Source organism: Polymorphospora sp. NPDC050346 (assembly GCF_040655695.1).
In the GTDB taxonomy this organism is placed as follows: domain Bacteria; phylum Actinomycetota; class Actinomycetes; order Mycobacteriales; family Micromonosporaceae; genus Polymorphospora; species Polymorphospora lycopeni.
On the sequence record NZ_JBFAKM010000049.1, the window covers coordinates 1 to 44,613 of the forward strand.

53 protein-coding genes and 1 tRNA gene are annotated in these 44,613 nt (G+C 72.1%); 23 read left to right on the top strand and 31 right to left on the bottom strand.

The window, feature by feature from the left end; genetic code table 11:
- Positions 1-18: 18 nt before the first annotated feature.
- The 3 genes from AB0I42_RS32910 to AB0I42_RS32920 all read right to left on the bottom strand — a co-directional run bounded on the left by AB0I42_RS32910 (position 19) and on the right by AB0I42_RS32920 (position 1,373).
- On the bottom strand, positions 19-546 hold the full coding sequence (locus AB0I42_RS32910; RefSeq protein ID WP_357543637.1) for an SRPBCC family protein: 528 nt from the start codon (positions 544-546) through the stop codon (positions 19-21).
- Positions 547-568: 22 nt separating this feature from the next.
- On the bottom strand, positions 569-949 hold the full coding sequence (locus tag AB0I42_RS32915; RefSeq protein ID WP_357543639.1) for a metalloregulator ArsR/SmtB family transcription factor: 381 nt from the start codon (positions 947-949) through the stop codon (positions 569-571).
- A 133-nt stretch (positions 950-1,082) separates the two neighbouring features.
- A complete protein-coding gene (locus AB0I42_RS32920; RefSeq protein WP_357543641.1) occupies positions 1,083-1,373 on the bottom strand; it encodes a hypothetical protein in 291 nt (96 codons plus the stop codon).
- A 149-nt stretch (positions 1,374-1,522) separates the two neighbouring features.
- Between AB0I42_RS32920 and AB0I42_RS32925 the strand changes: the two genes are divergently transcribed.
- A complete protein-coding gene (locus AB0I42_RS32925; RefSeq protein WP_357543643.1) occupies positions 1,523-2,479 on the top strand; it encodes a LysR family transcriptional regulator in 957 nt (318 codons plus the stop codon).
- Between the two features lie 56 nt (positions 2,480-2,535).
- On the top strand, positions 2,536-3,375 hold the full coding sequence (locus AB0I42_RS32930; RefSeq protein ID WP_357543645.1) for an oxygenase MpaB family protein: 840 nt from the start codon (positions 2,536-2,538) through the stop codon (positions 3,373-3,375).
- Here the strand turns inward: AB0I42_RS32930 and AB0I42_RS32935 are convergent.
- On the bottom strand, positions 3,372-4,028 hold the full coding sequence (locus tag AB0I42_RS32935) for a response regulator transcription factor (protein ID WP_357543647.1): 657 nt from the start codon (positions 4,026-4,028) through the stop codon (positions 3,372-3,374). The genes AB0I42_RS32930 and AB0I42_RS32935 overlap by 4 nt on opposite strands.
- Positions 4,025-5,167, bottom strand: a complete 1,143-nt coding sequence (locus tag AB0I42_RS32940; RefSeq protein ID WP_357543649.1) for a histidine kinase — start codon at positions 5,165-5,167, stop codon at positions 4,025-4,027. Before AB0I42_RS32940 ends, AB0I42_RS32935 begins: the two co-directional genes overlap by 4 nt.
- A 132-nt stretch (positions 5,168-5,299) precedes the next feature.
- On the opposite strand from AB0I42_RS32940, the gene AB0I42_RS32945 reads away from it, so the two are divergent.
- Together AB0I42_RS32945 and AB0I42_RS32950 are read left to right on the top strand one after the other, a co-directional pair.
- The gene (locus tag AB0I42_RS32945) at positions 5,300-5,779 is read left to right on the top strand and encodes a hypothetical protein (protein ID WP_357543651.1); all 480 of its coding nucleotides are present in this window, start codon (positions 5,300-5,302) and stop codon (positions 5,777-5,779) included.
- Positions 5,780-6,085: 306 nt separating this feature from the next.
- Positions 6,086-6,412: a hypothetical protein gene (locus tag AB0I42_RS32950; protein ID WP_357543653.1), complete on the top strand. Its 327-nt coding sequence runs from the start codon at positions 6,086-6,088 to the stop codon at positions 6,410-6,412.
- 905 nt (positions 6,413-7,317) lie between these two features.
- On the opposite strand, the gene AB0I42_RS32955 is transcribed toward AB0I42_RS32950, so the two are convergent.
- The 6 genes from AB0I42_RS32955 to AB0I42_RS32980 all read right to left on the bottom strand — a co-directional run bounded on the left by AB0I42_RS32955 (position 7,318) and on the right by AB0I42_RS32980 (position 13,956).
- A tRNA-Ala gene (locus tag AB0I42_RS32955) sits at positions 7,318-7,391 on the bottom strand.
- A 270-nt stretch (positions 7,392-7,661) separates the two neighbouring features.
- Positions 7,662-8,453, bottom strand: coding sequence for a hypothetical protein (locus AB0I42_RS32960; RefSeq protein ID WP_357543655.1), 792 nt, complete (start codon positions 8,451-8,453; stop codon positions 7,662-7,664).
- Positions 8,454-8,652: 199 nt separating this feature from the next.
- Complete coding sequence (locus tag AB0I42_RS32965) at positions 8,653-9,291, bottom strand: GNAT family protein (RefSeq protein WP_357543699.1); 639 nt, start codon at positions 9,289-9,291, stop codon at positions 8,653-8,655.
- Positions 9,291-10,604: a gephyrin-like molybdotransferase Glp gene (glp, locus tag AB0I42_RS32970; RefSeq protein ID WP_357543657.1), complete on the bottom strand. Its 1,314-nt coding sequence runs from the start codon at positions 10,602-10,604 to the stop codon at positions 9,291-9,293. The genes AB0I42_RS32965 and glp overlap by 1 nt, the downstream gene beginning before the upstream one ends.
- Before the next feature lie 61 nt (positions 10,605-10,665).
- Positions 10,666-11,628 carry a UTP--glucose-1-phosphate uridylyltransferase gene (locus AB0I42_RS32975; protein ID WP_357543659.1) on the bottom strand — a complete coding sequence of 321 codons (963 nt, stop codon included), beginning with the start codon at positions 11,626-11,628 and terminating at the stop codon, positions 10,666-10,668.
- A gap of 9 nt (positions 11,629-11,637) precedes the next feature.
- Entirely contained in the window at positions 11,638-13,956 is a 2,319-nt protein-coding gene (locus AB0I42_RS32980) for a diguanylate cyclase (protein ID WP_357543661.1), read from the bottom strand.
- A gap of 84 nt (positions 13,957-14,040) precedes the next feature.
- Here AB0I42_RS32980 and AB0I42_RS32985 point away from each other — a divergent pair, with 84 nt between their 5' ends.
- From AB0I42_RS32985 to AB0I42_RS32995, 3 genes are all read left to right on the top strand, one after another.
- A complete protein-coding gene (locus AB0I42_RS32985) occupies positions 14,041-14,673 on the top strand; it encodes a 5-formyltetrahydrofolate cyclo-ligase (RefSeq protein ID WP_357543662.1) in 633 nt (210 codons plus the stop codon).
- Between the two features lie 104 nt (positions 14,674-14,777).
- A complete protein-coding gene (locus tag AB0I42_RS32990) occupies positions 14,778-15,155 on the top strand; it encodes an FmdB family zinc ribbon protein (RefSeq protein ID WP_357543663.1) in 378 nt (125 codons plus the stop codon).
- A gap of 203 nt (positions 15,156-15,358) precedes the next feature.
- Positions 15,359-15,892, top strand: coding sequence for a flagellar biosynthesis protein FlgA (locus AB0I42_RS32995; RefSeq protein WP_357543665.1), 534 nt, complete (start codon positions 15,359-15,361; stop codon positions 15,890-15,892).
- 52 nt (positions 15,893-15,944) lie between these two features.
- Here the strand turns inward: AB0I42_RS32995 and AB0I42_RS33000 are convergent, their stop codons facing one another.
- Entirely contained in the window at positions 15,945-16,142 is a 198-nt protein-coding gene (locus AB0I42_RS33000; RefSeq protein WP_357543700.1) for a hypothetical protein, read from the bottom strand.
- Positions 16,143-16,242: 100 nt separating this feature from the next.
- On the opposite strand from AB0I42_RS33000, the gene AB0I42_RS33005 reads away from it, so the two are divergent.
- Positions 16,243-16,575, top strand: a complete 333-nt coding sequence (locus tag AB0I42_RS33005) for a translation initiation factor 2 (RefSeq protein ID WP_357543666.1) — start codon at positions 16,243-16,245, stop codon at positions 16,573-16,575.
- A gap of 3 nt (positions 16,576-16,578) precedes the next feature.
- On the opposite strand, the gene AB0I42_RS33010 is transcribed toward AB0I42_RS33005, so the two are convergent.
- A complete protein-coding gene (locus AB0I42_RS33010) occupies positions 16,579-17,061 on the bottom strand; it encodes a DUF2231 domain-containing protein (RefSeq protein ID WP_357543667.1) in 483 nt (160 codons plus the stop codon).
- Between the two features lie 106 nt (positions 17,062-17,167).
- Between AB0I42_RS33010 and AB0I42_RS33015 the strand changes: the two genes are divergently transcribed.
- Positions 17,168-18,046 carry an oxygenase MpaB family protein gene (locus AB0I42_RS33015; RefSeq protein ID WP_357543668.1) on the top strand — a complete coding sequence of 293 codons (879 nt, stop codon included), beginning with the start codon at positions 17,168-17,170 and terminating at the stop codon, positions 18,044-18,046.
- Positions 18,047-18,055: 9 nt separating this feature from the next.
- Here AB0I42_RS33015 and AB0I42_RS33020 read toward each other — a convergent pair whose 3' ends face one another.
- The 10 genes from AB0I42_RS33020 to AB0I42_RS33065 form a co-directional block, all read right to left on the bottom strand.
- Positions 18,056-18,892 carry a PD-(D/E)XK nuclease family protein gene (locus tag AB0I42_RS33020; RefSeq protein ID WP_357543701.1) on the bottom strand — a complete coding sequence of 279 codons (837 nt, stop codon included), beginning with the start codon at positions 18,890-18,892 and terminating at the stop codon, positions 18,056-18,058.
- A 152-nt stretch (positions 18,893-19,044) separates the two neighbouring features.
- On the bottom strand, positions 19,045-19,659 hold the full coding sequence (locus tag AB0I42_RS33025; protein ID WP_357543669.1) for a MarC family protein: 615 nt from the start codon (positions 19,657-19,659) through the stop codon (positions 19,045-19,047).
- Between the two features lie 25 nt (positions 19,660-19,684).
- Positions 19,685-20,563, bottom strand: a complete 879-nt coding sequence (locus AB0I42_RS33030; protein ID WP_357543670.1) for a PHP domain-containing protein — start codon at positions 20,561-20,563, stop codon at positions 19,685-19,687.
- On the bottom strand, positions 20,560-21,837 hold the full coding sequence (locus tag AB0I42_RS33035; protein WP_357543671.1) for a hypothetical protein: 1,278 nt from the start codon (positions 21,835-21,837) through the stop codon (positions 20,560-20,562). Before AB0I42_RS33035 ends, AB0I42_RS33030 begins: the two co-directional genes overlap by 4 nt.
- Entirely contained in the window at positions 21,834-22,469 is a 636-nt protein-coding gene (locus AB0I42_RS33040) for a SigE family RNA polymerase sigma factor (protein ID WP_357543672.1), read from the bottom strand. Before AB0I42_RS33040 ends, AB0I42_RS33035 begins: the two co-directional genes overlap by 4 nt.
- A gap of 102 nt (positions 22,470-22,571) precedes the next feature.
- A complete protein-coding gene (locus AB0I42_RS33045; RefSeq protein ID WP_357543673.1) occupies positions 22,572-23,438 on the bottom strand; it encodes a PH domain-containing protein in 867 nt (288 codons plus the stop codon).
- Between the two features lie 8 nt (positions 23,439-23,446).
- Positions 23,447-23,605: a hypothetical protein gene (locus AB0I42_RS33050; RefSeq protein WP_212826204.1), complete on the bottom strand. Its 159-nt coding sequence runs from the start codon at positions 23,603-23,605 to the stop codon at positions 23,447-23,449.
- Between the two features lie 115 nt (positions 23,606-23,720).
- On the bottom strand, positions 23,721-24,431 hold the full coding sequence (locus AB0I42_RS33055; RefSeq protein WP_357543674.1) for a DUF6758 family protein: 711 nt from the start codon (positions 24,429-24,431) through the stop codon (positions 23,721-23,723).
- A 68-nt stretch (positions 24,432-24,499) separates the two neighbouring features.
- Positions 24,500-25,123 carry an RNA methyltransferase gene (locus tag AB0I42_RS33060; protein WP_357543675.1) on the bottom strand — a complete coding sequence of 208 codons (624 nt, stop codon included), beginning with the start codon at positions 25,121-25,123 and terminating at the stop codon, positions 24,500-24,502.
- Positions 25,124-25,168: 45 nt separating this feature from the next.
- Positions 25,169-25,690 (bottom strand): hypothetical protein, encoded by a 522-nt coding sequence (locus AB0I42_RS33065; protein ID WP_357543676.1) that lies wholly within the window; start codon positions 25,688-25,690, stop codon positions 25,169-25,171.
- 802 nt (positions 25,691-26,492) lie between these two features.
- Here AB0I42_RS33065 and trxA point away from each other — a divergent pair.
- The 3 genes from trxA to AB0I42_RS33080 all read left to right on the top strand — a co-directional run bounded on the left by trxA (position 26,493) and on the right by AB0I42_RS33080 (position 28,302).
- Entirely contained in the window at positions 26,493-26,855 is a 363-nt protein-coding gene (gene trxA / locus AB0I42_RS33070; protein ID WP_357543677.1) for a thioredoxin, read from the top strand.
- A 110-nt stretch (positions 26,856-26,965) separates the two neighbouring features.
- Complete coding sequence (locus tag AB0I42_RS33075; RefSeq protein ID WP_357543678.1) at positions 26,966-27,403, top strand: hypothetical protein; 438 nt, start codon at positions 26,966-26,968, stop codon at positions 27,401-27,403.
- Positions 27,388-28,302 carry an HTTM domain-containing protein gene (locus tag AB0I42_RS33080; protein WP_357543679.1) on the top strand — a complete coding sequence of 305 codons (915 nt, stop codon included), beginning with the start codon at positions 27,388-27,390 and terminating at the stop codon, positions 28,300-28,302. The genes AB0I42_RS33075 and AB0I42_RS33080 overlap by 16 nt, the downstream gene beginning before the upstream one ends.
- Here the strand turns inward: AB0I42_RS33080 and AB0I42_RS33085 are convergent.
- Genes AB0I42_RS33085 through AB0I42_RS33095 form a run of 3 tightly spaced genes read right to left on the bottom strand, consistent with a single transcriptional unit; the run spans position 28,269 to position 30,722 of the window.
- On the bottom strand, positions 28,269-28,685 hold the full coding sequence (locus AB0I42_RS33085) for a DCC1-like thiol-disulfide oxidoreductase family protein (protein WP_357543680.1): 417 nt from the start codon (positions 28,683-28,685) through the stop codon (positions 28,269-28,271). The genes AB0I42_RS33080 and AB0I42_RS33085 overlap by 34 nt on opposite strands.
- A gap of 32 nt (positions 28,686-28,717) precedes the next feature.
- Complete coding sequence (locus AB0I42_RS33090; RefSeq protein WP_357543681.1) at positions 28,718-29,530, bottom strand: sugar phosphate isomerase/epimerase family protein; 813 nt, start codon at positions 29,528-29,530, stop codon at positions 28,718-28,720.
- Between the two features lie 28 nt (positions 29,531-29,558).
- A complete protein-coding gene (locus AB0I42_RS33095; protein ID WP_357543682.1) occupies positions 29,559-30,722 on the bottom strand; it encodes a Gfo/Idh/MocA family oxidoreductase in 1,164 nt (387 codons plus the stop codon).
- Positions 30,723-30,913: 191 nt separating this feature from the next.
- Between AB0I42_RS33095 and AB0I42_RS33100 the strand changes: the two genes are divergently transcribed.
- Both AB0I42_RS33100 and AB0I42_RS33105 read left to right on the top strand, forming a co-directional pair.
- A complete protein-coding gene (locus tag AB0I42_RS33100; protein ID WP_357543683.1) occupies positions 30,914-31,936 on the top strand; it encodes a LacI family DNA-binding transcriptional regulator in 1,023 nt (340 codons plus the stop codon).
- Positions 31,937-31,977: 41 nt separating this feature from the next.
- Positions 31,978-33,015, top strand: coding sequence for an Rv2578c family radical SAM protein (locus tag AB0I42_RS33105; RefSeq protein ID WP_357543703.1), 1,038 nt, complete (start codon positions 31,978-31,980; stop codon positions 33,013-33,015).
- A 3-nt stretch (positions 33,016-33,018) separates the two neighbouring features.
- Here the strand turns inward: AB0I42_RS33105 and AB0I42_RS33110 are convergent, their stop codons facing one another.
- Positions 33,019-33,453: a VOC family protein gene (locus AB0I42_RS33110; protein ID WP_357543684.1), complete on the bottom strand. Its 435-nt coding sequence runs from the start codon at positions 33,451-33,453 to the stop codon at positions 33,019-33,021.
- 89 nt (positions 33,454-33,542) lie between these two features.
- Here AB0I42_RS33110 and AB0I42_RS33115 point away from each other — a divergent pair, with 89 nt between their 5' ends.
- Positions 33,543-34,163, top strand: coding sequence for a TetR/AcrR family transcriptional regulator (locus tag AB0I42_RS33115; RefSeq protein WP_357543685.1), 621 nt, complete (start codon positions 33,543-33,545; stop codon positions 34,161-34,163).
- A 40-nt stretch (positions 34,164-34,203) separates the two neighbouring features.
- Positions 34,204-34,611 (top strand): CoA-binding protein, encoded by a 408-nt coding sequence (locus tag AB0I42_RS33120; RefSeq protein ID WP_357543686.1) that lies wholly within the window; start codon positions 34,204-34,206, stop codon positions 34,609-34,611.
- Positions 34,612-34,857: 246 nt separating this feature from the next.
- Here the strand turns inward: AB0I42_RS33120 and AB0I42_RS33125 are convergent, their stop codons facing one another.
- The gene (locus tag AB0I42_RS33125; protein ID WP_357543687.1) at positions 34,858-35,694 is read right to left on the bottom strand and encodes an SDR family NAD(P)-dependent oxidoreductase; all 837 of its coding nucleotides are present in this window, start codon (positions 35,692-35,694) and stop codon (positions 34,858-34,860) included.
- Positions 35,695-35,832: 138 nt separating this feature from the next.
- On the opposite strand from AB0I42_RS33125, the gene AB0I42_RS33130 reads away from it, so the two are divergent.
- Both AB0I42_RS33130 and AB0I42_RS33135 read left to right on the top strand, forming a co-directional pair.
- The gene (locus AB0I42_RS33130; RefSeq protein ID WP_357543688.1) at positions 35,833-36,261 is read left to right on the top strand and encodes a DUF4190 domain-containing protein; all 429 of its coding nucleotides are present in this window, start codon (positions 35,833-35,835) and stop codon (positions 36,259-36,261) included.
- A gap of 16 nt (positions 36,262-36,277) precedes the next feature.
- On the top strand, positions 36,278-36,736 hold the full coding sequence (locus AB0I42_RS33135) for a DUF4190 domain-containing protein (protein WP_357543689.1): 459 nt from the start codon (positions 36,278-36,280) through the stop codon (positions 36,734-36,736).
- Here AB0I42_RS33135 and AB0I42_RS33140 read toward each other — a convergent pair.
- Together AB0I42_RS33140 and AB0I42_RS33145 are read right to left on the bottom strand one after the other, a co-directional pair.
- Positions 36,733-37,689 carry a CoA ester lyase gene (locus AB0I42_RS33140; protein ID WP_357543690.1) on the bottom strand — a complete coding sequence of 319 codons (957 nt, stop codon included), beginning with the start codon at positions 37,687-37,689 and terminating at the stop codon, positions 36,733-36,735. The two genes, AB0I42_RS33135 and AB0I42_RS33140, sit on opposite strands and share 4 nt — an antisense overlap.
- A gap of 115 nt (positions 37,690-37,804) precedes the next feature.
- Entirely contained in the window at positions 37,805-38,752 is a 948-nt protein-coding gene (locus tag AB0I42_RS33145) for a DMT family transporter (RefSeq protein WP_357543691.1), read from the bottom strand.
- A gap of 115 nt (positions 38,753-38,867) precedes the next feature.
- On the opposite strand from AB0I42_RS33145, the gene AB0I42_RS33150 reads away from it, so the two are divergent.
- On the top strand, positions 38,868-39,671 hold the full coding sequence (locus AB0I42_RS33150) for an HAD family hydrolase (protein WP_357543692.1): 804 nt from the start codon (positions 38,868-38,870) through the stop codon (positions 39,669-39,671).
- Positions 39,655-40,179 (top strand): hypothetical protein, encoded by a 525-nt coding sequence (locus tag AB0I42_RS33155; protein ID WP_357543693.1) that lies wholly within the window; start codon positions 39,655-39,657, stop codon positions 40,177-40,179. The genes AB0I42_RS33150 and AB0I42_RS33155 overlap by 17 nt, the downstream gene beginning before the upstream one ends.
- 24 nt (positions 40,180-40,203) lie before the next feature.
- Here AB0I42_RS33155 and AB0I42_RS33160 read toward each other — a convergent pair whose 3' ends face one another.
- Positions 40,204-41,073, bottom strand: coding sequence for a PhzF family phenazine biosynthesis protein (locus tag AB0I42_RS33160; protein ID WP_357543694.1), 870 nt, complete (start codon positions 41,071-41,073; stop codon positions 40,204-40,206).
- Positions 41,074-41,214: 141 nt separating this feature from the next.
- Here AB0I42_RS33160 and AB0I42_RS33165 point away from each other — a divergent pair, with 141 nt between their 5' ends.
- From AB0I42_RS33165 to AB0I42_RS33175, 3 genes are all read left to right on the top strand, one after another.
- Entirely contained in the window at positions 41,215-42,507 is a 1,293-nt protein-coding gene (locus AB0I42_RS33165) for a CBS domain-containing protein (RefSeq protein ID WP_357543695.1), read from the top strand.
- Entirely contained in the window at positions 42,500-43,090 is a 591-nt protein-coding gene (locus AB0I42_RS33170; RefSeq protein ID WP_357543697.1) for a DUF1003 domain-containing protein, read from the top strand. The genes AB0I42_RS33165 and AB0I42_RS33170 overlap by 8 nt, the downstream gene beginning before the upstream one ends.
- Positions 43,091-43,366: 276 nt before the next feature.
- A complete protein-coding gene (locus AB0I42_RS33175) occupies positions 43,367-44,512 on the top strand; it encodes an Mrp/NBP35 family ATP-binding protein (protein WP_357543698.1) in 1,146 nt (381 codons plus the stop codon).
- The last annotated feature ends 101 nt before the right edge of the window (positions 44,513-44,613 follow it).

Below are 44,613 nucleotides of genomic sequence, written 5' to 3' on the forward strand. Positions count from 1 at the left end.
GCCGCCGGCTGAGCCGGCTCAGCCGGCGGCGCGGGCCTGCGCCGCGAAGTATTCGGCCTGCGCCGGGAAGTAGTCGGCGAAGTCCGGCAGTGGCCGCCCGTCCCGTGCCGCCACCAGCATGTCGAGGTAGTACTCCCAGCCCGGGCCGGCATTCTCGGCCATCCCCGGATCGGCCAGGTGGTGCACGAGTTCGAGCGTGGTCACCCCACTGTCCTCGGTCAGCCGCACCTCCATCCGCCAGTCCCCCGCCTCGTCGAGCATCGAGACGGCGAGACGCCGGGGCGGCTCACACACCTCGATCCGCAGGTCGCACCAGGGCGTGCCCTCCTCGAAGCCCATCTGCACCTCGACGGTGCGACCAGGGCCGGGCTCGCCGCGCCAGGCGCCGAACCAGCGAACCGTCCGGTCCGGCTCGGTGACGCTCGCCCAGACGTCGTCGATCGAGGCCCGGAACGTCCGGGTCAGGACCATGTCGTACGCCCCGGCCGCGCCCCTGCCGACCCGCCCGGTCGGCTTCGGGGCGACCCCCTCACTCCGCTCGGTCATGCGTCCCCCTCACTTCGTTCCGTCACGCGATTTCCTCCTGATCGGCTGCGGCGCGCCGTCCGGACCGGTCGGTCGGGGCGGCGCGACGGTCGCGCCGGGTGCGGCGCACCTCGGTGTCGAGAGCGTCGAGCCGGCGCTCCCACGCGCCGGCCCGGTCGAGGCCGGTGATCCACTCGACCAGCGGGCCGAGCGGGCCGGTGTCGATCGAGTAGACCCGGTGCCGCCCGTCGATCCGGTCCACGACCAGGCCGCTTTCCCGCAGCACCCGCAGGTGGCGGCTGATCGCGGGGCGGCTGACGGTGAACCGTGCCGCGATGTCGCCGGCGGCGAGCGGACGCTCGCGCAACGCCTCCAGGATCTCCCGACGGACCGGGTCGGCGATGGCATGGGCGACGGCATCCACGAAAACATGTAACCACATGGTTACGAGTACGGCAAGAAGCCGGCCGCCGCGGAAACCTCCCCGCGACGGCCGACCTCCGACTCGACAGCATTTCGGACGGCGCTGCGCAGTACCGCCGCCCGGACACCAACCCCTAGCGGTAGATCCAGAGGGTGTAGGTGTAGAGACCGTTCCAGTCACAGCGGTGGTCGAGCCAGCGCCCCTGGACCACACCCTTCGCCCCGGCCAGTTCACACTGCGCCTTGGCGGCGTTCGGGTCGCTGATGTTGATGTACGAATCCCACAGGTACCACGCCGCCGCCACGCTCGCCCGGTCCGACGGCGCGGCCACCTCCGCAGGCGCCGCCTGCGCGGCCCCGGCCCCGCCGAGGCCGACCACGGCCGCCGCCGTCAGCCCGATCAACACCTTCACAGCAGTACGCATCCAGAACCCTTCGTCGTGTTTTGCTCCAGCCCGTATTCCGACTGGATCAACAGAAGGTCGGCCAACCCGGAACCAATACTCGTCGGCGGTGTGCGACGGGCCAAGAAAATACCCATTCCGATCCGCAGGCAATTGATAGCGTTTGATTTATGGGTGGCTACCCCACGCAACGGAAGACGCCGGTTACCCCCGGCCCGCAGACCGATCCCAGCGTCCATCAACTCCGGCTGCTGCTCGTCCTCGCCGAGGAGCTGCACTTCGGCCGGGCCGCAGCCCGGCTGTTCATGACCCAGCCGGCGCTCAGCAGACAGATCAAGACCCTGGAGGACCGCCTCGCCGTGCGCCTGGTCGAACGCACCACCCGTACGGTCCAACTCACCCCCGCCGGGCGGGCCCTGCTCCCGGCGGTACGGGAGACGGTGAGCGCGATGGACCTGCTCCGTCGGGAAGCCGACACCCACGGCCGGACCCTCACCGGGCGCCTGTCCATCGGTTCCATCGGCGCCGAGGCGGCGATGCCGTTCACCCGCGCCATCCTCGACGAACTGCGCGGCCGGCACCCCGACCTCGACGTACGGATGTCCAGCCTGAACTTCGTCGAACACATCGCCGCCCTGCTCAGCGGCGTTGTCGACGTGGTCTTCCTGCGCCCGCCGGTGCCGCCCGGCATCGGCCTGCTGCACCTCGCGACCGAGCCACGGGTCGCCTGCCTGTCCGCCGACGACCCGCTCGCCGCCGAGCCCCGACTCACCCTCGCCCGGCTGTCCGGACACACGTTCCTCGACGTACCGCCGGCGGCGTCCCGGGTCTGGTGGGATTTCTGGGCGGTGAACCCCCGCCCGGACGGCACGGCGGTGCGCTTCGGTCCGGCGGTCGCCGACATGGAGGGTCTGCTGCACGCGGTGTCCCGGGGCGAGGGCATCTGCTTCCTGCCGGCGGCGGCGCGGAAGTTCTACCCCCGGCCCGGCATCGCCTACCGCGACGTGGCGGACCTCCCGCCGAGCACGTCGGCGCTGGCCTGGCTGGACGGCAACCGGGACCAGCCGGCCGTCGCCGCGATCCGGCACGCCGCCCGTACGGTGCTGGCCCGCCCATCGCCGACCTGAATTCAATAGCACGCCGGCGCAAAACCGGGCTTGAGCGCAATTCCTACCTTGTGCCGATGCAGAGATCTGACCACCTGGCCGTTATCCAGGAACTGGACCCGCACCGGGACTATGCGGAAATCTACCGGCTGATGGTCTTCCACGAATTCCCGTGGGATCTGCGAACAGCCGGCAAACTGATGATCTGGCATTTGTACGCCCTGCCGTCGACCGCCCGGGTCGTCGGGTCGACCGACGCACTGCTCGAACGGGCCGAGGGCACCGCGCTGACCTTCGGTGACCTCATCGAGCACGGCCTCGACTCGCCGCAGGGCCGGGCGACCATCCGCCTCGTCAACCGGTCGCACCGGGGCTGGCCGATCACCACCGAGGACCACCGCTACGCCCTCGCCGGGCTCACCGTCACCACGCTGCGCTGGCTCGACCGGCACGGCTGGCGGCAACCGTCCATCAACGAACGCGTCGCCGTGGCCGTCTTCTACGCCGAACTCGGCCGTCGCATGGGCGTACCGGACCTGCCCCGCGACCCCGACGTCCTGGCCGACTACCTGGCCGGATACGAACGCGACCGGCTCGCGTACACCGCCGAGGGCCGGCGGTGCAGCGAACGGACGATCGCGATGGCCCGCGCCCGGGTGCCCCGGCCGCTGGCCCCGCTCGTCGGCCCGGCCATCGCCGCCCTGCTCGACGACCCGGTACGCGCCGCGGTCGGCCTGCCCCGCGCCGGCCGGGCCGTCCGCTGGTCACTGCGGACCATGCTGTACGTCCGACGCCGGCTGCTCCGGTTCCTGCCGCCCCGACGGATGCCGACGACACCACGTACCCGCCGTGGCCTGCCACCGCTGCTGCCGGGCGATCCGCTGCCGGCGGCCGGCCACGCCCCGGTCGCGGGCTAGTCGGTGACGTCGAGCCCGGACCGGTGGGCGATGACCGCCAGCGCGGTCCGGTCCCGGGCGCCGAGCTTGAAGAGGATCCGGCTGACGTAGGTGCGGGCGGTCGCCGGACTGATGTGGAGTGCGGCGGCGATCTCGTCGTTCGTCGCGCCGGAGCCGATCCGGGCGAGGACGGCGAGTTCCCGTTCGGTCAGCGCGGCCAGCCGCGGATCCGGTACGGGCGGCTTCGGCGCCCGGGCGAGACGTTCCATGACGCGTCGGGCGATCGACGGCGACAGCAGGTTGCCGCCGGCCGCCGCGGTGTGGACCGCCCGCCGGAGTTCGTCGGACGAGGTGTCCTTGAGCAGGTAACCGGCGGCGCCGAGCGCGATCGCCTGGACGATGTCCTCGTCGTCGTCGAACGTGGTCAGGATCAGGACCCGGGAGCCGGCCAGGGACTCGTCGGCGCGGATCGCCGCCGTCGCCGCCAGCCCGTCCATGCCCGGCATCCGGATGTCCATCAGCACGATGTCGGGACGCAGTTCCCGTACCTGGAAAAGCGCGGCGCGGCCGTCGGCCGCCTCGCCGGCCACGGTGATGTCCGGGTCGTTCTCCAGCAGGGTCCGCAGCCCCGCCCGGACCAGATCCTGGTCATCGACGACAAGCACCCTGATCACGACGGCTCCTCCAGCGGAAGCACCGCCCGGACCACGAACCCCGGCTCCTCGCGCCCGGCGGTCAGCGTGCCGCCGAGCGCTTCGGCCCGCTCCCGCATCCCGGTGATGCCGTGCCCGCGACCGGTCATGCCGGACCCGGCCCCGTCGTCGGCGACCCGCAGGTGCAGCACGCTCCCGTCGTCGTACGCCGTCACCTGCGCCCGGCTGCCGCGCGAATGCTTCACGACGTTGGTGACCGCCTCCTGCACGATCCGGAACGCGGACGCGTCCACCGTGGCCGGAAGTTCGGCGCCGACCCGTACGTCGAATTCGAGGTCGATCCCCGCGGCCGACGCCGACTCCCGCAGCGTGCCGACGTTCGACAGCGAGACGACCGACCGGGAACTCTCGTCCGGCGCCCGCAGCAGGGCGACCGTCCTGCGCAACTCGCTCATCGTGCGGGTGGCGGTCGATTTGATCAGATCGAGCGCCGCCCGGGTCTGGGCCTCGTCGCGGCCGAGCGCCTCGCGGGCCACATCGGCGTGCAACGAGATCACCGACGTGGTGTGCCCGATCGAATCGTGGAGTTCCCGCGCGATCGCGAGACGGTCGGCGTGCACCCGCGCGTCCGACTCCTGCCGGTACCGCTGCGCGGTGAGCTCGGCGATCCGCCGCGCCCCCTCCTGCACCGACCGGCGCGAGCGCACGCTGTCACCGAGCGCGATCGCGGCGGCCATCAGCAGGATGTGCCCGGCCAACTCGTAGTTGACGACGAACGAGAAAGCCTGCCCCTCGACCAGCCGGAAGAACACCGACACGGCGACCACGACCACCCCGGTCACGACCGCGTGGACCAGCCGGCCGAACTCGGCGGCCGAGAACAGCGCCGCCGCGACCGGAACGCCCAGGCCGACGGCCGGATAGCCGGCGGCGTAGTAGGCGAACAACCCCAACGCGGTGACGGCGAGCACGACCACCGGATAACGCCGGCGGGCGAACATCAGGGCGCCCAGGCCGACCGCCCACAGGTATGCGACCGCGTCCGGGCCGTGCCGTCCGCCCTGGTTCGCCGAGATGGCGACCGACACGACGAGGGTCACCCCCGCACCGAGCAACGCGTCGACCGCCCACGGCGGCAGCCTCCTCGACGCCCACATCATGGTTTCCACCGTACGGAACCCGATGGCGCTCGGCTGTCGTCGGAAGGCGACACCCGGAGTCGCTTCCGGACGTATCGACATCGAGAGCGGATACGGATGTGCCGCACCCCCGCCGGTTCCTAACTTCGATCCATGACCTACCACAACCATCCGCCGCGCCAGACGTCCGCGCCCCACCGTCCGACTCTCGGGCTGCCGCTGCTCGCCGTGATCAGCCTCGCCCTGCTCGCGGCCCCCCGGGTCGTACTCCACGACCTGGAACTCATCCAGGAGGGGACGCTCGTCAACGCCCTCTTCGTGTTCGTACCGCCGATCATCTGGATCGCGGTCGTCCTCTGGAAGCGGGTGCCGAACCCGTTCATCACCCTGCTCGTCGTCGGTCTCTTCTACGGCGTCTTCCTCGCCCTCGGGCACCAACTGCTCTGGAACGTCAGCTTCGGCGACAATCCGCCCGCGCTCGGCGGGAACCTGACCGACCTCGACCCGGCCGCCCAGTCCGTCATCCTGCGTACGTTCGCCGGAATCAGCAGCGTCTTCACCGGGGTGATCGTCGGAGCGATCACCGGTCTGATCGCCTGGGGTCTGAGCAAGGTCACCGGCGCGAAGCGCTGATCCGCGCTGCCGGGGACGCATGAACCACAAAAGGCCGTCTCTCGTTCAGAGAAACGGCCTTTGACCTGGAGGCGGAGCTGAGCGGATTTGAACCCCTTCCACTCACGGTAGCGACCGGACGGCCAATCGGACCAAATGCCACCCTGAGCAGGGCGAACATCGTCACCCCTGCCAACACTCTTCAACGCTGGTGACGCTCAGTCCTGCCCAATCTGTGCCCGACGATCTCGATCGCCCGCCTAGCGTCAAGCAACTCCGGCTTCTAGGCAGAGGTCGACCCTTCCGCATGACCGTTACGATCGAGAAATGGATCGGGCCACTCTCATTGCTCTGCTAAATACGTCGCCTGACCCTTACCCGGACTGCGTCGCGGCACTTGAAGCCAGGTCGACATTCACGGTGTGGGACAAGCAGGCACCAGCCAGCCACTTCGCCGACATCTGGCAGTTCCGTGAAGAGTTGGTCAAGGAGGACGGTGTGTCGACCGCCAACTGGCATCCGGGCCTCGAAGCACTCGCGGCGGCAGGAGAGCAGCCCGTGCTACTCGGGATCGTAAGGGTTGAACATCCACGCCGGCACTTCAAGCTCTTCCTCTCGGCCGACGCCTCCGCGGTCGTCGCATGTATCGGCTGATCAAGGGCGGTCCGCGCTCCCCGCTGCACCCTCCTGTGACGAGAACCTACCTTCGGACTCTTGGATCGATAACTTCAAAGCCACGATTGGACGCCCGCAAAGAAGCCGCACCCAAGCTACAAGATGATCCAGACCTAGCAGCAGATCTCGTAGAAATCGGAGCTTCGCAATCACCTCGCGCACGTATCGGGACGCGAGCACAAAATGGACTTTTATTCGAAAAAGGCTACGAAACAGCCGGCAGCCCAATAAATCGTCCAGAATAGGGTGGACCTGTGCAACCTCTCAAAGATGCCCTAGCGGGCCTGCTTATTGGACTGATAGGCGCTGCGATGGCCGCCGGCTTCTTCTGGATCCGTGGCGATGACTTCCCGTGGGGCGTCGGCCTCATCTCCGCCGTGGCCGTAGCTATCGGTAGTGCAATCTCGGGAGTTCTCTGGCGTCGTCGTCCGACGGCTCGCTAACCTCGACGATCCGTGCCCGATGCCGAAGAACTCCCGCCACTACTGGTCATTGGTGATCACCTAACACCACCGATCGTTACCCGGAGAGGGCCCACTCATCCGATGTAGGGCACGGGCCGATACCCGAAACCGTGACCAATGCGAAGCCGCGTTGATGGGTGGATCAACCGCGCATCTAGCTCGGCTTGCCGAATCCAACTGACCACGGACGACTCATCACTTATCGCGGGCCGACCACCGATATACCTAGCCCGGAAGCAGATCGCCGCCTGCGCCTGGGGCCCCCTTCCTCATGCCCCCCTGCCCGGAGGTCGGCCATCTCGACATCCTCGCCAGTCCGCAAGACAGGCATGACGGGAAGAAACCGCGATCACGCCAGCCGAGGATGCGGGTCCAAACAGAAAGGCCGTCCCCGAATCCGAAGACGGCCCTTACTCGAAGTGGAGCTGAGGGGATTTGAACCCCTGACCCCCTCGATGCGAACGAGGTGCGCTACCAGTCTGCGCCACAGCCCCTCACCGGACCGGAGCCCGGAAGGTCGACCCGGCACCACTTCTCGTGGAGCGAGCCGGGAGTCAGGCTAACAGGTCCGGCCGCCGCTCCGCGAATCAGTACCCGGCGCGTCACCCCGCCGGCCACCCACCCGGCAGCGCCGTCCGGTCCGCACCCGCTCCGGTCGTCGTGATCGTCTGCACTTCAGGCGTTCCCCGGACGGCGTGTCGACTGTCTGAGCCGCAGACGATCAAGGCGGCGCCCCAGCCCGCCGACCCGGCGCAGGAACAGGGTCAGCGAGGGTTGGGGCGACCGGCCTCGTACGCGCGCCCGCGCAGCCCACCCGCCCGCCGGTACGACACCGAACCCGTGACGCCGCCCCCGGACGCCGCCTGCGGCAGGTCCCGGGCCCCGTCCAGGCCCATGGCGGCCCGGCGTACGGCCTCACGCTGGGCGGCGAGCCGGCGCTGCGCCTCGCGCCGGGCGGCCGCCCGGCGGGCCTGCTCGCGGCGTACCTCGGCCTGCCGGGCGGACAGCCAGGCGGCTTCGCGGGCGTCGGCGCGCTGCCGGCGCCGGCCGGCGATGGCCCGGTTGCGCAGGTGCACCACGTAGAGGGCGAGCAGGACGGCGGTCACCGCGAAGCTGATCCAGAAACCGGGGCCGACGACCACGACCCCGATCAGCTCGACGACGTTGAGCAGCAGGAGGGCGGCGAAGACCCGACGGCGGCGGTGCATGGCGCTCGGGCCGCGCCGGGCCGGTTTGCGCCGGCGGGGGCGGGTGGCGCCGAACGGCACGAGGCGTAGCCGGGTGGAGCGGCGGGTGCCGGGTGGGCCGGACACGGACACCGGTGGTCCGGAGACGGGTGCGTTGGTCCGGGGGGTGGGTGTCGTGGAGTGGCCGGCGTTGAGTGGCCGCCGGCCGGGCACGGTCCGGCGGCGACGGCGGCGCTGCAGCACCCGCGCCGTCGACTGCGCCCGCTCCGCGACCAGCCGCTCGGTGGCGTCGTATCGGCGTACGAGTGCCGGTGCGAGAGCGAGTAGGCCGGCGGCGGCGAGGACGGCGAGGAGCACCGAGGTCGGCACCCACTCCCCTCCCGTCACCCCAGCGGCAACCGACGTTCCCGACAAGATCCGGACGGGACGCGCCGACGACGCTCAGGGGCGGTCCGCTGACCAGGTGGATCATGAAGGTGTGTGAGTTGCCGTACGTCCCAGTTACCTGAGGTTACGGCCGGTTGCCGCGATTCTCGTGCGCCGCGCCGACCAGGGCTGCCGGAAAAGATCAAGAGGCGGCGGCGTGCAGCCGGTGCCAGCGGGCCAGCAGGCCGCCTTCGGCCGCCACTTCCTCGCTGGTCAGGGCGTATCCGATGTGGTCGCGCCAGGCGCCGGCGATGTGCATGTAGCGCGGATGGTAGGACTCTTCACGGAAAGCCAGCTTTTCCACGACGCGCCGTGACGGCTTGTTCTCGGGACGGATGTTGACCTCGACGCGGTGCAGCCCACCGGTGGTGAAGGCGTGGTCGACGGCCAGCGCCATCGCGGTCGGGATGACGCCGCGGCCGGCCACCCGGGCGTCGACCCAGTAGCCGACGTAGCCGGAGCAGAACGCGCGGCGCACGATGTTGCCGATGTTGAGGTGGCCGACGAAGCGTTCCCGGCCGTGTTCGCGCAGGCAGACCGCGAAGGGCATGCTCTCGCCGCGGCGGGCCGAGCGGCGCTGGTCGCGGTGGACGTAGCGGAAGGCACTGGGCGAGTTGAGCTCTTCCCACCGTCCGACGGGGGTCGACTCCCACGGTGCCAGCCAACGTTCATTGGCCCGCCGTACCTCCGACCAGGCCGTCGCGTCGGAGCGCCGGTAGGGACGCAGCAGGACCGGGCCGTCGGCGAGGACGACCGGCCATCCCGGCACGCCGTCGAACATCACCGTCTGCGGTCCAGGAGCAGGGCGTCCACCGTGGAACCGGCGGCGGCCGTGGTCACCCGCTCGCCGAGCACCAGCAGGCCGTTCGCCTCGGCGAGGCCGGAAAGGGTGTAGGGGCCGCCGGGCAGCGGCTGGACGGTGTAGCCGCCGCCGCGCCGTTCGGCGACGTGGGCCGGGCGGAACTCGCGCAGGCCGGCCGGCGACGACACGGTCTCCAGCAGGTGGGCGCGCACGCTGGGACGGAAGACCGGGTCAGCCCCGGCCAGGAGCTGGATCGCCGGCCTGGCCAGCACTTCGAAACCGATCAACGCCGCACCTGGTTCACCGGGTAGACACACGACCGGCACCTCCTCGGCACCGACCGTACCGAATCCGAGCGAGGTTCCAGGGTATAGCGCGACATCGGTGAAAGCGACCGGTCCGGGTCGGCCGCCGTCCCGGCGGGACAGGATGCGGCGCACCATGTCGCCGGGGCCGGTGCCGGTGCCGCCGGTCGTGATGATGAGGTCGGCCCGCAGCGTCTGGTCTTCGAGGAGCCCGCGCAGCCCTTCGGGGTCGTCGTCGCAGATCCCGATCCGGTACGCGAGCGCCCCCGCCTCGACCGCCGCCGCGGTCAGCGCGTGCGAGTTGGCGTCGACGACCTGGCCCGGCTGGCTGCCCCGGCCGACCTCGACCAGTTCGTCGCCGGTGGCCACGAGGACCACCCGGGGGCTGGGGCGTACGACGACGTGCCCGATCCCGGTGGCGGCGAAGACGGCGACGAGGGCGGGTGAGACGTACGTGCCGGCGCGGGCCAGCACCTTGCCGGCGGGCAGTTCCTCACCGGCCCGGCGTACGCCGTATCCGCGCTTGGGGGTCCGGAATATCTCGACGGCGGCCATGCCCTGGTCGGTCCAGTCGATCGGCACCACGACGTCGGCGGCGATCGGCAGCGGCGCACCGGCGGCGACGGAGAAGCAGGTGCCCGGGGTGAGCCGGACCGGGCGCCAGCTGGCCGCGCCGAGGTCGCCGACGACGTTGATGCGTACCCCGCGCCCGCGTCCGTCCAACGCGGAACCGGCCGAGGCGAATCCGCCCCGGCCGGCACCGGTGATGTCCTCCCAGCGCGCCGCGTAGCCGTCGATGGCGGCTTGGGCGAAGGCCGGGAAGGAGTGCGGCGCGACGACGTCCTCGGCGAGGACGTTGCCGTACGCCTGGGTGAGGTCGAGGTCGAGCGGGGGCAGCGCCCGCAGCCTGCGCAGCACGCTGCCCAGGTAGTCGGCGAGCGGCGTCAACTCGTTGGCGGCCGCCTCGGCATCGGCCGTAGCTGTCACATCGTCACCTCGTCACGTTCAGTGACCACGTGGCCGGCACCTGGCCCGTCGGGCTGGCCTGTCATGTGCCGGGCCCGCGGAACGATTCGGAGCCGGCGAACTGGCCGAGCCACTCGCGGAACGCCGGGCCGATGTCCTCGCGCTGAACGGCGATCTGCACGACCGCCTGGAGGTAGCCCAGCGGCATGCCGGTGTCGTAGCGGGTGCCGCGGTAGACGATGCCGTGCACCGGCAGGCCCTCGTCGAGCAGGGTCTGCATGGCGTCGGTGAGCTGGATCTCGCCGCCGCTGCCCGGGCCGGTCCGCCGGATCGCGTCGAAGACCACGCCGGGCAGTACGTAGCGGCCGAGGACGGCGAGGTTGCTCGGGGACTCGGCCGGTGCCGGCTTCTCCACCAGGCCGGTGACCCGTACGACGTCGGCGATCGCGTCGAGGCCGTCCTCGGCCGGGGCGACCGAGGCGATGCCGTACCGGTTGGTCTCCTCCGGATCGACCTCCATGAACGCCAGGACGATGCCGCCGGTGCGGGCCTGCAACTCCAGCATCGCCGGCAGCAGCGGCTCGGCGAGGTCGACGAACTCGTCGCCGAGCAGGACCGCGAACGGCTCGTCGCCGACGTGCGACTCGGCGCAGCCGACCGCGTGCCCCAGCCCGAGCGGCTCGTGCTGGCGGGTGGTGAAGATCTCGGCCAGCTCGCTCGGCCGGCGTACGGCCTCCAGCCTCTTCTTGTCGCCCTTCTCGGCCAGCCGGGATTCCAGGTAGGGCTGGCGGTCGAAGTGGTCCACCATCGATGTCTTGCCCCGACCGGTGACCAGCAGTACGTCTTCGATGCCGGCCGCGGCGGCCTCCTCGACGATGTACTGCAGGACCGGCCGGTCGACGACCGGCAGGAGTTCCTTGGGTACGACCTTGGTCGCCGGCAGGAATCGGGTCGCGAGTCCGGCAGCCGGGATGACGGCCTTCACCGCCCGCCGTCCGGTCGCTGGACTGGTGGTCGTTCCTGGGTTGGCTGCACGCTCCGACATTCCGCGAGACTATCGGCCGCGGCTCTGTCGTGGCGGTTGTGGCCCGGATGACGCGCCGCCCGGCCCATCGGCGGACCGTCCACCCGCGTGGGGGACGCCGTCGTCCGGTGGTCGCGGGCCGGCCGAACCAGCGATTTTCCCCGGTTCCGGTCGCGGGCCCGTCGACGCGACCCGGTGGGTGTCGCGTCCGGCCGCCTTGGCCGCGTAGAGCGCCTCGTCGGCGGCGTCGAGCACCTGGTCGCCGGTCGCGCCGTGGTCGGGGTATACGGCGATTCCGATGGAGACGGTCACCGGGATGCTGGTCGGCGGGGCGCCCAGGTGCGGTTCGATCGGGACCGGTACGTCGCGTACGGCGGCCGCCAGCCGCTGGGCGACGATGGCCCCGCCGGCCGCGTCGGTCTCCGGCAGCAGCACGACGAACTCCTCGCCGCCCTGCCGGAAGGCGAGGTCGACCTCCCGGATCTCGGCCCGCAGCCGGCGGGCGAACTCGGCCAGGACGGTGTCGCCGGCCGCGTGCCCGTGGGTGTCGTTGACATGCTTGAAGCGGTCGAGGTCGAGGGCGAGGACCGTGAGCATGCGCCCGAAGCGGTTGGCGCGTTCGACCTCGCGCCGGATCGACTCCTTCAGGTAGCGGTAGTTCCACAGCCCGGTCAGCGGGTCGGTGAGCGAGAGCCGCTGGGCCTCCTCGTGCACCCGTACGTTGTCGACGGCGACGGCCGCCTGGCCGGCGAACGTGCGCAGCGTGACCAGGTCGGTGTCGTCGAACTCGTCGGACCCGAGCCGGTCGTAGAGGGCGAGGACGCCGAGCGCGGTCGGCAGCGTCGGCGGCCACAGCGCGCCGGGCAGTCGCCCGGCGGGGACCCCGGTGGTCGGGGCGTCGGTGGCCGGCCCGGGTGCCGAGAAGGGTACGGCCACGTAGGTGCGGCAGCGCGGCTCGTGCGTCGACAGGTGTGGCCCGTCGCGGTCGACGCGGCCGCGGCGCGGCTCGCCGGTGGCGGCGACGGCGCCGAGCAGGCCGCTGCCGAGCGACACCCGCAGGGCCGCCGGGTCGTGGTCGGGCCGGCCGGGCCGGTCCTGGAGCGCGACGGCGACACCGACGACTGCCCCGTTGGTGCGGGCGCCGGCCTTGCCGGCGCCGGCCTTCGCGGTGCCGGGCCGTCCGGTGAGGCCGACCGGCCAGCGTTCGTCGAGTCCCTCGGCGCACTGGCCGACCAGGAGTCCGCTGGCCGGGTCGAGCAGGAGCACCACGCCGGCCCGGGCGCCGGTCGCGGCGAGCGCGGTCTGGAGGATCACCTGGAGGATCCGTTGCAGGTCGTGGGTGCTGGACAGGGTGTCGCCGAGCACCGCCAGGTGTCCCCGGAGCTGGTCGCGGCTGGCGGTCAGGGCCTGGACGTACGACTGCGTCTCACGGGTCATCCGGTTGAACGTGGTGGCCAGCCGGCCCACCTCGTCGTGCCCGTGCACCGGCACCCGGGCGGCGAGGTCGCCGTCGGCGACCCGGTCGGCGGCGCGGGCCAGTTCGGCGAGCGGCCGGGTGGTCGAGCGGGCCAGCCACCAGGCGGCGACGACGGCGGCGAACCCGGCGGCCAGGACCGCGCCGATCAGCACCACGTAGAGGCCCTGCGGCTGTCCCCGGGGCACGGAGAGCGCCAGCGGCAGCGGCTGGCCCGGTGACGGGTTGATCCGACGGACGTACCGGCCGGTGCCGGTCTCGGCGATGGCGTCGCCCTCGGCGCGCGCCGCCGCGTCGAGGACCGCGTCGACGCCGGTCGCCGGCTCGGTGGTGTGCCGTACGGTCGGGGCCGCGACGCCCGGCAGGAGGGTGACGCCGGTGCCGGTCGCGGCGGCCAGCCGGGAGAGGAAGGCGTGGTCGAGGACCTGGGTGACGACCACCTCACCGATCAGGGCGCCGCTCTCGGCGCGCATCTCGACGCGTACGGCGATCGCCTCGTAGTCGGCGTCCGGGGCGGCCTGCGCGGCGCAGTCGGCCCACGGCTGGGGTGGGTTGCCGGCGGTGGCGAAGGCGGCGCGGCCGTCGGCGTCGCTGATCAGGACCGCCGAGACCAGCCCGCGGGCGACCAGTTGGCTCGCGGTGCCGGCCCGGCGGGCCGGGTCGGCGGGTACGGCCACCGCGTCGGCCGCGGCGTGCATCTGCTGGCAGAGGGCGCTGACCGAGGTGCGTACGGTGGCGGCGGCGGTGTCCAGCCGGTCGACGGTACGTTCGTAGCTCACCGCGGCGACGGTCGTACCGACGAAGACGGCGCCGAGCAGCACGGGACCGAGGACGACCGCGAGGAAGGCGGTCGTCAACCGTCCACGCAGCGTCACTCTTCCCCCCGGAGGTTCCGCACCCGTTGGTGCGATGCTGACACAGACGGACCTTTCAGTTACGGCCTGTTGCAGGAGCGGTCGATGTCGGATTTCTCGAATGGAGCGAACGCGGCGCGCCGTCACAAGACGGACATCCGTATCAACGTCCTGGCTCGCCGTCGGTCACTGCCGGCGGCGCTCCGATCGGCCGCCGCCGGCCGCGTGCAGGCCGGCCTGGCCGGCCTGGTACGGCAGCATCGCCCACGGACGGTGACCGGCTACGTGCCGGTCGGTTCCGAGCCCGGCGGACCCGACCTGCCGGAAGCCCTGCTGGCGATGCTCGCCGCCGGTGGCGTGCCGGGGTCGAGGCTGTTGCTGCCGGTGCTGTGCCCGGATCTCGACCTCGACTGGGCGGAGTACGCCGGTTCGGAGCCGCTGGTGGCCGCCGGGCGCGGATTGCGCGAGCCGGCCGGGCCGCGCCTCGGGCCGGCCGCCGTCGGCGCCGCGGACCTGGTGGTGGTGCCGGCGGTGGCGGTGGACCGGCGGGGGTTCCGGCTGGGCCGCGGCGGCGGCTCGTACGACCGCGCGCTCGCCCGCGTCGCCCCGGCGACCCTGACCGTGGCGCTGCTGCACGACGGCGAACTGCTGGACGCCGTACCGGCCGAGGAGCACGACCGTCCGGTCCACGCGGTGATCACTCCCAGCGGCGGCGTACGGCGGCTCCCGGCCGGCTGAGTGTCGCGCCCCACACTCCCGCTGGACGAATCCGGTGCGGATAGCGCACCATTGGCACTCGAACGCGTCGAGTGCCAACCGATGATCATGATCCGGAGGAGACAGTGCCCACGTACCAGTACGCCTGCACCGCGTGCGGCCACCAGCTCGAGGCGGTGCAGTCGTTCGCCGACGAGCCGCTGACCGAGTGCCCGGCCTGTGAGGGGCGGCTGCGCAAGCTCTTCAACTCGGTGGGCATCGTCTTCAAGGGTTCCGGGTTCTACCGCACCGACTCCCGGTCCGGCTCGTCGGACTCGGCCACCAGCGGCAAGCCGGCCAAGGCGGAGTCGTCCGGTTCCTCGGGCTCCGGGTCGAACGGCTCCGGCGGCAAGGACTCGGGCGGCTCCGGGTCGAAGGAGAAGCCGGCGTCGAGCGGCACCGCCTCCAGCGGCTCCAGCTCCTCTTCCGGCGGCTCGTCGTCGGCCGGCAAGGCCGCCACGTAGCGGCTCGGCCGAAGCGGCACCCGCCGGCTCGGCCATAACAGATCGACCCGGCCGACGGGGGTTGTCCACAGGAAGCCCCGTCGTCCACAGGCGGACGGCTCGGTCCAACGGGACCGGGCCGTCGGCGTCTAGCGTCCCTGCCGACCGGCGGCCCACGGTCCCCCACCGCCAGCCGTCGAAGCCGGTCGGAGGGAGGCACCCCGATGTTCCGTCGCACCCGGTCCGGCGACGCCGACGGCGCGCTCACACCGGTCCGCTGGCCAGGCCGGCCCCGTCCGGCCACCGTGCTGCGGGCCGCCCTGGTCGCCGTCCTGCTGGCGCTGGCCGCCGCGGTGCTGACCGCACGGACCGACCCCGACCGCACGGCCGCCTGCGGCCCCCCGATCACGGCAGACCCGACCGGATCACCATCCGGCGGGTCCTTCCCCGCCCCGGACGCCCCACCGGGCCGGCTCGCGGTGCCCGCCGGATCGGTCGGGGTGCCGGTACGGCCCGCCGAACCCGCCGCTCTCGCCGTCGTACGCCCCGGCAGCCGGATCGACCTGTTGGCGCTACCGGCCGGCGTCGGGGCACAGCCGGCGCCGGAACCGCTCCGGCTGGCCACCGGCGCGCTCGTGCTCGACGTCGTGGCGGTCGACGGCGCCACCGCCCTCTACCTGGCGCTCACTCCGGACCAGGCGAACCGCACGCTCGGCATGCCCGAGACGACCCGCTTCGGGGTCGTCGTGCCGCCCTGATCGACCGGACCCGGCCCGGCTCAGTCCCAATATCGACCGGCCCCTGGCCGGCTCAGTCCCCGTAGTGCGGCGGGCGCTCGGCCAGCAGCCGGTCGTCGTTCGATCCGGGCCGCTCGCCCCAGCCCCGGTCGGTGTCGTCCGCGGTCTGCTCCGGCAACACCACCAGCTCGTCCTCGCCGAACTCGACCGTCCGGTCGTCGGCGTCGATCCGTACCCGCGCCGGCTCGGTCGCCGCCGCCCCGTCCGCCACACGTGCCGATCTGTCCACGGCGAAAAGCGTACCCAGCCACGGGCCGGCACACCGAACGTCAGCGGGTCCCGGCGGCGACCGGTTGGTAGCGTCAGTCGGCGTGACGACGCCCAGCGGTGACCCGACCGACCACGAGCACTGGCGCCGCCCCGCCGACCTCGAACCGGGCCAGCCGGCCCCACGGCCCGCCGCGCCGGCCGCCCCCGAGACGCCCGGCTATCAGGGGCCGCCGCCGACCACGCCGGCCACGACCGGCTGGCGGCCACCGACCGTCGTCAACCCGATGGCACCACGCCAGCTCCCGTCGCAGGACCAGGATTCGATCGACGCCGACGAGCGCGGCGCCCGCACGCTCACCTACGGCATCGCGATGGTCGGCGGCGCCGTACTGGTCATCGTCATCTGTCTGCTCTGCTCACGGGTGCTGTTCTGAGCGTCAGACGACGCCGCTCCAGACCGCCTGCGCACCGGTCTCCCCGGTCAGGTAGACGTAGATCATCGTCACCACACCGAGGATCGTGACCAGCACCGCGAGCACGGTGGGCACCCATGCCGGCACGTGGGGCCCACGCTCGCCGCGGGTGGTGAGGAACACCAACGCCCCGGTCGCGATCGCCAGCGCCAGCGAGAACCAGAAGGTCAGGTCGCCGTACGCCTGGTGCTCGTTGACCTTGTCGAGGATCTCCTGGCCGTAGCCCGCCGTGATCAGGCGCTCCTCCAGCGCCTCGCCGGAGATCTTCGAGAACAGCGCCGACACCGGTGCGGCCACGGCCAGCAGCACCGCCGCCCAACCGATGCGGGTGCGTGCCCTCGGCACGAACCCGTAGACGATCCCGACGACGGCCAGCAGCGGCACGAAGACCACTGCCGCGTGCACGAGCAACGGGTGGGCCGGCAGGCCCATGAACTCATCGAACACGGACGCCTCCTGGGGGGCGGATACGACGTGACCCTTCGACGTTCTACACGATGCGACGGGGTCCGACGGTTCACCGCGTCGGCGCGGCCGTGGCAGTCTTGGTCGCATGGCTGCCACCGATCCCGGCGACGACGACCTCGGCCTGTTCGGTCCGGGTTCGGTGACCTGGCGGGTACACCAGGAGCCGGTGCTGCTCGTCGCCGGGCTGCGTTCGCTCTACCTCCAGGCGCTGCACCCCCGGGCGGTGGCCGGGGTCGCCCAGAACTCGAGTTACCAGAGCGACCCCTGGGGACGGCTGGTCCGCACCGCCACCTACGTCGCCACCGTCGTCTACGGCAGCAGCACGCAGGCGCGGGACGCCGGCCGGCGGCTGCGCGGCCTGCACGCCCGGATGCGGGCGGTCGACCCGGCCACCGGCGAGACCTTCCGGATCGACGAACCCGACCTGCTGCGCTGGGTGCACGTGACCGAGGTCGAGTCGTTCGTGACCACGGCACGCCGGGCCGGTGCCGCGCTGACCGACGACGACGTCGACGCCTACTACACCGAACAGCTGCTCGCCGCCGAACTCGTCGGCCTCGACCCGGCGACCGTGCCCGGCACCGCCGCACAGGTCGCCGACTACTACCGGCAGATACGCCCCGAACTGCGCCTGACCAGGGACAGTGCCGAGACGATGGTGTTCCTCACCGCCCCGCCGATGCCGCCGCTGCCGTGGAAGATGGGTCTGCCGCTGCGGTTGGCGGTCGAGCTGGGGCCGCCCCGGTGGGCATACCTCGGGCTCGCCGGGACCGCGATCGGGCTGCTTCCCGCGTGGGCCCGCCGGCTGTACGGCGGGCTCGGCCTGCCGACCACCGACCTGTCGGCCGACCTTTCGGTGCGCGGCCTGCGGCTGGCGCTGAACGCGATCCCGCGCCGCTATGTCGAGGGTCCGATCTACCAGGCCGCGATGGCCCGGGCCGCCCGGCTCGGGGCGGCCGCCTGAGGCACCCGGTCAGGCGTCGGGGGTCAGCAGGCGCTCGACGGAGGCCCACTGCTCCTTGACCGGTGCGTCGGCGCCGGCCGGGCAGTGCCGGCGGTAGTCGCACCAGGTGCACAACGTGCCCGGGTTGGTGGGGAACGCCTCGTCGGCGTCGCCGCCGTCGGCCACCACCTTCTCGGCCGCCATGATGTCCCGGGCGGTGTCCTCGGCCCGCCCGACCTGGCGGGCGATCGACTCCGTGGTGTGCTCGTGCGCCGCGACCGTGCCGGTCGGCAGGTGGTGCAGCTCGACCCGGCGGCACGGGCGGCGGAAGACCCGCTCGGCGGCGTAGGCGTACAGCGCCAGGGCCTGGGAGCCGCGCGCGTCGTCGGCGTCGGTGCCGCTGCGACCGGTCTTGTAGTCGACGATCACCAACTCCGGCTCGCCGTCCGGGCCGGGCCGCGAGTCGATCCGGTCGGCGCGGCCGTTGAAGGCCAGCACCGCGGTCTTGACCGCGACGACCCGCTCGACGCCGAGCGGGTCGGCCCCGGGCTCGAGCCCGTCGACATAGGACTCCAGCCAGTCCAGTGCCCGCCGGAACAGCTCGCGCTCCTGCTCCACGTCGCGGTAGCCCTCCCGGACCCAGGTGGCCTTGAGCAGGCCGGCGACCGCACCCGTATGACGCCGGTCGGCCGGCAGCGCGTACCAGTTACGCAGCGCGGTATGGACGCTGGCGCCCAGTGAGTTGTGCGCCCACGGCGGCCCCTTCTGCGGGGCCGGCCGGTCCACGTAGGAGTAGCGGTAGCGGCGCGGGCAGTCGGCGTAGGTGCCGAGCTTGCTCGGTGTGCACACGAACAGCCGCTCCGGCATCCCGTCGAACCCGAGCTGCTCGGGCTGGCCGCCACGCGGCCGGGGGGTGGCGCCCCGGGAACGGGACGAACTGGTGGGGGAAGAGGTCGGCCTGCGCACCCCCCGATCCTGCCATCCGGGTCCGACAGGCCGGGCACAGCACGCCCGGCCGGTCACCCCTGCTGGACGTACTGGGTGACGAACGCCGCCACCGCGTCGGCGATCAACTGGACCGCGATCGCGGCCAGCAGCAGGCCGGCGATCCTGGTCAGCACCTCGATGCCACCCGGCCGCAGCACCTTGACGATCCCGCCGGAGAAGCGCAGGGTCAGCCAGACCACCACCATCACCGCGACGATCCCGCCCCCGATCGCGAGATAGTCGGCCGCCCCGTCGGCCCGCTGCACGAAGAGCATGGTCGCCACGATCGCGCCGGGGCCGGCGAGCAGCGGCGTACCCAGCGGGACCAATGCGATGTTGGCGGTCGCCTGCTGGTCGGGGTCGTTCGCCTTGCCGGTCAGCAGTTCGAGGGCGACCAGGACGAGCAGCAGCCCACCGGCGGCCTGCAATGCCGGCAGGTCGATGTGCAGGTAGTCGAGCAGCGTCTGCCCGGCGACGGCGAACACCACGATCACACCGAGCGCCAGGGCCACCGCCTGCCACGCGGCCCGGTGCCGCTCGCGGCGGGGCAGCGTGCTGGTCAGGGCGACGAAGATCGGCACCATGCCCGGCGGATCCGTGATCACCAGCAGGGTCAGGAAGACCTCGCCGAACAGTTTCAGATCCATCCGGTCAAGGTAACCGCAGCCTGGCTCAGCCGACCGGCGGGACGCCGCGGGCCGCCGACACGATCCGCTCGTACGCGTCGGGCGCGGTGGTGTGGGCGCCGATCCGTACCATCTTGTGGCTGCCGTGGAAGTCCGACGATCCGGTCACCACCAGCCCCAGCTCGGCGGCGAGGGCCCGGACGTGGGCCCGCTCGGCCGGCGAGTGGTCGGTGTGGTCGGCCTCCAGGCCGAAGAGCCCGGCCGCCGCCAGTTCGACGATCAACTCGTCGGGCACGATCCGCCCGCGCCGGGTGGCCCGGGGGTGGGCGAAGACCGGCACCCCGCCGGCCTCCCGGACCAGTCGTACGGCGGTGAACACGTCGATGTCGTCCTTCGGCAGCCGGTAGCGTTCCCCGAGCCAGCGCGGCTCGAACGCCTCGCTCGTGGTGGCGACCAGCCCGGTCCGGATCAGGGCGGTGGCGATGTGCGGCCGGCCGACGGTGCCGCCGGCCGCGTAGCCGCGTACCTCGTCCCAGGTGATGTCGACCCCGTCGGCACGCAGCAGTTCGACGATCCGCTCACCGCGCGCCTCGCGGGCGACCCGTACCCGGGCCAGTTCCGCCGCCAGCGCGCGGTCGGTGGGGTCGAACAGGTATGCCAGCAGGTGCAGCGGGATCGCCGTGTCGGGCCCGTACCAGCGGCAGGAGATCTCGGCTCCGCGGACGAGGGTCAGGCCGGCGGGGCGCGCGGTGGCCGCCGCCGCCCAGCCGGCGGTCGTGTCGTGGTCGGTGAGCGCGACGACGTCGAGCCCGGCCCCGCTGGCGGCCGCCATCAGTTCGCCCGGGGTCAGCGTGCCGTCGCTGGCGGTGGAGTGGGTGTGCAGGTCGATGCGGGCCGGCGCCGGCGCCCCGGTACCGGCGGTCACGACCGGCCGGACCGGTCGGCGGCGGTGATCGGCTTCGCGGTCATCCGCGGCACCGGCTGCCAGTCCGCGCCGGCATCGGGGGGCAGCGAGACGACCTGCTGGGTGCCGTCGGTGCGGCACTGCACCACGCCGCGGTCGTCACCGGCCACGACGGTCATGTCGTCGGCCCAGACGGCCGGCACGGTGCTGCGGACCGGGCAGCCGACGGTCGCGTAGTCGCCGGTCAGGGCCGCGTCGATGTCGACCAGGGTCAGCCCGTCGGCGGCCGGCGCGACCAGCCAGCCGCCGCCCGGGGCCAGCCGGCCGGGGGTGAACTCGGCGCGCAGGCCGAGCGTGCAGGCCCCGGAGCGGTCCACCCGCAGCCGGTGGGCCCGGCCGTCGAGGGCGGCCAGGCAGAGGCCCCGGTCACCGGTGCGGATCAGGGCGGCGACGGCTCCCCCGGCGGTGCCGTAGATGGCGGTGACGTCGAGGTTCCAGGACGGCCGGTAGGGGCCGGTCGGGTCGAGCAGGTCGTAACCGCGGGAGTGGCCGACCCGTCCGGCGACCACCACCCGCCGGTCCAGGAACGCGACCGGCACGGTTCCGGGCGGTACGTCGGTGGTGGACCGGACGGACAGCCCGTCGGCGGTCAGGTCGGCGACCCCCAGCGCCCCGTCGGAGACGTACGCGAAGCGGGCGCCGTCGGAGCTGACGGTCCAGCCGTCGCCACCGCCGCGCAGTGGCACGCTGTCGCCGTCCGGCCGCAGCAGGCGGACGTTGGTGGCGCCGCCGTAGACCCAGCCCACCGGGACCCGGTAGGCGCGCAGGACCTCCCCCACACCGGACAGTGGCAGCCGGCGGCCGTCGGTGGTCCACAGTTGATCGCCGACCCGCAGGTCGATCCCGATCGTGGTCTCCCGGTCGGGCGTGTGCATCAGGACGGCGGCGTCGGCGCCGGGGACGACCGCGGCCGGGGACGGTGGCGGCGGTGCCGCCGGGGCGCCGGTCGGGACGACGTGGCCGGTCGGAGCCGGCGCCGGCGTGCTTTCCAGGCCCAGCCGGTGTGCGGGCGGGTCGGCCGGCTGCCACCAGGACCGGGCCGGGGCGACGCCGGCCGCGACGAGCACCAGCACCAGGGCCGCTCCGACCGACGCGCCCGCGCGGCGGCGACGCCGGACGGCCGCACCGTGCCGGATGGCCCGGTCCGCGGCGTCGGCGGCCGGCAGCCCGCCGTACGGGCCGGACGTCGCCCGGTCGGCGAACATGTCCCGTAGGTCTTTCTCGATCCTGCTCACCGGCCCTCCAGAGTGGCCGGACCGGCCCCGGCCGCGAGCACCGCCGGCCGGATGCCGGATGCGACCGGGGGTCGGCTGCGGGGCGCGGCCGGCGACCGCTCACCGGTCGGCTCGATCACCCGGTCCGCCGGCCGGCGCACCCCGTCGTCGGCCAGCCGCCGGCGCAGGGTGGACAGTGCCCGGGAGGTCTGGCTCTTGACCGTGCCCACCGAGATGCCGAGCATCGCCGCGGTCTGCGCCTCCGAAAGGTCCTCGTAGAAGCGGAGTACGAGCACCGCCCGCTGGCGGGCCGGCAGCATCTTGACGTGCTGCCAGAGCGCGTCGCGCTCCAACTGCTCCTCGATGCGGTCCGGGGCGGCCCGCTCGGGCAGCACCTCGGTCGGGCGCTCGCCGTGCCAGCGCCGCCGCCACCAGCTCGTCGCCGTGTTGACCAGGACCCGGCGGGCGTACGGTTCGACGGCCTCGATCTCGCCCAGCCGCTTCCACGCCAGGTAGGTCTTGGTCAGCGCGGTCTGGAGCAGGTCTTCGGCGGTGGCCCAGTCGCCCGCGAGCAGGTAGGCGGTGCGCAGCAGCGACGACGAACGCGTGGCGACGAAGTCGCGGAACTCGTCCTCCACCCGCTGCCCGCTCACCTGCCGCCCTTCGCCAGCGCTTGTGCGGAAAGGCTTTCACGAAGCGCCGGCCGGCACCAGGGAGGAGCGTTCCGACCTCATCCGATGTTCGGACAGAGTTCGTCAGGCGCCGTCGTCGGCCTTGTTGTCCTCGCCCTCCTTGCCCAACCGGGCCTCGACCGCCTGCGGTTCGTACATCTCCTCGACGACGCGCAGGTAGAGCTCGTTGGGGTTGGGCAGGTGCTTGACCTCGCGCAGCGCCTGCTCCTGGCCGGCGGACTCCAGCACGAACGTGCCGTAGTTGAGTGCCCGGCCCAGCGGCGACTGCTCGTATTTCATGTCGGTGACCCGCAGCAGGGGCATCATGGCGACCCGCCGGGTGATGATCCCGTTCACCACCATGACCCGCTTGTTGGTCAGGATGAACCGGTCGAAGTACCAGTCGGCGACCTTCCACGCCACCCAGCCCATGATGCCGAGCCAGATGATGACCGCCACGGTGGTCAGCCCGCCGACCTCCTGGCCGGCGAGGAAGCCGGACAGGTAGCCGAGCACGAAGGTGGCGGCGACCCCGATCAGCAGCGGCGTGCTGAGGTGCACCCAGTGCCGCTTCCACTCACCCCGGTAGCGCTCGGTCGGGAAGAGGTAGCGGGCGACCAGCGGTGTCGGCTCGTCTTCGAGCGGAAGGACCCGTCGGGGGCCGAGCGGCATGCCGGAGGCGTCGACCTGGAGGCCGGCGAGTTCTTCCTCGGAGATGTCCGTCGGCGGGTAGGCGGTGTCGTCGACCCAGGTGGTCGTGCGCGGACGCTGCTCGTGCCCGAAGCCGACGCTCTCTCCGTAGGAGGCCCCTTCCGAGTAGGACGGACCGTCGGAGTAGCCGGGCCCGTCGTCGCGGGCCACCGGAATCGGCTCGGTGTCGTACTCCCGGCGGTCCCGTCGCCGTCGGTCAGGCTCGTCGGGGTCGGGTGGTTCGACGGGAGGGTTGGCCATCGGCGCCGCTAAGCCACGAGGCTCGTGAAGAAGTCACCGAAGCCCTGGGCGATGTCCATGATGCCCCCGCCGAGGGACTTGAAGACGTCCGCGGCGGAATCGGGCCGGAAGGCGATAAAGAAAACTAGGAACGCGAGTCCGCCCCAGGTGAGGACCTTCTTGACCATTACGGGCCATCCCCCTCCGCGCGGCGCCGGGTCTCTGCCGCAGCAGCACCCAGAGTATCAGTCGTACGTCTCACAGTGAATCAACTGCATGCATCTTGGACCACCCGAACGGCTATCAAACCTTGCCATGCAGGTAGGGCGAGGGTGCACCGAAAACAAGCTCGGCCGGAGTCCACTCGGAGAGATCCTGCAGCACGACTTCCTCCGCGAGAACGTAGCCCGCACTCGCCGGCCACGTTATCGCATAAAGCCACATACCCCTCGCCTCGCCCACGTAGACGCTGCGATCTGTCGGGGATTTGACGGACCAGAGTGGAGTGGGGTGCCCCCCTGCCCGGATCTTGGCGTGCGACACCCCGTTCTCGGCGTTCCCCGGTGCGACCTCGGTCATCGCGTCGGCGAGCAACGCACCCGGGTCCGGTCCGGGGATACCCGCGAACCGGTTGCCCAGTCCGAGACCGGGCTCCTCGGCGACGAGTACGAGGTCGGCCGGGCCGCCGGCGAGCGGATCCGGCCCGCTGCAGGCGACGGTCGTCGCCCGTACCCCGGTGTGCACGTCGCCGGCCCACGCGACGCCGGTCACCGTCCAGCCGGCCAGCAGCGGCCACGGGCACCACAGCGGGCTCGGCGGCCGGCCGTGCCCGGAGTGCGCGTCGGCCATCCCGGCGACCGTGCTGTGCAGGATCTCGGCACCGATGTGCCGGGCCGTGTGCAACGGGGGTACGGCGCCGTCGTCGTCGCAGCGCCAGTCGGTGTGCATCAGGTCGGGCGGCCGCACCGGACCACCACATCGGGGACAACTCACCGCAACAGCCACAGCACCCACGTTGCGCCGATCGTCCCGCAGAGTCAAGCGAAGCGGCCTTTTCGGTCATCTCAGACCACCTCGGCGGGTCAGTCCGGTGGCGGGCCCGCGTGGCTCCTGATCCAGGCGTGCATCGCGATACCGCTCGCCACCCCGGCGTTGATCGACCGGGTGGAGCCGTACTGGGCGATCGAGAAGAGCTGGGCGCAGCCGGCCCGGGCGGCGTCGGACAGGCCGGGCCCCTCCTGCCCGAAGAGCAGCACGCAGCGCCGTGGCAGGGTCACGGTCTCCAGCGGGCGCGCTCCCGGCAGGTTGTCGATTCCCACGATGACCAGGTCGTTCTCCCGTGCCCACGCGGCGAGAAGATCGACGCTCTCGTGGTGCCGGACGTGCTGGTAGCGATCGGTCACCATCGCCCCGCGCCGGTTCCACCGCCGCCGGCCGACGACGTGCACCTGCGCGGCGAGGAAGGCGTTGGCGTTACGTACGACGGTCCCGATGTTGAAGTCGTGCTGCCAGTTCTCGATCGCGACGTGGAAGTCGTGCCGGCGCCGGTCCAGGTCGGCCACCACGGCCTCGAGCCGCCAGTAGCGGTAGCGGTCGACGACGTTGCGCCGGTCGCCCGCCGCGAGCAGTTCGGGGTCGTAGCGCGGATCGGTCGGCGGGTCGCCCACCCAGGGTCCGACGCCGACCTCCAGTTCATCACCGCTCACGGTTGTCAGAGGGTACGCCGCCCCGGGCCGCCGGTCGGGCCGGGATCAGCAGAGCCCCAGAGCGGCCCCGAGGTCGTCGAGGAACCGCCGCCCGGCCGTGCTGACCGGCTCGTCGCCAGCACCGGCCACCCCACCGGCCCGGTGGGCCCGGCACACCCGTGCCGCGATCGACTGGACCCACTGCCGGTAGGCCGCCGAGTCGGCCGGATCGGCTCGCGCGCCCAGCACCCGGACCGCCTCCCGGCACGACCCGAGTACGTCGGCGAGCGCCGGCGCCCGGCCGGTGGCCGGCCGGTCCTGCTCGTGCTCGGCGTAGATCGTGCTGGCCACCACCCGGACGAGTTCACTGTCGAAGGCGCGTCCGGCCGCGATCCCTTCGAGGCCGGCCAACCCCTCACGGACCCGGTGCCCGGGATCGTCGGATTCGGCCGAGGCGGCCGCGACGACGATCCGGCTGGGCAGCCGGGTGAGCAGTTCCCACTCGGCGGCCGGATAGGCGAGCGTGGAGAGCTGGCCAACCGGGCGACCTGGGAAGACGGGGCCTCCGGACGGGATCTGGCTCGACATGGGCGACCTCCCGCGGCCAGCATATGCCGGACTCTTGCGAAAGCAGACGTTCAACCCCTAAAAGCATCAAGAAGGGGCGTAGCACCTATCCCTGGCAGAGCCCGCCGATCCCGGGCCGCCCGCTGGTGCCGGTCCGGGATCGGCCGCGAGCGGCGCACGACGGGCAACTTCGGCCGGGAGCAGCCGGACACCGGGGAAAGTGAATTCGCGGCCCGCCGCATTCACATTGCATCCGGAAGATGAACCACATCGAAACTTCCGACGCCACGACGGCGAAGTGCCACATGGCACGCCTTACCGATGATTAAGGCAGTGTCACGGCGTTTCGAGCGGGAAGAGTCTGCAGGGGAGAAAACTCCTGCGGACGCAATGAGCGGCGGGGCCCTCCCCGGCACCCGCCGCCCACGCTTTGATGAAGAAGATTCTGCCCGAGACACGGATCACTGAGAAGAGGTGAACCCGAGACGGAGGTCACAGTTATGATTTTGTGACACTACTTACCGTGAGAGTTGACGTTCCCGCAACCGATCGTCACGCTTCCCATTTGCCCTTGCCAAGCACTGATTCGCCCCTGGAGCGAGGTTCGGCCGGCGTCACCACCTGGAAACGCTCCCATCACCATCGGTGAGCGCTCCAGAACGCCTGCTCAAGCTGCGGTTAACACTATGCAGGTCGATGACAGACACGTACGGTAAGCACCGTGCGGCTCGTCCGTTTCCGCCGGCCGGCAGCGGGGAATGCGGCAGCCGAACTCCAGGTTCTTCCCTGGCGTAGGCCCCGAAACCGGTGATCGGAGAGATCAATGGCGACCGTTGAGTTGACCACGGCGAACTTCGACGAGGTGACCAGCCAGGAAGGCATCGTGCTGGTTGACTTCTGGGCGAGTTGGTGCGGGCCGTGCGTCCGCTTCGCCCCCGTCTACGACCGCTCATCCGACAAGCACCCGGGCATCACTTTCGGCAAGGTCGACACCGAGGCCCAGCCGGAGATCGCCGCCAAGTTCGACATCCGCTCGATCCCGACGATCATGGCGATCCGTGACGGCGTCATCGTCTTCGCCCAGCCGGGCGCCCTGCCCGAGTCGGCGCTCGAGTCGTTGATCAGCCAGGTGGAGGCGCTCGACATGGCCGAGGTCAAGGAGAAGCTCGCCGCGCACGAGCACTGAGCCCCGCGGACAGCGGCCCGGCCGGACACGCACATGTGTCCGGCCGGGCGCTGTTTTTGGCGGATTGTCCGGTCCGCCGGCGCTGGCGGAACGGTAGGGTCAACGTTCCAATGGAGACCCTGACGGCGCGCGGACGCGCCTACCGAGTGCTGGCCACCCTGGTAGCTGGGGCCCTGCTCCTGGTCGGCACCTTCTGGGGCCAGGACGACCACTTCCCGTTCGGCCCGTTCCGGATGTACTCGACCTCCAACCCGCCCGACCAGCCCGCACCGGACACCCGGGTCGAAGCGGTCGGCGCCGACGGGTCGGTCGTCGTGCTCTCCGAACGCAACAGCGGAATCCGGCGCGCCGAGATCGAAGGACAGCAGGCCCGCTACACCGACGACCCGGCGCTCCTCGCCGAGATCGCGCAGGCGTACGCACAGCGCAACCCCGGCCAGCCGGCCCTGGTCGAGGTACGCATCGTGGTGCGCTGGCACGGCATCGTCGACGGCCGGCCGACCCGGACGCACGTCGACGAGACCGTCGTACGGTGGCAGGCGTCGTGAGGGCGCTCGGTCGTTGGCTCACCGAAGCCGTGCCCCGGGGGCGCGTCGCCGCCTTCCGTACGCTGGTCTACCTCTTCGTCGTCGGCGACCTGCTGTTCTTCACCCCGTGGGTACGGGACCACGCCACCGTGCCGGGGGCGCTCTACCAGCCGCTGTTCGTCGGCCGGCTGCTCCCGCTGCCCACCCCCAGCCCCGAACTGGTGTCGGTCGTCTTCTGGTTGCTCCTCGCCCTCGCGGCGCTCGCCGCGACCGGACGGGCGCCACGGCTGCTCGGCTGGTCGATCTTCCTGCTCTACTTCGAGTGGATGATCATCGCGATGAGCTACGGCAAGGTCGACCACGACCGGTTCGGCCTGCTGGTGGCGCTGGCCGTACTGCCGACGGCCGGCCGGGCCCGGCACGGCGACCCCACCCGCACCGAGGCGGGCGGATGGGCGCTGCGGGTCACCCAGATCGCGGTGGTGTGCACGTACTTCCTCGCCGCCTGGGCCAAGCTCCGCTTCGGCGGGGTGGAGTGGCTCACCGGCTCCGTCCTGGCCCGCGCCATCATCCGCCGCGGCACCGAACTCGCCGACGTCATCGCACAGGTGCCGGGGCTCCTGATCGCCGCCCAGTTCGGCATCATGGCGTTCGAGATACTCAGCCCGGTCGTGTTCCTGCTCAACGAGCGCTGGCGCAACCGCGCGGTCGCCTTCTTCTACTCGTTCCACGTGGTCACGTTCGCGACCATCACCATCTCGTTCGCGCCGCACCTGGTGGCGATGGCCAGCTTCCTGGCACTGGAACGGGTCCGCCCGATCGTCTGGGTACGCCGTCGCCTGCGCCGGACGGGCGGTCGCAAGGGGACCGCCGAGCCGGCCCCGGATCAGTTGGCGGATCCGGCGGGCGGCGCACCGTAGAGCCGCTCGCGGGTGGCCTGCGGGAGCGAGCAGGCCGCCGTGCCGCCCGGCATCCGGTGCCGGTTGGCCGCCACCCAGCGGTAGACCGGCCAGGCGACCGCGCGCACCGGCCGGAACTGGAGGACCCGGCCCGCCACCCGCCACAGCCACGAGCTGCCACGCAGCAGCAGCGCGATCGCGTCCGGTCCGGCCGCCCGTCGCCCGTCGGCACCGACCCACTGCACCGCCTGCTCGCACTCGTCCACGGTGAGCCCGAGCGTGGCCAGGTCGGCGAACTGCCACGGCACGATCGTCGCCGGCCCGGGAACCCGGCGCTCCGCGAACCGGGCACACGTCGTACAGAACGCGCAGTCGCCGTCGTACACGAAGGTCGCGGTTTCCATGGGTCCATCATTCCCGCACCGGCGGCGGACTCCTACAGGACGTGCCCGACGTAACCCTGGATCGTCTCGTCGAGTACGTCGCGCCCGGGCCGGGCCCAGACGTCGGCGTGGAAGACCTCGACCTCGATCGGGCCGGTGAAGCCGGTCGCGTCGACCGCCTCCCGGAAGCGTCGCAGCTCCACGCTCCCGGTGCCCGGCAGGCCCCGCCCCAGCAGCACGCCCTCGGGCAACGGCGTGATCCAGTCGGCGACCTGGAAGCAGGCGATCCGGTCCTCCCGGCCGGCCCGCTCGATCTGCGCCCACACCTGGCCGTCCCACCACAGGTGGTAGGTGTCGACCACCACGCCGACGGCGGCCGACGGGTGCGGTGCCGCCAGGTCGAGGGCCTGGCCGAGACTGGCGACCACGCACCGGTCGGAGCAGAACATCGGGTGCAGCGGCTCGATCGCCAGCCGTACGCCGGCGGCGAGCGCGTGCGGCACGAGCTGGCCGATCGCGTCGCCGATGTGCGCCCGGGCCCCGTCGAGGTCGCGACTGCCCTCGGGCAGCCCGCCGGAGACGAGCACCAGCGCCGGGGCGCCGAGGGCGGCCGCCTCGTCGATCGCCCGCCGGTTCTCGTCGTACCAGCCGGGCTGGTTGAAGAACCCGCCGCGGCACAGCGACGTCACCGCGAGCCCGGCGTCGCGGACCAGGGCCGCGGTCTTGTCGAGGCCGTAGGCCGCGGTCTCCTCCCGCCACAGTCCGATCTGGCTGACGCCGGCGTCGACGCAGCCGGCGACCAGGTCGGGGATCGGCCAGTACTTGGTGGTGGCCTGGTTGAGCGAGAAGCGGTCGAGCGAACTCATCGGGTGGTCCCCCACTGTGGTCGGCCGGTCAGGACTCGAGTTCCGGGATCTCGACGCGCCGACCCTCGCGGGCCGACTGGATGCCGAGTTCGGCGAGCTGCACGCCGCGGGCGCCGGCCCACAGGTCCCAGGTGTACGGCGCGTCCTCGACGACGTGGCGCAGGAACAGCTCCCACTGTGCCTTGAACCCGTTGTCGAACTCCTCGTTGTCCGGCACGACCTGCCACTGCGAACGGAAGTCCTCGGTGGCCGGCAGATCGGGGTTCCACACCGGCTTCGGGGTCGTCGACCGGTGCTGGATCCGGCAGTTGCGCAGGCCGGCGACGGCGCTGCCCTCGGTGCCGTCCACCTGGAACTCGACCAGTTCGTCGCGGTAGACCCGGACCGCCCAGGACGAGTTGATCTGGGCGACGACCTTGCCCTGGCCGGGCCGGTCGATCTCGAAGATGCCGTACGCCGCGTCGTCGGCGGTGGCGTCGTACGCCTCGCCGGCCTCGTCCCAGCGCCGGTCGATGTGGGTGGAGAGGTGGGCGTTGACCGAGGTGACCCGGCCGAAGATCTGCTCCAGCACGTAGTGCCAGTGCGGGAACATGTCGACGGTGATGCCGCCGCCGTCGGCGGCCCGGTAGTTCCACGACGGACGCTGGGCGGCCTGCCAGTCACCCTCGAAGACCCAGTAGCCGAACTCGCCACGGATCGACAGGATCTGCCCGAAGAAGCCGCCCTTGACCAGCCGGTCGAGCTTGCGCAGCCCGGGCAGGAACAGCTTGTCCTGCACCACGCCGTGCTTGATGCCGGCGGCGTCGGCCAGCCGGGCCAGGTCGACCGCGCCGGCGAGGTCCTCGGCGGTCGGCTTCTCGGTGTAGATCGCCTTGCCGGCCTCGATTGCCAGTCGCAGCGCCTTCTCCCGCTGGGCGGTGACCTGCGCGTCGAAGTAGATCTCGACGTCGGGCCGGGCCAGTGCCGCGGTCAGGTCGGTGGTCCAGTCGGTGAGCCCGTGCCGGTCGGCGATCTCGCGCAGCTTGGTCTCGCTCCGGCCGACCAGGACCAATTCGGGCCAGAGCCGGTCGCCGTTGACCAACGGGAGGCCACCCTGCTCACGGATGGCGAGCAGGGAGCGGACGAGGTGCTGCCGGTAACCCATTCGGCCGGTGACACCGTTGAGTACGATCCCGATGGTCTTGCGGGCCATGCGGCTGCCTCCTCGGCCAACGTCGCTTGTCGCGCGGGATGCTCGGGCGAGCATCAGGTAAGCGCTTTCCTGCTGGAGATTACCGATACTGCAACGGTTAAGGCAAGGGCTTTCCCAGGCATTCGTACGGGCTGACGGCGCGCTATCCTCACGTTCATCCGGCAACCGGCGGCCGGGGAAGGGCTGGACCGATGGCCACCTTGGCGGATGTCGCACGGCGGGCGGGTGTCTCACCCGCGACCGCCTCCCGGATCATCAACGGCAGCCCCAAGCCGGTGACCGAAGGCTTGCGCGAGCGGGTGCTCGCCGCGGTGGAGGAACTGCAGTACGTCCCCAACGCGCACGCCCAACTGCTGGCCCGGTCGCACCGCAGCGCGGTCGGCGTCATCGTCCACGACGTCTCCGACCCCTACTTCGCGGAGATCACCAAGGGGCTGCAACGGGTCGCCACGGAGAACGGGCGACTGGTGATCATCTGCAACAGCTACCGCGACCCGGACAAGGAACTCGAATACGTCGAGCTGCTGCGCGCGCACCAGGTCGCGGCCATCATCCTGGCCGGCTCCGGCTACCACGACGAGTCCTACACCACCACGCTGGACAACAAGCTGCGGGTCTACGAGGCGACCGGCGGCCGGGTCGCCGTCATCGGCCGGCACCAGCACGCGGGCGACGCGGTCGTACCGGCCAACACGACCGGCGGCCACCTCGCGGCGACCGAACTGTACGAGCTCGGCCACACCCGGATCGGAGTGATCGCCGGGCCGGCACACCTGACCACCACGACCGACCGGCTGGCCGGCATCCAGCAGGCCGCCGCCGAGCACGGGCACACGATCGCCCCGACCCACATCACCTACGCCGACTTCGACCCGCCGAGTGGCGCCACGGCGACGGCCCGGCTCCTCGAGGCGCACCCGGACATCACCGCCATCGCCGCCCTCAACGACTCGATGGCGGTCGGCGCCCTGCGCCACCTGCGCCAGGCCGGCCGCACGGCACCGGGCGACATCAGTCTCATCGGTTTCGACGACATGCCCGTCGCCCAGGACGTCACGCCCACCCTCACCACCGTGCGGCTGCCGCTGGCCGACATGGGTGCCCGGGCGATGACCCTCGCGTTGCGCCCGCCGGACGACACCGCGACCCCACAGATCGAGGAGGCCGGCGCCGCGCTGGTCCGCCGGGAGAGCACCGCGCCGCCACGCCGCTGAACAGCTTGCACATTCCTCGTACGCATGTTCGAATGAGTTACATGCGCTGGGACAACCTGTCGGCTCCCCCCGACGCAGGAGTCCCAGGAGGGGCAGCGCCAGCGGCCCCACCCCTGCCGCTGGCGCTGCCCGGCGCGACCGTCCGCACCTTCGACACCCCGGACTTCGCCGGGATGACCTTCTACGAGGTGCGGGCCAAATCAATCGTCAACCGGGTGCCCGGCACCTCCCACGTGCCGTTCGAGTGGACGGTCAACCCCTACCGCGGCTGCGGTCACCGCTGCACCTACTGCTTCGCCCGCAACACCCACACCTACCTCGACCTCGATGCGGGGCAGGACTTCGACAGCAAGGTCGTCGTCAAGGTCAACGCGGGCGAACTGCTGCGCCGAGAGCTGGCCGCGCCGAAGTGGCGGGGCGGGCCCATCGCGATGGGCACCAACGTCGACTGCTACCAGCGCGCCGAGGGCCGCTACCGGCTGATGCCGGAGATCATCGCCGCGCTGCGCGACTTCGCCAATCCGTTCTCGATCCTGACCAAGGGCACGCTGCTGCTGCGTGACCTGCCGCTGCTGCGCCAGGCGGCGGAGGTCACCAGGGTCGGCGTCGCCTACTCGATCGGCTTCGTCGACGAGTCCCTGTGGCGTTCGGTCGAGGCCGGCACCCCCGGCCCGCGCCGGCGGCTCGACGCCGTACGCGCGCTGACCGAGGCGGGCTTCCGGGTCAGCGTGCTGATGGCGCCGATCCTGCCCGGGCTGACCGACACCGACGACTCGATCGAGGCGACCGTTTCCGCCATCGCCGCCGCCGGCGCGGCCAGCCTCACCCCGATCCCCCTGCACCTGCGCCCCGGCGCCCGGGAGTGGTACGCGCGCTGGCTCGCCCGCGACTTCCCGCACCTCGTGCCGCTCTACCGGGAGCTCTACCGGGCCGGCTCCTACCTGCCGCAGAGCTACCAGCGGGAACTGGTGGCCCGGGTCCGGCTGGCCGCCCGCCGGCACGGCCTGCACCGTTTCGAGCCGGAGGCCGCCCCGGAGCGGCCGCCACCGGCCCGGCCCGAGCAGCTGACCCTGCTCTAGCGGTCACGTCCCGGCGGATCCGGCCAGGAACTGGGCGGCGTACGACGCCGACGGCTCGATCGGCGTGATCACGTCGATGAGCACCCCGTCCGGGGCGGCCACGATGAAGTGCCGCTGGCCGAAGTCCTCGCTGCGCAGCGACAGCTCCTCGGTCAGCCCGGCACGGCCGACCAGCCGCTCGTGTTCGGCGTCGACGTCGGGCACCTCGAAGTTGAGCAGGAGCCCCCGCGCCGGCGCCCGGTAGCGCTCCGGCAGCGTCTCGTGGGTGTGGTCGAGCAGCGCCAGCTCGTAGTGCGGCGGCCCGGGCCGGCGCAGGCTGACGTACCAGTCGGCCTCGAAGGTCACCTCGAAGCCGAAGTGCCGGGTGTAGAAGGCGCGGGAAGTCGCGACATCGGCGGTGCCGATTACCGGGTAGAAGCTGTCGAGCCGGCCGTTCATCGGTCCTCCAGAGAGTTTCGCATACCTTGGGTATGCCAACGACGCTAGTAACATACCCGGGGTATGTCAACGCGACGAGGAGTGTGACCATGACCTCCAGGGCCGAACAGCGAGCCGCGACCCGGCGGGCGCTCCTGGCCGAGGGCCGGCGCCGGTTCGCCCGCGACGGCTTCCACGAGGTGGTCCTGGCCGAGGTCGCCCAGGGCATCGGCGCGACGAAGGGCGCCGCCTACCACCACTTCGGCAGCAAGGCCGGACTCTTCCGCGCCGTCGTCGAGGAGGCGCAGCGTGAGGTCGCCGACCGGGTGGCCCGCGCCGCCGGGGAACACGACGACCCGTGGGAACAATTGCTCGCCGGCTGCCGGGCCTTCCTGGCCGCCAGCTCCGACCCCGAACTGCGACGGATCATGCTGGTCGACGCGCCGACCGTACTCGGCTGGAACGAGTGGCGGACGCTCGACGAGTCGTCGTCCGCGCGGCACCTGGCCGAGGCACTGGAGTCCCTGATCGCCGCCGGCGTCATCGAGCCGCAGCCGACCGGGCCGCTGACCCGGTTGCTGTCCGGGGCGATGAACGAGGCCGCCCTCTGGCTGGCCCAGGCCCCCGGCCCGGACCCGGCCACCCCGGGCCGGCCGGACGGGTCCACGCTGGACGCCACGATGGCGGCACTGACCCGACTGCTCGACGGACTGCGCCGCCCATCCCGGTGACGGGCGGGCACGGCCGGGCCGTACGGGATATCGTCGCAGCGTGCGTGACGCCCTGCAGATCCTGGCCGAAGCCCGCGTGATCGCGGTCGTCGGCGCCTCCCGTGACCCGCACAAGCCGGCCCACAGCGTGCCGTTGCAGATGCAGCGGCACGGCTGGCGGATCATCCCGGTCAACCCCTACGCCGGCGACGAACTCTTCGGCGAGCGGGTCTACGCCTCGCTGGCCGACATACCGCACCCGGTCGACGTGGTCAACGTCTTCCGGCCGGCCGCCGACGCGCCGGAGGTGGTTCGCGAGGCGATCGCCATCGGCGCACCGTCGATCTGGCTGCAGCTCGGCATCGTCTCGCCCGAGGCACGCCGGCTCGCCGAGGAGGCCGGCGTCGACTACGTCGAAGACCGCTGCCTCGCGGTCGAACGCGCCGTCGGCGGGCTGAGCCTGACGTAGCACCCGTCGCTCCGAAGGGGACGGCGCCCGTTGACGGCGCCGATACCCTGCCCGAAAACCACGACCGAACGTGATGACAGACCGGCGAGCAGGGCAGCGCCCTGGCGAATGTCGGACTGTTCTTCGGCTACGCCGCCACCGTCCTGTACCTGCTGTTGTGTGTCCTCTGGGTCGGCCTGATGCCCTGGGACATGTCCGTGAGCACCTACTGAGCCGCGCCCGCCGGCCGGCGGGCGCGCGGCCGGCTCACCGGAACTCGGCCTCGCGAACGCTGTTGCCGCCGTCGACCACGATCATCTGCCCGGTGATGTACGACGCGGCCGGCGAGCACAGGAAGGCGATCGGCGCGGCCACCTCGTCCGGGGTGCCGGGGCGGCCGACCGGTGTGCCGAGCCCCTGCTTCAGCTCGGCGACCGTCGACGCCGCCGTGTAGATCGTGCCCGGCGCGACCGCGTTGACGGTGACCCCGTCGGCGACCATCTCCATCGCCAGTGCCCGGGTCAGCCCGATCACCCCCGCCTTCGCGGCCGCGTACGCCGCCTCGGTCGGCAGGGCGTTGACCGCGCCGGCGGTGGCGGCCAGGTTGACGATCCGCCCCCAGCCGCGCTCGGCCATCCCACCGATGAAGGCGCGGCTGCACAGGAAGGCGGTGGTCAGGTTGCGGTCGATCTCGGCCCGCCACTCGTCGTAGGTCAGCTGGGCGACCGGGCGCAGCACCTCCGGGCTGGCCCGGCTGGCCAGTCCGGCGTTGTTGACCAGCACCTCGACGTCACCGAGCTGCTCGGCGACCGCGTCGGCGAGGGCGCCGACCTCCGCCTCGTCGGTCAGGTCGGCGACGAAGCCGGTCGCGTCCAGTTCGGCCGCGCGTTCGTGGATCCGCCGGGTGGTCGACACGATCGCGACCCGGGCGCCGAGACCACGCAACCGCCGGGCGGTGGCGTAGCCGATACCGTCGGCGCTGCCCGCTCCGGTCACCAGCGCCACCCGGCCGTCGAGCCGGAGCGTCGCCGGTCCGGGCTCGGCGGCGCCGTCACCGGCCAGGAGGTCGCTGGTCCGTCCACCGGCACGTACGTCGAAAGCCATGCCGCCGATCCTGCCCGGTCCCGGCGGCGCCGGCAACGACGCCCAGCCGTTACGGTCCCGTGCCCAGGTGTCGGACACCGCCGCTGGCCGGCGGCGACTACCCTGACGGCGCATCCTCGATATGACGGAGTTGAGTCCATGAGCTATCCCCAGCAGCCGGGCAACTGGTCGGACCCGTCCTGGCCGACGCCACAGCCGGGTTACGGTGACCCGTCCTACCCGGTCAGTGGGCAGCCGGTCGGCAAGGACGCCTACCCGGTGTCCGGCTACCCCCCGCCGCCGCAGTACGGCTACCCGGTGACGCCGCCGCCGACCAACGGCATGGCGATCGCCGCGCTGGTCTGCTCCCTCATCGGTCTGGCGACCTGCATCTCGGCTCCGGTCGGCGCGGTCCTCGGACACGTGGCCCGCCGGCAGATCCGGGAGCGGGGCGAGGCCGGTGACGGCATGGCCCTGGCCGGCATCATCATCGGCTGGGTCATCACCGGGCTTTACCTCCTGGGTGCCATCGGCTACATCGCCCTCATCGCCTTCGTCATCAGCGCCGACACGACCAGCACCTACTGACGATCGGGAGCGCACCGTGGACAAGCCCGACGGCGAACCGCAGGCGACCGGCACGCCGGGTGTGACCGGCACCCCGACGCCGGGACCGGCCAGCCTCGACAAACCGGGGGTCCCGCCGGGACCGGCCGACGCCGGTCGCACGGTGCCGGGACCGGCCCGGCCGGTGTGGCCCGGGCCGGTGGGCCGTCCGTTCGCACCGCCCCGGCCGACCAACACCCTGGCCGTCACCGCGCTGGTGATCGCCCTGGTCAGCCTGGCCACCTGTCCGCTGATCGGCGGTGTGGCCGTCTACCTGGGCAACCGGGCCCGTGCCGAGATCCGGTCCAGTGGTGAGCAGGGCGACGGCCTGGCCCTGGCCGGGGTGATCGTCGGCTGGTGCGCGATCGCGCTGAGCGCCGTACTGCTGCTGTTCATGGTGGCGTACTTCGGCTTCCTCGCGATCATGTTCGGCGCGATGTTCGCCACCGGCGTCTAGTCCCGCGGCGGGATGAATCCCGACGTACGCACCAGGCCGGCCGCCCGGCCCTTCGCCGCGATCACGAGCGCCATCTTGCGGGACGCCTCGTCGATCATCTCGTCACCGAGCATGACCGCGCCGAGCCGCCCGCCGGCCTCCGAGGTGTAGTGGTCGTAGGCGTCCAGGATCAGTTCGGCACGGTCGTAGTCGGCCTGCGCCGGCGAGTACACCTCGTTGGCCGCCTCGATCTGGCCGGGGTGCAGCACCCACTTGCCGTCGAAGCCGAGCGCCGCGGACCGCCGGGCCACCTCGCGGAAGGCGTCGACGTCGCGGATCTGCAGGAACGGGCCGTCGATCGCCTGCTTGTCGTACGTCCGGGCGGCCATCAGGATGCGCATCAGGATGTAGTGGTAGGGGTCGCCCGGATAGTCGGGCAGCAGCGCGCCGACCACCAGCGACCTCATGTTGATCGAGGCCATGAAGTCGGCCGGGCCGAAGATGATCGTCTCGACCCGGGGCGAGGCCGCCGCGATCGCGTCGACGTTGACCAGGCCGGCGGCGTTCTCGATCTGCACCTCGATGCCGATCCCGCCGACCGGCAGGCCGAGCGCCTTCTCGATCTGGGTGAGGGTCAGGTCGAGCCACTCGACGTGACCGGCGGTCTGCACCTTCGGCAGCATCACGCAGTCGAGGTTGGCGCCCGCCCCCTCGACCACCTCGACCACGTCCCGGTACGTCCACGGCGTGGTGAGGTCGTTGACGCGTACGGCCCGGGTCTTGCCGTCCCAGCCGCCCTCGTTGAGGGCCGCGACGACGTTGCGCCGGGCATCGGGCTTGGCGAGCGGGGCGACCGCGTCCTCCAGGTCGAGGAAGACCTGGTCGGCGGGGAGCCCGCGGGCCTTGTCGAGCATCTTCCGGCTCGATCCGGGGACCGCCAGGCAGGACCGGCGGGGGCGTCCGACTACGGCCATCAGCGGCTCCTTCTCCCACGGGCGGTCGCCACCTCGGCGATCGACAGAGGCACCGTAGCCGGGCGACCGGACGCCGGGTCCGCGGTGTGCAGGATCTCACCGCACCGGGCGTCGTTCAGGGCAGCGGGTCGGCGACCGGCGGTTCCGGGCGGCGGGCGGCACGGCTCCCGCCGAGTACGACGACCGCGACGCCGACCAGCAGCAGGGCCAGGCCGGGCAGCGCCGCCGGCCGGGGCGCCTGCCCCAGCCAGGCCCACGCGATCAGAGCGGCCGCCGGGACCTCCAGCAGGATCAGGATGCTCACCGTGGTCGCGGACACCTTCCGCAGGGCGTAGCTGAACATCGAGTGCCCCAGCAGTTGGGCACCCACGACCAGGCCGAGGATGGCCAGCCAGGCCGAGTTCGAGAAACCGGTCAGCGGCACTCCGGCCAGCAGGCAGGCCACCAGCAGGGCCAGTCCGCAGGTGGCGTAGCAGATCGTGGTGTAGGTGACCGTGCTGGTCGCCCGGCGGGCCTGCTCGCCGAAGGCCGTGTAGACCGCGGCGAAGACGGCCCCGGCGAGCGCGAGCAGGTCGCCCAGGACCGCCTGCGGGGAGAGCCCGAGGTCGGCTCCGGTGGCCAGCGCCGCCCCCACCACCGCCACCGAGATGCCGATCCACGCGACGGCGGGCAGTCGCCGCCCCTGGCCGAGCGCGATCAGCCCCTGCCATACCGGCTGGGTCGCCACCAGGGCCGTCGCGGTCGCCACCGAGGTGAGCTTGGCACTCGGTATCCAGGTGGCGAAGTGCACCGCCAACGCGAGCCCGGCGAGCACGCAGAAGATTCCGGCCCGGCGTCCGTCGCCGCGGACCAGCGCCCGCAGTTCGGACCGCCGCCGCAGCAGTGCGAACGGCCCGAGCAGGGCCACCGCCAGCCCGTTGCGCCAGAAGGCGATCGCGAGCGCGGGCGCGGCGGCGAACGCGATCAACGGAGCGGACGACGACACCGCGATGATGGCGATCGAGATGGACGCCGTGGTCAGCGGGTCGACAGTCGGCCGGTGCACGATCGCCCATCCTGACATGCCAATTCGCCCCGATCGGCCGACAGTGATGATCACCTCCAAGCTGATGCACTGTCCGTGAACAGCCAACTACGGTGTTTGCAGCATCCTCTCCCCCTTGGAGGCTGATTCACCGATGACCCCGTTCCGTGCGGTGCTGTTCGATTTCTTCGGCACGCTGACCACGGCCGTCCGGCGCGGACCGCGCCACGCCGTGATCGCGCAGATGCTCGGATCCGACCTGGAGACGCTCACCACCGTCCTGGACCGCACCTACTACACCAGGGCCAGCGGCATGTTCGGCTCGGCAGAGGCCGACCTGCGCTTCGTCTGCGACCGGATGGGCACCCGGCCGTCCGACGACACCCTGCGCGACGCACTCGCCGCCCGCACCGACGCCCTGCGGGCCGAGACCCGGTTACGGGCCGACGCGGCGGCCGCCCTGCGGGCCGTACGCGACCGGGGGCTGCGCACCGCGGTGGTCAGCGACTGCACGTACGAACTGGCGGCGTACGTGCCGCACCTGCCGGTCGCCACGCTGCTCGACACGCTGGTGTTCTCGACCGAGGTCGGCGAGTGCAAGCCGGCCGCCCGGATGTATCTCACCGCCTGCGAGCGGCTCGACGTCACGCCCGAAGAGTGCCTGTACGTCGGCGACGGCGGCAGCCGCGAGCTGACCGGGGCGACCGAGGTCGGCATGACCGCCGTCCGGCTGGCCGCCCCCGACCTGCACCAGCACCTGACGTTCAACGCCGACGCCGGCTGGACCGGCCCGATCGTGGCCAGCCTCACCGACGCCGTCACCATGGTGGATCCGGCGCTCCGGCGGCACCCGCCCCGCGTCGGCCCGACCCTGCCGGCACGCGGATGCGACCGGTCGCCGGTCACGGTGACCGTGCGGGAACGCACCCCGGTACGGCAGGATGCAGGACGTGACTGACGAGGCAGGCGGCCCCGCGACGACACCGCTGGTCGAGGAGGCCGTCAAGAAGGCGGCGGTGGCGTGGGTGGCGGTCGGCGACGGCCCCACCCGGGCCCTGTGGTGCCTACCGGTCGACGGCACCCTCTACGTGGTCAGCGGGCCGGGCGAGCAGTCCGCACCCGGACTCGCCGAAGCCACCACCGCGGCGGTCACCCTGCGCGGCGACCACGGTGGACAGATCGTCACCTGGCCGGCGGCGGTCACCCGGATCGCGCCCGACTCCGACGAGTGGGCCACGGTGGCGCCGCAGGTCGCGACGAAACGGCTCAACGCCCCCGGCGGCGCCGCCGACCTGGTCGCCCGCTGGGCGGACGAATGCGCGCTGAACCGGCTGACGCCGGCCGGCGAGCCGCTGGCCGCCGGGCCGACGCTGCCCGACGACTCGCTCGCCGCCCCGCCCCGGCCGACCCCGGCCGTACGGCAGGTCAGGAAACCGTTCCGGCTGCACCGGGTACGGCGCCGCTGACCCGCCGGCCGGCGGGCGGGCGGATCAGCCGACGAACGGCGGGACGGCGATCTCGCCGCGGGCGATCGGGACCACGCTCCCGGTGACCGTCGCCGAGACGGCCGCCCCGCCGACCGCCGACACCGTGCAGTCGAGGCTGGACGGGCGGCGGAGTTCCGCGCCCTGCCGGACGGCGTACGCCGACTCGCCGTCCGGCGGCAGCAGGCCGCTGGCCACCAGCCACACCCCCATGCCGAGGGCGGCCGACCCGGTGGCCGGATCCTCCACGACCCCCGTACCGGGGGCGAAGACGCGGGTGTGCGCGCTGCGTTCCTCGGCCGACCAGGCCAGCACGCTGACGTGTTCCACCCCCAGCCGCTCGGCCCCGGGCACGTCGATCTGGGCCCGGCCGACCGCGTCGGCACGGACCGCCAGATAGGGGAACTCCAGGCCGCAGCCGGCGACCCGCGGCACCGGGCCGGCGTAGTCGTCGAGGGTCAGCCCCACGATCGACAGCAGCGGCTCGGGGTCGAGTTCCGGCCCGAGCGTCGGGGCGGCACCGGTGAGGGTGGCCCGGTTGTCGGACACGTCGATCGGCAGCAGACCCGCCTCGCACTCCTGGGTGACCCGGCCGGTGCCGAAGAGGCCACGCCGGGCCGAGGTGACGGCGGCGCCGACACTCGGATGACCGGCGAACGGCAACTCCTTCTCCGGGGTGAAGATCCGGGCCCGGTACGTGGCGCCGGCCTGTGTCGTCGGCAGCACGAACACCGTCTCGGACAGGTTGAACTCCTGGGCTATCGCCTGCATCTGCTCGCCCGCCAGGCCCTCGGCGCCGAAGACGACGGCAAGCGGATTCCCGGCGAACGGCCGGTCGGTGAAGACGTCCACGATCTCGTACGCCAAGGTCGACATGGTCGGTAACGATATGCGGTCCGACCCACGGGACCGCAGCGTGTCCACGCAGGTCACCGGTGACCCGAGGGGTCGCCCGCCGGGTCGCCCGCGGGCCCCGCTTCCGAGCAAGATCCGTGGTGGTGCCCCTAGGCTTGACCCGTGACGATCGGGAACCGGGTCTACATCGCCCGACTCGCCGGCCTCGCCGTCTTCGACCCCAACGGCGACCAGGTCGGCCGGGTCCGCGACGCGGTGGCACGGCTGCGCACCACCAACCGTCCGCCACAGGTCGTCGGCCTGGTGGCGGAGATGCCGATGCGTCGCCGGATCTTCCTGCCGATCAACCGGATCACCTCGATCGACAGCGACGCCGTCGTGCTCAACACCGGCACCCTCAACCTGCGCCGGTTCGAGAAGCGGCCCAACGAACTGCTGGTGCTCGAAGACCTCCTCGACCGGCGGGTGACCCTGGAACCGGCCGAGCGGCCCGGCGTCGTCGTCGACGTCGCCATGGAGGCGAACCGGATCGGCGAATGGTCCCTGAGCCGGGTCGCCGTACGTGAGCAGACCGGCCGGCTCGCCCGTCGCGGACACCTCCAACAGCTCGACTGGGACCGGGTCCGCGGGCTGATCGGCGTACCCGACACCCGGGGCACCGCCAACCTGCTGGCGGTGCTCGACCAGATGCGCCCCGCCGACCTCGCCAACGCGCTCCAGGACCTGCCGGACGGCCGGCGCAACGAGGTCGCGGCGGCCCTCGACAACGAGCGGCTGGCCGACGTACTCGGCGAACTGCCCGAACACGACCAGGTGGAGATCCTCGCCGCGCTCGGCCGGGAACGCGCCGCCGACGTGCTGGAGGAGATGGACCCCGACGACGCCGCCGACCTGCTGGGCGAGCTTCCACCGCCGGAGCAGGAGGTGCTGCTCGACCTGATGGAGCCCGACGAGGCCGATCCCGTCCGGCAACTGCTCAAATACAAGCCGGGTACGGCCGGCAGCGTGATGACCTCCGAACCCGTCATCCTCACCCCGGACGCCACGGTCGCCGAGGCCCTGGCCCGCATCCGCGAACCCCAGCTCCCGCCGGCGGTCGCCGCCCAGGTCTTCGTCGCCCGCGCCCCGATGGCCACACCGACCGGCAAATACCTCGGCGTCGTGCACTTCCAGCGCCTGCTGCGCGAACCACCGGCCGAGATGCTCGGCGGGGTGGTCGACAACGGCATCGACCCGTTGCAGCCGACCACACCGCTTCCCGAGATCACCCGCCGGATGGCCACCTACGACCTGGTCGCCATGCCGGTCGTCGACGCCGCCAACCGGCTGGTCGGGGCGGTCACCGTCGACGACGTACTCGACCACTCGCTGCCGACCGACTGGCGCGACCGGGACGCGCCCGCACCGGCCGCGCGGCCCGCCGCCGCGCGCACCGAGGGCCGGATCGATGGCTGAGCCGCGCCGCGCGCAACGGCTCGACCAGCCGCGCGAACGCCACCGCATCAGCATGCCCCGGTTCGACCCCGAGGCGTTCGGCGCCTGGTCGGAGGGGATCGCCCGGTTCATGGGTACGGCGAAGTTCCTCGTCTACATGACCGTGGTGATCCTGCTGTGGATCGCCTGGAACGTGCTGGCCCCACCCGCCCTGCGCTTCGACCCGTACACGTTCACGTTCCTGACCCTGGTCCTGTCGCTGCAGGCGTCGTACGCCGCGCCGTTGATCCTGCTCGCACAGAACCGCCAGGCGGACCGGGACCGGGTGGCGCTGGAAGAGGACCGGCGGCGCGCCGAGATGCAGAAGGCGGACACCGAATACCTGTCCCGGGAGATCGCGTCGCTGCGCATCGCCATGGGCGAGGTCGCCACCCGCGACTTCCTGCGCTCCGAACTCGGCCGGCTCGCCGAGGAACTCGACGAGCAGGCGCAGCGCCGTCAGCGGCTGGAACGCATCCAGCAGCAGCGGGAAATGCGCGGGGCGGCGCCACGGGCGGCACGCAACGGCTTCGACGAACCGTACGACGAACTCGGCAATCCCTGAGCGTCGCCGCCCGGTCGGGCCCGGCCGGCTAGGGAACGACCCCGCCGGCGGCGGAAAGACTGGCGCCGCGCGCCCCAAGGGGCGGGGCGCGCGGCGGTCTTCAACGATCGTTGCACCAGGTCGGGTACGGCGTCCAGCCTGAAAACCACATTTTGCAAAGAGCCGCCCAGGACGGACGAGATGCCTATAATGCCGCTCCGGGCCTCCTATCGACCTTCGTCACACCCGGCCACCGCAGCCGCCGATCGCCCTCGTCACCCGACGTAACATGGCCGCATGTCTGCACCCGTGAGCACCGTCGAGGAAGCCATCCAGGCCGCCCTCGCCACCGTCGACGACCCGGAGATCCGCCGCCCGATCACCGAACTCGGCATGGTCCGATCAGCGGTGATCGACGACGAGGGCGTCGTACGGGTCGAACTCCTGCTCACCGTCGCCGGCTGCCCGCTCAAGGACAAGCTGCGCACCGACATCACCGCCGCCGTCGGCGCGGTCCCCGGCGTCGAACGGGTCGAGATCGAATTCGGTGTGATGAGCACCGAACAGCGGCAGTCGCTCCAGGCCAGGCTCCGTGGCGGCGGCGGCGCCACCGAAGAACCGGTCATCCCCTTCGCCCAGCCCGGCTCCCGCACCCGCGTCTACGCGGTCGCCAGCGGCAAGGGCGGCGTCGGCAAGTCCAGCGTCACCGTCAACCTGGCCGCCGCACTCGCCGCCCGCGGCCTCTCCGTCGGGGTCGTCGACGCCGACATCTACGGCCACTCCGTCCCCCGCATGCTCGGCGCGGACGGCCGCCCCACCCGGGTCGAAGACATGATCATGCCGCCCCAGGCGCACGGCGTGAAGGTCATCTCCATCGGCATGTTCACCGCCGGCAACGCGGCCGTCGTCTGGCGCGGCCCCATGCTGCACCGCGCCCTCCAGCAGTTCCTCGCCGACGTCTACTGGGGCGACCTCGACGTACTCCTGCTCGACCTGCCGCCCGGCACCGGCGACGTCGCCATCTCACTCGCCCAACTCCTGCCCAACGCCGAGATCCTCGTCGTCACCACCCCGCAGACCGCCGCCGCCGAAGTCGCCGAACGCGCCGGCGCGATCGCGCTGCAGACCCACCAGCGTCTCGTCGGCGTGGTCGAGAACATGTCCTGGCTCGAACTGCCCGACGGCAGCCGCATGGAGGTCTTCGGCGCCGGCGGCGGAGCCACCGTCGCCGACTCGCTGACCCGCGTCGTGGGCGCCCAGGTCCCGCTGCTCGGCCAGATCCCGCTCGACACCCGGGTACGCGAAGCCGGCGACGCCGGCACGCCGATCGTGCTCGCCGAGCCGACCGCACCCGCCGCCCTGGCCCTGCAAGCGGTCGCCGACCGGCTCGCCGTACGGCGCGAATCCCTGATCGGCAAGCCCCTGGGCCTCCGCCCCAGCTGAGCTGATTGGCCCCGCCTCCGGCGGGGCTGGCTCGCTCCGCTTCGCGCCGCCTGAATGCACCGTCTTCACCCTGCGGGCATGACGGCTTCGCCGCATGTCCT

Bases quoted from the DNA above. Each gene is read 5' to 3' on its own strand.
- AB0I42_RS32920 (WP_357543641.1), bottom strand. From the start codon at position 1,373: ATGCGTACTGCTGTGAAGGTGTTGATCGGGCTGACGGCGGCGGCCGTG.
- AB0I42_RS32910 (WP_357543637.1), bottom strand. From the start codon at position 546: ATGACCGAGCGGAGTGAGGGGGTCGCCCCGAAGCCGACCGGGCGGGTC.
- AB0I42_RS33145 (WP_357543691.1), bottom strand. From the start codon at position 38,752: ATGTCAGGATGGGCGATCGTGCACCGGCCGACTGTCGACCCGCTGACC.
- AB0I42_RS32965 (WP_357543699.1), bottom strand. From the start codon at position 9,291: ATGTTCGACGGCGTGCCGGGATGGCCGGTCGTCCTCGCCGACGGCCCG.
- AB0I42_RS33130 (WP_357543688.1), top strand. From the start codon at position 35,833: ATGAGCTATCCCCAGCAGCCGGGCAACTGGTCGGACCCGTCCTGGCCG.
- AB0I42_RS33125 (WP_357543687.1), bottom strand. From the start codon at position 35,694: ATGGCTTTCGACGTACGTGCCGGTGGACGGACCAGCGACCTCCTGGCC.
- AB0I42_RS33115 (WP_357543685.1), top strand. From the start codon at position 33,543: ATGACCTCCAGGGCCGAACAGCGAGCCGCGACCCGGCGGGCGCTCCTG.
- AB0I42_RS33050 (WP_212826204.1), bottom strand. From the start codon at position 23,605: ATGGTCAAGAAGGTCCTCACCTGGGGCGGACTCGCGTTCCTAGTTTTC.
- AB0I42_RS32985 (WP_357543662.1), top strand. From the start codon at position 14,041: ATGTCGGATTTCTCGAATGGAGCGAACGCGGCGCGCCGTCACAAGACG.
- AB0I42_RS33105 (WP_357543703.1), top strand. From the start codon at position 31,978: ATGCGCTGGGACAACCTGTCGGCTCCCCCCGACGCAGGAGTCCCAGGA.
- AB0I42_RS33045 (WP_357543673.1), bottom strand. From the start codon at position 23,438: ATGGCCAACCCTCCCGTCGAACCACCCGACCCCGACGAGCCTGACCGA.
- AB0I42_RS33090 (WP_357543681.1), bottom strand. From the start codon at position 29,530: ATGAGTTCGCTCGACCGCTTCTCGCTCAACCAGGCCACCACCAAGTAC.
- AB0I42_RS33025 (WP_357543669.1), bottom strand. From the start codon at position 19,659: ATGGATCTGAAACTGTTCGGCGAGGTCTTCCTGACCCTGCTGGTGATC.
- AB0I42_RS32995 (WP_357543665.1), top strand. From the start codon at position 15,359: ATGTTCCGTCGCACCCGGTCCGGCGACGCCGACGGCGCGCTCACACCG.
- AB0I42_RS33155 (WP_357543693.1), top strand. From the start codon at position 39,655: ATGCAGGACGTGACTGACGAGGCAGGCGGCCCCGCGACGACACCGCTG.
- AB0I42_RS32925 (WP_357543643.1), top strand. From the start codon at position 1,523: ATGGGTGGCTACCCCACGCAACGGAAGACGCCGGTTACCCCCGGCCCG.
- AB0I42_RS33065 (WP_357543676.1), bottom strand. From the start codon at position 25,690: ATGTCGAGCCAGATCCCGTCCGGAGGCCCCGTCTTCCCAGGTCGCCCG.
- AB0I42_RS33020 (WP_357543701.1), bottom strand. From the start codon at position 18,892: ATGCCGGAGCGGCTGTTCGTGTGCACACCGAGCAAGCTCGGCACCTAC.
- trxA (WP_357543677.1), top strand. From the start codon at position 26,493: ATGGCGACCGTTGAGTTGACCACGGCGAACTTCGACGAGGTGACCAGC.
- AB0I42_RS33110 (WP_357543684.1), bottom strand. From the start codon at position 33,453: ATGAACGGCCGGCTCGACAGCTTCTACCCGGTAATCGGCACCGCCGAT.
- AB0I42_RS32975 (WP_357543659.1), bottom strand. From the start codon at position 11,628: ATGTCGGAGCGTGCAGCCAACCCAGGAACGACCACCAGTCCAGCGACC.
- AB0I42_RS33160 (WP_357543694.1), bottom strand. From the start codon at position 41,073: ATGTCGACCTTGGCGTACGAGATCGTGGACGTCTTCACCGACCGGCCG.
- AB0I42_RS33140 (WP_357543690.1), bottom strand. From the start codon at position 37,689: ATGGCCGTAGTCGGACGCCCCCGCCGGTCCTGCCTGGCGGTCCCCGGA.
- AB0I42_RS33075 (WP_357543678.1), top strand. From the start codon at position 26,966: ATGGAGACCCTGACGGCGCGCGGACGCGCCTACCGAGTGCTGGCCACC.
- AB0I42_RS33175 (WP_357543698.1), top strand. From the start codon at position 43,367: ATGTCTGCACCCGTGAGCACCGTCGAGGAAGCCATCCAGGCCGCCCTC.
- AB0I42_RS32950 (WP_357543653.1), top strand. From the start codon at position 6,086: ATGGATCGGGCCACTCTCATTGCTCTGCTAAATACGTCGCCTGACCCT.
- AB0I42_RS33170 (WP_357543697.1), top strand. From the start codon at position 42,500: ATGGCTGAGCCGCGCCGCGCGCAACGGCTCGACCAGCCGCGCGAACGC.
- AB0I42_RS33095 (WP_357543682.1), bottom strand. From the start codon at position 30,722: ATGGCCCGCAAGACCATCGGGATCGTACTCAACGGTGTCACCGGCCGA.
- AB0I42_RS33100 (WP_357543683.1), top strand. From the start codon at position 30,914: ATGGCCACCTTGGCGGATGTCGCACGGCGGGCGGGTGTCTCACCCGCG.
- AB0I42_RS32930 (WP_357543645.1), top strand. From the start codon at position 2,536: ATGCAGAGATCTGACCACCTGGCCGTTATCCAGGAACTGGACCCGCAC.
- AB0I42_RS33150 (WP_357543692.1), top strand. From the start codon at position 38,868: ATGACCCCGTTCCGTGCGGTGCTGTTCGATTTCTTCGGCACGCTGACC.
- AB0I42_RS33085 (WP_357543680.1), bottom strand. From the start codon at position 28,685: ATGGAAACCGCGACCTTCGTGTACGACGGCGACTGCGCGTTCTGTACG.
- AB0I42_RS33015 (WP_357543668.1), top strand. From the start codon at position 17,168: ATGGCTGCCACCGATCCCGGCGACGACGACCTCGGCCTGTTCGGTCCG.
- AB0I42_RS32940 (WP_357543649.1), bottom strand. From the start codon at position 5,167: ATGATGTGGGCGTCGAGGAGGCTGCCGCCGTGGGCGGTCGACGCGTTG.
- AB0I42_RS32945 (WP_357543651.1), top strand. From the start codon at position 5,300: ATGACCTACCACAACCATCCGCCGCGCCAGACGTCCGCGCCCCACCGT.